Genomic DNA, 56,005 nt, shown 5'->3' on the forward strand with positions numbered 1-56,005 from the left:
TATAGACGAGGCTCGTCTTGTAGCGCTTTTCCAGAACGTCGCACAGCCGGGACTTGATGTCCTCCGGCACCTGAAACAGAGAGCGCGTCTGCTGCGAGAAACCGCTGAACAGCCATCCGAAGCTTTTGAATCTCGAAATGGACAGCCTCGCGATTTCTTCCGGCCCCGGCGGCGGTGGAGGCGGCGCGTTCTTCGCCTTGCGCGAGCGCGTCTTCTTCTGCTGCGCCGGCTCTGGCGCTGCGTTGGGTTCGGACGCGACCGATGTGGCGGCGGACTTGTCCAGCGCCCTTGCCTTGAGCTCTTCCAGACTGTAGGCGGTTCTGTTCTCGAACACGAGAGAGTTCAGGAAACGCAAATCGTTGCCCGAAATTTCCCGTATACGGGATTCGATCACATCTCTTCGCTGCACGGTCGCCAGAATCGTCTGAATCAGTTCGTTCTTCGAGTGGCTCGTGCTGGAACATTCGTAGGTATCGGCGATTTTCTTCAACTCGGCGATGTCCGCATAACAGAGCATGTCGGCCAAGTTCATTAGACGTTCCCCCTTCTTGGAGGATTTACTGTTCAGTATAGTCGCGGGAACGCCGTCTTAAACGTACCGTCCTTCAAAGCGGGGCGGTCTCGCGCTTGGCGCAGCCGCTTCGGACAAGAATAACGTTCCCGCCGACCAACTGCCCCAGTCTGCTTGCCAGGCTAAATTAGCTTTTCGTCACGACCTCACACGTGCCAATGTGCGATTCTTTCGAACAACAATCTTCTTTTGTACGCGAGTGGTGAACGATAACCGATTCTTTAGAGCATCGTTCTCCGTTCGCGTTGCAAAAGCATCCCCATCGGGCTTTTCATTTGCTCGTGTACGCGAATTGGTCAGTTGTACACAAAAACAGAGCCGTCCTCATGGACGGCCCTGCGTTACTTCAATGGATGAATCGACGCTTCCTCTTCCCGCGTCAGATGCTTCGTGCAGTTGTGCAGCAGCGACTGCCACTCGTCCTGCCGCCGTTCGAGCACTGTCAGCGACATGTTCAGCAGATGCGAATCGTTCAGTCCCTGGCAGAGCGCTTGCAGCATTCTCGCCAGGAAACTGCCGTGCGTCACGACAAGCCACGCTTCCCCCGCCTGTTTTTCCGCCAGCTCGCGAACGAACGCGAAGCCGCGCTCCCGCACGGAATCGTCGCTCTCCTGATCCGGTACGAGCTTTCTCCAATCCTCGCCCCATTTTTCCAGCCGTTCCGCCAACGTCGTGCCTTCCGCTTCCCCGAACGACCTTTCCCGCAGTCTGGAATCCCGAATCAGCGGAATCCCGAGACGCTCAGCCAATATCTCCCCTGTCTGAACGGCCCGCTGCAAATCGCTGCAGTAGACGCCGTTCCACTTTTGAGGCTCGCTGTGCAACCGATCGGCCAGCAGCCGCGCCTGCAGCAACCCTTCCTCGCTAAGCGGAATATCGGTTACGCCCTGAATGATGCCCCTCTTGTTCCACTCCGTGATGCCGTGACGGACCCAACCGATACGCGTAGCCTCGTTCATGAGCGCACCCGGGAAAACCAGTTAAGAATGAGAAGCGTCATGATCATGCCGACGATCGAGAACGCGATCCAGTATTCCGGCACCGCAGGAGACACGTTCAGAATGATCGGATCGCTCAGGCTGGCAACAGGAATGTCCAGCCGGATGTCGTTACCGTATTGATGGCTCACAGCGAACGCGTTAGCCGACTCCCTGCCTGCCGCAGTCTTCTCCCCGGTCATGCCGCTGCCGAACGCAGCGTACAGAAATCCGCAGACGAACAACGCAAGCAGCGCGGCGAGAACGCCGGCTACCCGTTTCCTGAATAGGAATGAGAAGGCATACGTTCGCCTTGTCGCCGGCATGTACCAGCTTTGCTCCGTATAGATGCGGTCCATGACCTTCTTATTGATCTGCATAGGAGAGATCGGCACCGCGTCTTGTTCGTCGTCGAACGGCAGTTCATGAATGAGAAGAGCGCTCTCTTCCCAAATCCGGAACTCCTCTTCGCACTCTTTGCAGCTTTGCACATGCAAATCGACGGCGAGCTTATCGGCGGAATCCTCGGGCAAATCCCGGTACACCCCAAACCATTCCGCGGCTTCTTCGCATTTCATCGCAGCTTCATCTCCTCGTACTCCTTCATCATGGCCGGTTCTGCAAAGTAGGATTCCAATTGCGTCTTCACGCTGGCCCGGGCCCGGAATAGCAACGATTTGACGGAACTGACCGTCTGTCCGAGAATGTTGGCGATCTCTTGGTAATCCATTCCGTCGTATTCCCTGAGAATGAGCGCGGAGCGCTGCTTCTCGGGCAGACTGTTGATCGCGTCTCTTACCATGGAAACTTTCTCGTTGCGCAGCAATCGCTGCTCGGGCGCCTCTTCCGAAGGGGCGGCTGGTATGTATGTGGAGTCGTCCAGCGACAGATGCGCGGCCTTCTGCTTGCGCAATTCGCTCAGGACGGTGTTGCGTGCAATCGTATAGAGCCATGTCGAAAAAGACGCATCCACTTCCCGGAAGGAGTGTAAGCTTCGGTAGGCTTTGTAGAACGTTTCGGAACACAAATCTTCCGCCAGAATTTCCAGCTTGGCGCTCTTCAGCATATGGTAGACGAAAGAAAGGATCTTCTTCTGGTATCTCCCCATAAGCATGGAGTATAATTCGACGTTGCCGTCTTTGATTTCCCGTATCAACTGGGAATCGGTCATCATTCCCGCGACCCTCCCCCTGTTCAGGGTGAACGTTCGCAGCCGGCGTTCTAACTTAATTGTACCGGCCAAAAACGAAAAAGTTGCGCTCGAAAGCGCATTGAATGTTGGCGAGCCAGTATTTTACAAATACTATATGCTATTGTAACACAGGAAAACGGGTTATGTGCTTAAAAATTTCTCAAAAATTATCGGCGTTCTGCAATATTTTTTCGGCCGCGGCATTCGGCCGCTCTACTGAATGTATGCTTAGGTTCGCCCAGACGTGAATCATTCCGCAACCTGCCTTCGTCAAGGTTGGCTTGGTGGAGGGAGCTCAATTTGTTCAACGTGTATCGCGCATTTATTATCGGAGTTTCCGTATTCGAATTTAATAATGGATCTAAAATAGACATAAAACGGATTCAAAAGAATTGAAACCGCTTCAAAATAAAATGAAAGCGCTTATTGACAAAATGTAAACGAATACATATAATAAAAGTACAGTATGGTTTCTCTCCACTCCTATCCAATCCTTTGCACTCTGTGCAGCCACCCTTCGGGGTGGATTTTTTTTGTCCGCAGCCCCCCATAAGCACGTCGCACGGCACTATTACCGTTATCCGCCACCTTCAGTTCACCATTAGCACGGCACACGGCACTATTATCGTCGTCCTTCGCAATCAGCTCCCGGTAAGCACGCCACGCGACACTATTTTCGGCAAGTCCCCATCCACTCGAAATAAATCTGCCACGCACCTCATTTTTTCGACGAAACGCAAAAAAAAGAAGCACGTCCCCTGCATACGAGGAACAAAGCTCGCGCTTCGCTCCCCGCAGCAGAGGCGACATGCCCCCGTAACGCATACGATTACATATGGACTTCGTAATTTAGCGATTTGAGCAAAGCCGTCGCCCGGTCCAGATCCTCCGCCTGCTTAAACGACAGACGCAAAATGCCGGGAACGTCCTCCCTGCTCTCGATAATCTGCAAATTGCTCAGGTTGATCTTCGCCTGGCCGAGCTCGGTCGCGATTTTGCCGATGATGCCCGGATGGTCCGGCACGTTGTCGACGTAGCATTCGAACAGCGACGTGATCATGCCCTTGCGCCGCTCCGGCAGCTGACGGCGGAATTCCCCCGCAGTATGGAACCGCTCCGCAATGCCGTCCCCGTCCTCCTGCTCCAGCAGAGAAGCGAAGCGGTCCATCTCGTTCTGCCAGTCGCGCACGAGCTTCAGCATGACGTCGCGGTTGCTCAGCAGAATGTCCCGCCAGATGACCGGATCGCTTGAGGCGATGCGCGTAATGTCGCGGAACCCGCCCGCCGCAAGCCGCATGTACAGCTCGTTGGACTCGTTGTAACCGGCGATCTGGTTCACGAGCGCAACGGCGATCATGTGCGGCAAATGGCTGATCGCGCCGACGATGTCGTCGTGCTGCACCGCGTCCGTCTTAACGATGTGCGCGCGCGTATGCTTCAGCAGCCGCTCCAGTTTGCCCACGTGTTCGGGAGGCGTATTCGTCGTCGGAGTGAGCACGTAGTAGGCGTTCTCCAGCAAGTACAGGCTGGCCGCTTCGACGCCGGAGCGCTCCGAGCCGGCCATTGGATGTCCGCCGATGAAGACGGCTCCCCGCAAGCTCAGCTTGTCGGCATGCCGTACGACGGACGCCTTCGTGCTTCCGACGTCGGAGATAATGCAGCCGCGCTTGAGCGGCAGCCGAGAAAGCTCGTTCACGTATTCCTCCAGACGACCGACCGGTACGCACAGGAAAATGAAGTCCGCACCCTTCGCCGCTTCCTCCAGAGAGGTCGTCGCCGAATCCACGACGCCGAGCGCCACGTATTTCTCGGTCGAAGCCGGATTGATCGAATGGCCCACGACGTGCACGCCGGGCTTGCCCTTGAAGCAGAGCGCCAGCGAGCCGCCGATCAGGCCGACGCCGAATACGGCGATGCGAATCGGATTCGCTTCGTCGAAATCGATAAAGTCCGTAAAATCGCTAAACTCCCCGCTCATGCCGTCACACCTTTACCGCGATTTCTTGCAGCACCGCGGTCAGCGCGAAGATGACTTTCTCGTTCTGCTCCTGGTTGCCGACCGTAATTCGGATGCTGGTCGGGTAACGATGGTGCCCCGCACGCACGATGATCCCTTTGCGCAGCAGCGCGTCGAACACTTGCTGGCCCGGCCTTTGCACGTCGACCATAATGAAGTTGCCGTAAGCCGGGAACGCCTTTAAACCCAGTTCCTCGAATTTCCGATTAAAAAACTCAAGCCCCTTCTTGTTCTCCTCGCGGCAGAAAGCGATGAACTCCCCGTCCTGCAAGGAAGCAAGCGCCGCCGCCTGGCCGATGCGGGACGTGTTGAACGGCTCGCGCACCTGGTTGATGCTGCGGATCACGTCGGCGCGGCCGATGCCGTAACCGATGCGCAGGGAAGCAAGCCCGTAAATTTTGGAGAACGTTCTGAGCAAAATCAGGTTCGGGTACTTTCGCAGCAGCTTGAGTCCGTCCGGGAAAGACGGATCGTCGATGTACTCGCAGTAAGCTTCGTCGAGCACGACCAGCACATGGCTCGGAACCTTGGACAGGAACCACTCCACCTCGTCCGCCGTATTGATCGTTCCCGTCGGATTGTTCGGGTTGCAGATCCAGACGACTTTCGTTTTCTCGTTCACGCGCTCCAGCATCGAATACAGGTCATGCGTGCCTTCCTTAAGCGGCACCTCGATCGACTTGGCGTTCTCGATCGTCACGTTGTGCTTGTACTGAGGGAACGTCTGATCCGCCATCACCGTCTCGTCGCCCGGAAGCAAAAACGCGCGGCAAATCATCAATATGACTTCATCGGAGCCCGCTCCGAAAATAATCTGATCCGGGTTGACCCCATGGTGCTTGGCCAGGGCGTTCGTCAGTTCGACGGCGGCGCCGTCCGGGTAGATGCTGATGTTGTCGAGTTCGCGCACGATCGCATCCTTCGCCTTCGGCGAGCAGCCGAACGGATTTTCGTTGGACGCCAGCTTGATCACTTCGGTCAAGCCCAGCTCTCTCTTTACGTCTTCTACCGGTTTGCCAGGCTGGTAGACCGGCAAGTGGACGATATTCGGTTTCGGTTGCATCTTTGTCCCTCCTGAGATACGGCAAACGGAGCGCTGCATGCCCCGCCGCGGCGGGGCACCAGTCGCTCCGTAAGATTATAGTGATTCTATTGTGACACACCAACGCGGTGCTGTACAGGTGCTGTTTGCGCTTTTTCCCCAAAAAATGATCGGAATCAGACCGCAGCGCGCGGCTTCAGCTCGGCGATAAAATCCCGCACCGCTTGAAGGCCCCGCTCCCGATCGGACGATTGTCCGGAAGTCAGCAGCGGCAAAGCTTCCTCTACCTGGCGCACGATGGCGCTGCCGACGATGACGCCGTCGCACAAGCCTGCGAAGCGCTCCGCGTGCTCCCGCGACGAAATGCCGAAGCCGACGCAGATCGGCACGCTGGAAGCCCGGCGAACCGAATTCAGGAACGCGTCGATGCCCTCGTGGAACGTGGAGCGCACGCCCGTCACGCCCAGCGAGGAGACGCAGTAGACGAATCCTTGCGCGCGGGCGGCGATCCGCTCGACCCGGGCCTCCGAAGTCGGAGCGACGAGCGGAATCAGATGAATGCCGCTTGCCTCGGCCAAGGCGCGAACTTCGGAGTCTTCCTCAAGCGGCAAATCCGGAATGATCATGCCGCTGAAGCCGTGCTCCTTAAGCAGATCGAAGTAGCGTTCAAGCCCGAGCTGCAGCACCGGATTAAAATAAGTAAATAAAATGAAGGGCATTGTCACGCCGCGCTCCCGGGCTTTGGAGGCGACGGCCATGCAGTCGAGCAGCCCGATCCGGTTGCGCAACGCGCGCTCGGATGCCCGCTGGATGACCGGACCGTCCGCCAGAGGGTCCGAATACGGAACGCCCAGCTCGACCATATGCGCTCCCGCTTCCTCGGCGGCCTGCACCAGGGCGACTGACGTGTCCAAGTCGGGGTCTCCCATCGTTATGAAAGGAATGAGCGCCGTCTCTCCGGTTGCCTTCAGCCTCGCGAATACGGCGTCGATCGCATTGGTCGCGCTCATAACGGCTGTCCCTCCTCTTTCGCCAAGTAAGACATGATCGATTCCACGTCTTTGTCGCCGCGGCCCGACAGGCTGACGACGATAATCTCGTCCTTGCCCATCTTCGGCGCGATTTTCAGCACCTGCGCGATCGCGTGCGCCGACTCCAGCGCCGGAATGATGCCCTCCATGCGGGAGAGCGTCGACAGCGCGTCGAGCGCTTCCTTGTCGGTAATCGGCACGTATTCCGCACGCTCGGTATCCTTAAGGTACGAATGCTCAGGGCCGATGCCCGGGTAATCGAGCCCTGCGGAGATCGAGTGCGCCGGCAGCACCTGGCCGCCCTCGTCCTGCAGCACGTAGCTCATCGAGCCCTGGAACACGCCCGGACGGCCCTTCGTCATCGTCGCGGCATGCTCCTCGGTATCGACGCCGCGCCCGGCCGCTTCAACGCCAAGAAGACGGACGCCTTTGTCCTCGATAAACGGATGGAACATGCCGATCGCATTGCTGCCGCCCCCGACCGCCGCGACGACGACATCGGGCAGACGGCCTTCCGCTTCGAGAATCTGCTCCCGCGACTCCAGGCCGATAATGCGCTGGAAGTCCCGGACCATCATCGGGTACGGGTGCGGGCCGGTCACGGATCCGAGAATATAATACGTATCGTCGACGTGGCTGACCCAGTAGCGCAGCGTTTCGTTGCAGGCGTCCTTCAAGGTGCGGGTTCCCGACAGGACCGGAACGACCTCCGAGCCGAGCAGCTTCATGCGGAACACGTTAAGCTGCTGGCGTTTCGTATCCTCCTCGCCCATGAACACCTTGCACTCGAGTCCCATCAGGGCGGCTACCGTCGCCGTGGCGACGCCGTGCTGGCCCGCGCCAGTCTCGGCGATCACCTTTTTCTTCCCCATCCGCTTCGCGAGCACCGCTTGGCCGATCGTATTGTTGATCTTATGGGCGCCGGTATGGTTCAAATCCTCGCGCTTCAAATAAATTTTGGCTCCGCCGAGATGGTTGGACAGCCTTTCCGCGTAGTACAGCGGCGTCGGCCGTCCGGAATATTGCTTCAGCAAATAGCGGACCTCTTCCAGAAACTCCGGGTCGTCCTTATACTTCCGGTAGGCGTCTTCAAGTTCGATCAAGGCGTTCATTAACGTTTCCGGAACGTATTTCCCGCCGAACGGACCGAAGCGTCCGTGCTGATCCGGCACTTGACTCATGCGTTGTTCACCCTTTCTACGAATGCGGCGATTTTGCCGATGTCCTTCGCCCCGTCGGTCTCCACGCCGCTGGAGATATCGACGCCTTCGGGCCGGTAAGCCGCAACGAGCTTGTCCACATTGTCCGGGGACAGCCCTCCCGCGACGAACAGCCGGAGCCCGCTGCTATCGGCAGCCTGCCGATAAGCCGGAATAACGTCCCAGCTGAAGGTCCGTCCCGTTCCTCCGCCCGCTGTGTCGAGCAGAACGGTGGACACCGTTCCAGCGTATGACGCCAGTCGTGCGGCTCCGTCTGCGGAATTCTCCTCGTCCTTCATTGAAAAAACCCGCCATACTTCTACGTTCAGCCGCTCGCGCACTTGCCGCGCGAACTCCGGCGTCTCCTCTCCGTGAAGCTGCACGACGTCCAGAGGAACGACGGACAACGTCGCCTCAAGCTCCTCTATCGTCGGATTGACGAAAACGCCGACGGTCAACGGCGGCTTGCCCCCCGCCATCGGAACGCTCCGAGCCGTCTCCTGCAGCTGCGCGGCCCGCTCGGGCGACACCTGCCTGCGGCTTTTCGCGAACATAAAGCCGATGTAATCGACCCTCAATCCCGCCATGCCTCTTAAAGTCGCTTCCTCTTTAATACCGCATATTTTTATGAGCGCACTGTTCTCGGATAAACCGCGGTCTTCCGTCATAACGCCGCGCCCTCTCTCTTGGCGGGACCGAGCAGCTCGTTCACCGCGTCCTCGACGCTCGGCTGGCGCATGAAGTGTTCGCCGATCAGGACCGCCTGCGCCCCCGCCTTGCGGACGTAAGCGACATCGTCCGTCGTGGCGATCGCGCTCTCGCTCACGGCCACGACCCCGGCCGGCATAAGGCCGATTAATTGCTCGGTTACGCTTAGATCCGTGACAAAGGTTTTCAGATCGCGGTTGTTGACGCCGATCAGCGTCGCTTGTCCGAACTCCAGCACCGTCTCGAGCTCCGGACGGTTATGCACCTCGACGAGCACGTCGAGGCCGAGGTCGCGGCCGAGCTTATGGAAGTCCGCCAGCTGCTTCGGCGTCAAGATCGCCGCGATCAGCAGGATCGCATCCGCGCCGATCAATCTCGCTTCGTAAATCTGGCGTTCGTCGATCGTGAAATCTTTGCGCAGCAAAGGAACTTTAACCTGTTTGCGGATTTCCGTCAAGTAATCGTTGCTGCCCTGGAAATAATCGACGTCCGTCAGAACGGAAATGCAATCCGTTCCGGCCTGCTCGTAAGCCTGCGCCAGGCTGACGGGATGGAAGTCCGGACGGATCAATCCTTTGGACGGGCTCGCTTTCTTCACTTCCGCAATCAGCCCTACCGGCCGGTTGCGGCCGACCAGCGCCCGCTCGAAGCCACGGCAGGCCGGCAGCTCGGCAATCCGCTTCTCCGCATCGGAGAGCGACAACGTCTGTTTAAGCGTCTCTACCTCCTGATGCTTGGTAGCGACTATGCGATCAAGAAACATGGCTCAGCTCTCCCGTCGTAGCAATCCATTGCTGCAATTTGTCCGAAGCACGGCCCGAGGCGATCGTCTCCGCCGCTGCGGCCACGCCTTCTTTAAGCGAATCGGCGCGTCCGGCGACGTAGATGCACGCCCCGGCGTTCGCCAGCACGATGTCGCGGTATGAGCTCTTCTCTCCGCCGAGCACGCGGCGGATGATGTGTGCGTTCTCCGCTGCGTTGCCGCCTTGCACGGCTTTCAGGGAGACGGTCGCCAGACCGAGCTCCTCCGGCGTAATGTCGTACGTAACGACTTCTCCGTCCCGCAGTTCCGACACCCGGGTCGGGGCCGAAATGCTGATCTCGTCCAACCCGTCGTGGCTGCCGACGACCATCGCGCGCTTCAGACCGAGTCCGAACAGCACTTCTGCGACAGTCGAAGTACGGGAACGGTCGTACAGGCCGATCATCTGGCGATCCGCTCTCGCGGGATTCGCCAACGGTCCGAGCATGTTGAAGATGGTGCGTACTCCCAGCTCTTTGCGAGGAGCCGCGGCGTACTTCAGAGCCGGATGGTAAAGCTGCGCGAACATGAAGCAGATCCCCGTCCGCTCCAGACATTCGGCGGCCTGCTCGGCCGTCAGGTTGATGTTGACGCCGAGCGCTTCCAGCACGTCCGCGCTGCCTGCCTTGCCGGACATCGCGCGGTTGCCGTGTTTGGCGACTCTCACTCCGGCCGCCGAAGCGATAATCGCCGACGCCGTCGAGATGTTGAACTTGTGGACGCCCGAGCCCCCCGTTCCGCACGTGTCGAGCAAGTCGCTTTGTTCCGTCGCCACCCGGTTGGAGAGCGCCCTCAACGCTTCCGCGAAGCCGAGAATTTCGTCCGTCGTCTCGCCCTTCATGCGCAGCGCGATGACCGTTCCGCCGATCTGCGCCGGAGTGGCCTCTCCTCTCATGATCGTCGTCATGACGCCGAATGCTTCATCCCTCGTCAGGTCGTCCCCGCTCATCAGCTTGGAGAGCGCCTGCGGCAGGCTAATCGCGATCGTTTCGCTCATGTTTACCGAATCCCCCTCTTGATTAATCGTAATCCAGATTCGTGCGCCGGTCCCCCGCCAGGACGGTCGAGAACTCGCTCGCGCTGCGCTTCGCCGCACCGACAGGCGGGAACGCCGCTTCCGCCGCGCGGATCGCTTTGAGCATCCCTTTGGCTTTGTTCTGCGTCTCCAAGTACTCGTTCTCCGGAACGGAATCCCAGACGATGCCGGCCCCGGCCTGTACGTAAGCTTTGCCGTGCTTGAAAATGATCGTCCGGATCGTGATGCACGTATTCAAGTTGCCGGAGAAGCCGAGATAACCGATCGCTCCCGCGTAAGCGCCGCGCGCTTCGTTTTCCAGTTCCGCGATAATCTCCATCGCCCGCAGCTTCGGCGCTCCGGAGACGGTACCCGCAGGCAAGCAGGACAGGAAGGCGTCGTAGAAATCTTTGTCCGGCCGCAGCTCGCCCGTCACGTTCGAGACGATGTGCATGACGTGGGAGTAGCGCTCGATCTCCATGTAGCTGTCGCATTTGACCGTACCGAACGTGGATACCCGCCCGAGGTCGTTGCGGCCCAGATCGACGAGCATGACATGCTCGGCGCGTTCTTTTTCATCCGCCAACAGTTCGCGTTCGAGCTGCAAATCCTCCTCCGGCGTTCTCCCTCTCGGTCTCGTGCCGGCGATCGGGCGGGTTTCCACCTTGCCGTTGTCGACTTTGACGAGCAGCTCCGGCGACGTGCCGACGATCACCTCTTCGTCCAGCTTCAGCACGTACATGTACGGCGACGGGTTCATCGTTCTGAGCACGCGGTAGACGTGAAGCGGATCGACCTCCGTCTCGATGTGGAACCGCTGGGACAGCACCACTTGGAAAATGTCCCCCGCCCGAATGTACTCCTTCGCCTGATTCACGTTGTCGATAAACTGTTGCTTCGTCAGATTGGAGGAAACCTCTCCGAGATCGGGATCCTGCGGAGGCGTGCTCCTCGAAGGTTGCACTGGAATCGGCTGCTGGATTCTGCGGATCGTATCGTCGATGGCGTTCAGCGTCTCCAGATAAGACGATTCGATCGCCGCGTCGCTCGCTCCCTCCGGGATGTGGACGTTGCCGATGACGAGCACGTGCTGCTTGAAATGGTCGAACACGATGACGAGATCGCAGAACATAAACTGCATGTCGTCCATGTTCAAGTCGTCTTTCTTATGCGGCGGCAGCTTGCGTTCGTAATACTGCAGCAAGTCGTAGCCGAAAAATCCGATCGCCCCGCCCGTAAACGGAGGAAGCTCGGGCAGCGCCGGGCTGCGGTAGGAGCGGAGCTTCTCTCTGAGCAGCTGCAGCGGCTCCGTCGTCGTATGCGACTCGACTTTGCCTTTCTCCTCCAACGTCAGCGCGTTATGCTTGAGCTTGAGCACAAGAAACGGATCCGTGCCGATATAGGAATATCTGGCCCATTTGACGCCGCCCTCCACGCTCTCCAGCAGGAACGCCCGTTTGTCCCTGCTCAGATGCTGGAACACCCGAATCGGCGTCTCCGTGTCGGCCAGCAGCTTGCGAACGACCGGAATGACGTTGTAGCGTCCTGCCATTGCTTTGATTTCCTGTAACTCCCGCTGATCCATCCTGATCTCTCCCCCGTCGGCCCGGGCCGCGCCCGCTTCGCCAAAAATCAAAAAAGCATCTCTGCATGCGCAGAGATGCGTTCATAGACAAGATTAGGTTGACCGACTCCCGCTATGCGCAAGGCAAAGCCACGCTGCACGCCGGTACGGCAACTCCGCTCATCTGATCTCAACTCTGCTGGGCTCGCATCCGCGTAAGTTGCCGTCCCTATGGCCGACCGTTCCGCTCTGCGTAATATGCTATTTACTATACCATCCGCGGCTCGGGGCGTCAATGTCGAATTTCGCAGCTTGGCGGATACGGCGAGGATGAGGTCGTTATTGACCTTGATGTGGCGGGTGTGGCACGGCATAGTGCGAGCCTCGACAGGGCGAGTGATGAAGGAGATTAGCGAGTGGCGAGTAGTGAGCGGCGAGCAAGGAGCGGCGGACAGTGAGCCGCTAGCAATGAGCGGCCCCCTATTCCGTACATTCGAATAGAGCGGATTTCCCGCTTTATTTTTGGCTTTTGGACAGAGTTGGTGCGGATAGAGCGGGTTTCCCGCTTTATTTTTGAGAATATTGGCTTTTGCCGAAATTAAAACGGAAAATCCGCTCTAATTTCATCAAAATGACCCATTCCCAGAATTTAAGTTGGGTTTTCCGCTCTATCCATTTTAACTTTGACGACCAACCGCCGCGTGTGCTCAATGCTTCCATTAGATGACAGCCGGCCGTTCCGCTACACAATAAACACCTATCTGACCCACTATCTATGCCGCCGCTATAGACGACCAACTCTCTCCACACCGTTCCACTAAACCATAGACAACCAACCCTCTCTACACTCCATAAACGCACGCCGGGAGAGGCGCGCGAAAGTGCCGCTATAGAGGTCCAATCCGCCTCTCGTCCCCACACTACCACAAAAGGCGACCAGCCTCCTTGTCCAGCACATAGGAGTGGTTTCTTTTCATTCCCGGCTTTGTCGGGTGTGCAAGTCCCTTGCTCACCTCTTGCTGACGATGTCCCGGCATGCTTCCGGTCCTTTACGCAGACAAATCCGTACATCACTCATCTGAAACGGTCTGCCCAAGCGCATCGCATGGCGAATAAGCTCCCGCTCATTCGGAGTTGCCTCCTTATAAGTCTCGCTGTCCGCATTCGTCCCATACTTGCCATACAGCTCGAACAGAGCGCGGCGGCACGCCTCCGGCTTTTTATCCATCTCGTCGTAGGTGAATGGAATGTAACGTATGCCAAGGGAAGCCATCGAGCGGACTTTGTTTCTCTCAAAGTCGAACCGAGCTCTCGTAATGTTGCCCGCATGGACCGTGTAGCCTTCCGCTTCGATTCCGAAAAGAACCGTTTCATCGAATACGTCGATATAAGCTTTCGCTCCTGTCAGCGTTGCAATCTCCTTCTCCAACACAATTCCACTAAACGATTGCCTCACCGGCCATACGACGTCAACCAACAGCTTACGCTCGCCTTCTCCGTGTTTTTGCAGCAATTCCAGACGAGCCCCTGAAGCCGAATCCTTCTGTTCCTCAAGCAAATCTTCATACTCTCTGTCTGCCAGCGTTAACGAACGATTCATAGCCCACATTCCCCCTAATAAAAATAAACACGCCGCCCCTCCAAAGAGAGAATCGGCGTGTGCTTCACGCTATACCGTATGAAACCTGCATCCCATGCATCCTCTGCATCTTCTACATCTTCTGCATCCTCTGCATCTTCTGCATCCCTGCATCTTCTGATCCCCTACGTCCTCTACTCCCCTACTTCGCCGCCAAGTCCGGACGAAGAACTTGCGCGCGATTCAGATAGACGTGGCGGATGTCCTTCTGGGCGACGTCCGTGTTGACGAGCACCATCAGACGGATGCACTTCTCCAGGCTGCCCTTGACCGGCACCTCAAGCGAGCACATGAGCGGCACGAGCTCCCACCCTGCCATCTGGCGAATCGCTCTAGCCGGGAACGTTGCGTCCAAATCCTGCGTAACGGTGACGAACACGCTGGCAATTTCCTCCGGCTCGAATTGATTGACTTCGACGATTCCGTTCAACAGCTCGACGGTCGCGTCCAAAATAAGCTGCTCCTCGTTATGCTCGACGGTAATGGCCCCGCGAATTCCCCTAACGCTCATAATCGTCTATTTCCCCTCTCTTAATCCGTTCACGATGTCCGTTACCCATGCGGAAGGAACGTCGCGGCGAATTTCCACGCTTCCGATAGCCGTAGGCACGACGAACACCATATTGCCTTCGGAAAATTTCTTGTCATGCAGAATCGCGCCCATGATCGCGTCGGTCGAGCAGCTGTCCGGAATGCGGACGGGAAGCCCGAAATTGCGGAAAATGCGCTCGGTCGTCTCCTCGATGTCGGCGGAGTAGCCGAAGCGCCCCGCCAGCCGTGCCGAGCCGACCATGCCGATTGCGATCGCTTCGCCGTGCAGCAGCTCCCCGTAACCCGCGACCGCTTCCAGCGCGTGGCCGATCGTGTGCCCCAGGTTCAGAATGGCGCGCAAGTCGTTCTCCCGTTCGTCGCGCGAGACGACGATCGACTTCACCTTGCAGCCTTCGTACAGGGCGTAACCGAGCGCGTCCGGCTCCAGCGCCAGCAATCGCTCCGCATTGTCGTCGCACCAGGCCACAAACTGCGCATTCCAGATCAGCCCGTGCTTAATCACTTCGGACAAGCCGGCGCGCACCTCCCGAATCGGCAGGCTCGCCAGCGTATTCAGATCGTACAGCACGAATTCCGGCTGATGGAAAGCGCCGATAATGTTTTTGGCCAGCCGATGGTTGACCGCCACTTTGCCGCCTACGCTGCTGTCGTGCGCCAAGATCGTCGTCGGAATTTGCACGAACTTCACGCCGCGCATATAGGAAGCCGCGACGAAGCCCGCCAGATCGCCCACGACGCCTCCGCCAAGCGCGATGATCGTCGATTTGCGGTCCAATCCCGCCTGAAGCGCCTTCTCTACGAGAAGATCCAGCATCTCCAGAGACTTGGAAGATTCCCCGGACGGCACGACGGCGCGAACGACCGTATAGCCGCTCGCGCGCAGGCTCTCTTCGACCGAGGCCGCGTACAAGCCTTCGACCGCGCTGTCGGTGACGAGCATAATCGGGGATTTCGCAGGAAATCCCCGCTCGGCAAATTTCCGTCCCAATTCCGCGATCAATCCCGTGCCGATATAGATCGGATAGGAACGTTCCCCGAGATCTACGGTGAGCTCTCTCGTTCCGCCCGCCATTAGTACGCCTCTACCTGTTTCAAGTAGTTGTCGAGATTCGCCTGGATTTCTTCGATCGAATCGCCGCCGAACTTCTCCAGGAACGCCTTGGCGACTTCCCATGCGACGACGTGCTCCATAACGACGCTAGCCGCAGGAACGGCACAGGCGTCGGAACGCTCGACTTGCGCAGTGAACGCTTCCTTCGTATCGATGTCGACGCTCGCCAACGGCTTGTACAGCGTCGGAATCGGCTTCATGACGCCGCGCACGACGATCGGCTCCCCGGTCGTCATGCCGCCTTCGAATCCTCCGGCGCGGTTGGAGCCTCTATAGAAGCCTTGCTCTTCCGAATACAAAATCTCATCATGCACTTGCGAGCCCGGAATGCGGGCCGCTTCGAAGCCGATGCCGACCTCGACGCCTTTGAAGGCGTTGATCGACACGACGGCTTGCGCGATGCGTCCGTCCAGCTTGCGGTCCCATTGGACGTGGCTGCCGAGTCCGACGGGAAGTCCGCTGACGATGCACTCGACGACACCGCCGATCGTATCGCCGTCCTTCTTCATCTGGTCGATCAGCTCGATCATTTTCTGCTCGGCGTCTTTGTCCACGACTCGAACCGGCGATTCCTCCGTCACCGCGATCAGCTCGTCGATCGGCAGATTCGGAGCGGCCGCTTCGATTCCCCCGATGGAAACGACATGTCCGGCTACCTTGATGCCGAATTGGCCGAGCAATTGGCGCGCGATCGCGCCTACGGCGACGCGGGCCGCCGTCTCTCGCGCGCTGGAGCGCTCCAACACGTTGCGCAAGTCGCGCAAATTATACTTCAAGCCTCCGTTCAAGTCGGCATGTCCCGGACGGGGACGGAAAACGCGGCGCTTCGTCTCGTCGCCGCCTTCGATCGGCTCGACGTTCATGACGGAAGTCCAATGTTTCCAGTCTTTATTTTCCACGATAACCGCCACCGGCGCTCCGGTCGTGCGGCCGTGCCTGACTCCGCCCACGATCTGAGCCGTATCGGTCTCGATCTGCATGCGGCGGCCGCGCCCGTGTCCTTTCTGACGGCGCTGCAATTGAAAATTCAACTGTTCGAAATCCAGCTCCAGGTTGCTCGGCAATCCTTCGATAATTGCGGTAAGCTGCGGGCCATGCGTCTCTCCCGCGGTCAAATAACGTAAACTCAACTCCGGTTCCTCCCTTTATCCACGCAAGCCGTGCCTATCTTTGATCATTATAGTACAGCGTTAAAGCGTTTGACAAGAAAAGAGCCCGTCACGTTCGGACGGACTGCTTCTTGCCGGCTTTCGTTCTCGGCGTTCCCGGGTCCCTCAAATGTCCGAGAAGCTCCACGTTATCCAGGCCCAATATTTGCGCGCATTCCTGTACGGATATCAATCCTCGCCGATAAGCCGCGATCACTTTGCGTTTGTCCATAGACACCCTCCGCGTTGGCCTGATTAGCCTTATTATCGGTTGGGAGCCTAGTTAACATACGTTAATTCACGCGTCTGTAGAAAAAAGTGTCCGCCGTCTCCAGCCCGTACTGGCCGGGCGAGAAAATCTGCTCGGTGCTGCCGACGAACAGCAGTCCGCCGGGCTTGAGCGCCTGCGCGAATTTGCCGTACAGGATGTGCTTGGCGTCTTCGGTAAAGTAGATCATGACGTTCCGGCAGACGATCAGGTCGAAGTGGCTCCCGAACGAATCGAGCAGCAGATTCTGCTTCTGAAACTTGATCGCCTTCTTCAGCCGGCCGTCGATGCGGAAAGCGCCGTCCTCCGGAACGAAGTACTTCGACTTGAAGTCGGGCGGCACGTCCCGCAGCGAGCGCTCCAAGTAGATGCCTTCCCTGGCTTTCGCCAGCACGCCGTCGTCGATGTCGGTGGCGAGCACCGACGTTCTGTCGAGAGCCCCCAGCGAATCCATAATCATCGCCAGCGTATACGGTTCTTCTCCCGTCGAGCAAGCGGCGCTCCAGATGCTCAGCCGAGAGGACTGATTCAGCATCTGCGGCAGAAACTTCTCCCGAAGCACCTGCCACCGGTTCGGATTGCGCCAAAACTCGGAAACGTTGATCGTCATCCTGTCCAGAAATTCGTTGCGCAGCCTCGCTTCCGCGGTCAATGCCGCGAAATACTCGTCGAACGACCGGTACCCGTATTTCATCCGCAGCGTCGTGAGCCGTCGCCGCATTTGATTTTCCTTATACTGGGATAGATCGATAGAGGTGAGTTTCTTGATATTCACGACAAACCGCGTAAAATCCTCATCCTCGGAAAAGCCCGAGCTCGCGCCCGGAATGGAACGAATGTCTCCCATGACGTTCTGTTCTCTCCCTTATATCCACACCTGAATGGCCTTATCGTAGGACACCAGTTCGTCTTCCGAGAAGAAAATGGCGATCTCCCGCTCGGCGTTCGCCAGGGAGTCCGCGCCATGAATCAAATTGAAATTCGTATGTATCGCATAATCGCTGCGAATCGTGCCCGGAGCGGCTTCCAGCGCGTTCGTCTTGCCGATCAGCGCGCGGCACAGCGCAACCGCCTGGTCCCCTTCCCACACCATCGCGAACACCGGTCCGGACGTAATAAACTGGAGCAGCTTCTCGTAGAAATCTTTGCCCTTATGTTCCGCGTAATGGCGTTCGGCACGCTCGACGGACACTTGCATCAGCTTCGCTCCGACCAGCTTCAACCCTTTGCGCTCGAACCGGCCGACGATCTCTCCGATCAGTCCCCGCTGGACGCCGTCGGGCTTTACCATCAAGTATGTTCTCTCCATGTTTCTCCCCCTTTCCAGAATCAACCTGCTTGCTTGTTCTCTATTTTACCATAAAAAACGCCCGTTCATAACTTCTAGTAGCTTCGTTTCGCCACAAAACGCGCAATATCCGTCAAATTCCGCCTCGCCGGAATGTCCGGCAGCGAATCGAGCGCCTGCAGCGCCTTGGCGATATAGCGGTCCGCCATCCGTTCCGCTTCCTTGATCCCCTTGCTCGAGCGCACCAGCTTAACCGCGGCGGTCGAATCCGAGCGCCCGTCGGCGACCTTGATCGCTTCGATTTCTCCGAGCAGACGATCGCGAATCGCGTCCTCCTGCAAGGCGTACAGCACCGGCAGCGTAATGTTCCCCTGCCGCAGATCGCTGCCCGGCGGCTTGCCGATCGCTTTCTCGGTTCCGCACAGGTCGAGCAGGTCGTCCATGATCTGAAAATTCATCCCCAGATTGTAGCCGAACCGGTACAGCGCGTTGCTGACTTTGGCCGGAGCTCCGGTCGCGATCGCGCCCAGCTGACAGCTGATCGCGATGAGGAGCGCCGTTTTCCGCCGGATTCTTCGCAAGTAATTGCGCACGCTCTGATCGACGTTGAAAAAATCGCGAATCTGCTCCATCTCTCCGATGCACACTTGCACGATCGTGCCGGACAAAATTTGGTGAATGCGCGGCTTGTCCAGCTCGGTGACGACCGTCAGCGCCTTGGCGTAAATGTAATCCCCGGTAAACATGGCGATCCGGTTGTCCCACTTGGATTTGACCGTAAGCTGACCCCGACGGGTGTCGGCATCGTCGATGACGTCGTCGTGGACGAGCGTCGCCATATGGATCAGTTCAAGCGGCACCGCGACTTTCTTAAGCGTCTCGAGCGAATAGTCGCCGAATTTGCCCGCCAGCAGCACGAGCACGGGACGGATTCTTTTGCCGCCCGCCTTCAGCAAATGAAGGGACGTCTCGCTCAAGATCGGCAGATCCGAGGTGACGGCAAGCGCCATCTGATCCTCGATCGCCTGCAATTCCGATTTCAACGATGCGTAGAGCTGCATTAATTTCATAAGTTCACCTGCGGTTGGATAGGTTATCTAGAAGATAGGGCAGCGGCAATTCCGCGATATCGGGCTCGCCTTCCATCAATCCGAGTTCCTTGGCGTATTGAAAATAAAGCTTGAGTCCCGACTTCTGCGCCTCGCCGAAATCGTGGCACAGATTGCCGAAGTAGCCGTTCCAGTACTCGGCCGTTCCCCCGATCTGGCTGAGCGCCTTGTTCACGATCGGTTCGACGTTCCCGTAGGACTTGCTCTTGCTCGCGATCAATCCTTCATAGATTTCGCGGATCGCTTCGGGATAGCGATGCGCCGTTTCCTTATGCACCGCCCAGAGCGCGTACGTCATCCATTGGCCGGTCCAGACGTTCCACACTTCCCCGAGATCCAGCACCCGGTAGCCGTGATCCTTCCAGGAAGCCCGGATGGCATGGTCTCCGATCAGCAGCGCGGCGTCCGCGTTTTCCAACATCTGTTCCAACGCCGGCTCCGCGTCCTCGTAGGTCGGTTTGCCTCCGTAAAATTTCTCCATGATGATTTTCAGCAAATTGACCGAGGTGGCCGAAGCGGTCGTTAACGCGATTTTGCCGTGCAGCACTTGCTCCAGGGGCGATTTGAGAAACAGCAGAATCGACTGCACTCTTCCGAACGAGCTGACCGACAGATTGGGCAGCAGGTAATAGGAATCGGCGGAAATTCCGTATGCGTAAGAGGAGATTGCCGCCATATCGATATCGCCCGCTCTCAGCTTGCGGTTCAGCGCCGCGGGCAGTTCCGAATGGATCTCCGTCGGAAACGGCAGCTGCGCCGGGTCGAAATGATGAAACACCGGCCAAGCGTTCGTATAAGAGATGCGGCCGAGGCGAATCGGCCGCGAGTTCGTTTTATTCATTCGGGTCGCCCCATCTTCGATATAAGTTATGTTCGATGCCCATGCCGTCCATCGTCTTGCCGACGATGAAGTCGACAACGTCGTCCAGCGTCTGCGGTCCGTTGTAGAACGCGGGCATCGCCGGAATAATCCGCACGCCGAGCCTCGACAGCTTGAGCATGTTTTCCAGGTGAATAGCGCTCAGCGGCGTCTCCCGCGGCACCAGAAGCAGCGGACGCCCTTCCTTCAGCATGACGTCGGCCGCTCGCGTCAACAAGTTCGTAGACGCGCCGCTTGCGATCGCGGACAGCGAACCCATCGAGCACGGCACGATCGCCATCCCTTCGCAACGGAACGAACCGCTGGCGATGCTCGCCCCGATGTCGCCGAGCGGATGATACGTCATTCGTCCTTCCGCCAGCGCGGAATCGAACGCTTTATTCATACATTCTAACCGATTCGTAACGTTCCAACCTAGTTCTTCTTTCAGAACGCGCCATCCTGCGTCGGATACGACCAGATGCAGATGAAAACCGGCATTTAACAATTGCCGGCACAAAGTCACTCCATATATCGCTCCGCTGGCTCCGGTAATACCGACAACCCACCGTTTGGCGGAACCGCTGTTGCCCCCGCTTACCACGATCGAACCACCACCAGGTCGATGAACGTAAAGACGAAAATAACGGCGCTCAGAATGCCGTTCATCGTGAAGAAGGCCGCGTTCAGCTTGCTGAGATCGTTAGGCTTGACGAGCCGGTGCTCGTACAGCAGCAGCGCGGCGGCCACGATCGTTCCGGCGAAATACCACCAGCTCAAATCCGTCAGCACGAGCAGCAAGGCGAACCCTGCGGCCGTGAGCGCATGAAAGCTGCGGGCGATTCCGAGCGCCTTGGCGATGCCGAAGCGGGCCGGAATCGAGTGCAGCCCTTCCTTGCGGTCGAATTCCACGTCCTGACAGGCGTAGATCACGTCGAAGCCCGCCGTCCACAGCGCGACAGTCACATACAGGACGATCGCTTCCCAAGTGATGCCGCCCGTCACCGCCACCCAGCCTCCGAGGGGCGCAAGCCCGATTGTCAGACCCAAAACGAGATGGCAGGTCCACGTGAACCGTTTCGTATAAGAGTAGATCACAAGGAAGAACACGGCCAACGGCAGCAGCTTAACGGCGAGGCTGTTCAATTGCGCGGACGCCCAGAACAGCAGCACGAACGATAGGATCACGTACAGTATAACGTCCTTGGATTGCAGCAGTCCTGCCGGAATGGCCCGATTGGCCGTTCTTGGATTGCGGGCGTCGATCGCCTTGTCGATCAGCCTGTTCAACCCCATCGCCGCCGTGCGAGCTCCGATCATCGCCAGCAAAATCCAGCCGCATTCGCTCCATTCCGGCAGCCTCTTCTCGACGGTCACCGCCCCGAGAATGGCCCCTACGTAAGCGAAAGGAAGCGCGAACAGCGTATGTTCGAACTTGATCATTTCCAGAAAAACGCGCAACTTGGCGATCATACGATTTCATTCCCTTTCGTTCCCATATGCAGCGCGGCTACGCCTCCGAAGAACGGATATGCCTTCACGTTGCGCATGCCGATTTCGCGGAACAGCTCGGCGAGAGCCTGAAGATCGGGAAAAGTCGCGAGCGATTCCGGCAGCCACCGGTATTGCTCGTAGCTTTTGACGAACCATTTTCCGAATAAGGGCATTACTTTCTCGAAATAAAAATAATAAATGCCCTTGAACGGCTGCCAGGTCGGCTTGGACATGTCCAAACAAACGATCTTGCCTCCGGGCTTGACGACTCGCTTCATTTCTTTCAGCGTCTTGACGACGTCCGGAACGTTGCGCAAGCCGAAGCCGATCGTCACGAAATCGAAGGAATTGTCTTCGAACGGCAGCTCCATCGCGTTCCCTTGAACGAGCGTAATCTGTTGTCCGTAGCCCAGCTTGTCCACCTTCGCCTGGCCGATGTCCAGCATGTTGCGGCTGAAGTCCAGCCCGACCGTCTTGCCGCCTTGGCTCTCCTTGGCCAGCGCGATCGTCCAATCGCACGTGCCGCAGCACAAATCCAAGGAAGATTGCCCCGGCTGAATGTCCATCTTGCGCATCGTAAACCGGCGCCAAGCTTTGTGCCTTCTGAAGCTGATGATGTCATTCATCAAGTCGTATTTAGGAGCGATGCGCTCGAACACCTCGTGCACGTGCCGCTCTTTGGATTTCGCGTCCATCATTGTGCCTATCCCAGCTCCTTCAATGCGGTTGCCCTCTGCTGTCCGGTCGCGGCCAGGAATGGCTCGAGCAGCGGCTGCAGCTCCTTCGTCAACTTGTCCGACTGAAGCCGCTGAATGAGCGACTGCAATTGGGCGGTGGATTGCCGCAGCCGCGCGCCCAGCTTCTCGGCCACGTCGTATTTATGAAGCAGCGTCTTAATCAGCCCGGCGTCTTCCTTGCCGTCGGCCAGCAAACGCCGATCCTCTTCCGAGCCTTCCTGCAAAATGTGCCAGACGCCCCAACTGCCCGGCAGCGAAGACGTTCTCTCCACTTTGCCGAGCTCCTGGAGCAGCAGCTCGCAGCGGCTGAACCGGTTGACGATGTCCGGCCACAGCTTGGCATGCACTCCGTTCATAACGGCGGTAAAAGAGAGGAAAAGCCCTGACTTTAATTCGGCGCCGATATGGAGATATTCCTCCGCGTTCATTTTCATCTGTTTCGCTTTGCCGTAGAAGCTCATCTTGAGCCGGTTAATGTCGCAGACCGCTTCGCTCAGACGGCGAATCGTCTCGATCTGTCCGGCTTGCGACAGCAGGTGGTAAAAGCGGCTGCTGAAATAGTCGCCGGCGAGTACGCGCAGCTGCTGGGTCCGCATCCCCTGCGTCCCGACCGCGGCGGCCCCGGTCGCGTTCTCAACCATGTCGTGGGTATCCAGACCCATCTGCACGAGCGACGTGACGACCGACAGCAAATCCTTCTGCGAAGCCGCGAGCGGCTGATGGCTTAACACGGTGTATAGCAAAGAAATCCTGCCATTCGGAAAATCAGGCAATTCCGTATGCAGGCTAATCATATCGTGGTTCATGTACTTGCCGGCCAATTGGTCAATACGTGATCTGCTCATTGCTTCCGCCTCCGAACTAGCTGCCAGGACACCGTTAACGACGTTTATCCTAACTAGTATAACATATCCTAGAAAAGCTCGCATAAGCCAAGGACTTTGTTCATGAATTTGCAAAATTTTCGAACCGGCCCTTGCCGGCCGCCGTAACCGTCCAACGAACGTTGGCGGAACGCCACGCGAGCTCCGCGTCCGGCTTCTCGGCCGCTAGCCTCAGCTTATCCAGTTCGTCTTCCGTCCAATCGGATTTTCGGGTTTCCGCCGCGAGCAGCAGCACCTTGCGCTCTCCGCGCGCTTCGAACACCCGCACGAGCACCTGCTTGACGTTGCGCATGTCCGAATACGCGAAATCCAGCAGCAGCGCGATATCGCGGCGGAGAACGCCCGGCTCGCGGTCCAGCAGATCGACCGCCAATATTCCATGATCCCAGCCGACCCGGATCGGCCGATTGCCGAGCTTAATCGCCGACAGCGCGTCCACGAGCCGGTCGTCCGTCAGCCGTTTGGTCGTCTCGGGCTCGAAGACGGATACCGTCGAGAGGCGTTGGTTCAGGCTCCGCTCGGCTGCCGGAAGCTGTCCGAGCAGCAGCACAATGGCGAATCCCGTCAACGCAAGCGCGGCCCACGAGAGATAGCGGCGGATAGGCATAGCGATTACCCCCTTATGCGAGCGTTCCGAGAGTCCGGATTGGACTGTCGGAACGACCTCTTCCTGCGAGAGGCTCCTCCATACCCATTGTACATATAAAAAGGGCAGGCTATGCCTGCGCCTCGCCACCGCTTATTCAGGCATCCGTCTCCACGGTTCCGTGCTTCGTCAGGATCGTCGCCTTGCCCCTGATCTTCATGGCGGAAGTATGGTCGGTGAACTGGACGATCAGCACCTCTCCCTTGTCCAGCTTCTCCGTATGGTGAAATTTCGTATCCTGTCCTCTCGTCAGCCCGATGACCTGCACGCCGCTGTCCTTGGCCTTAATGACGATGTATTCCTGTTCCGTATCCATGTTCGCAGCCCCCTTATGGTTTCATGATGAAGGAAAAGACGGAGCAATGTCAAACAAAAACTGCCTTCCCCCGGAACGCTCGGGCAGAAAGCAGTCTGTCGTTATGTCATGGTCGGAACGGAGAGATTCGAACTCTCGACCTCACCCACCCCAAGGGTGCGCGCTACCAGGCTGCGCCACGTCCCGTTCTAGCAATCTTGCGACACAAAAGGAATTATAGCACAGGGCGATCGAGCCGCGCAATAAGAAAGCGAAGACTATCTCCCGGAGCTTCCCGAAGGAAAATCGCGATAGATAGTCTCGGCGTTCTTATGGGCATATGAATGCCTCATCGGAAGGTCTGCGAGCCGCGAAGCTCTTACTTGATTCCATCTTTAAGGGCTTTGCCCGGCTTGAATGCGGGGATCTTCCCGGCCGGAATCTCGATTTCCACTCCGGTTTGCGGGTTACGGCCCTTGCGTGCGGAACGTTCGCGAACTTCGAAGTTGCCAAATCCGACGAGTTGGACTTTGTCTCCGCTTTGCAGCGCTTCGGAAATGACGTCGAACACGGCGTCTACCGCTTGCGTCGCGTCTTTCTTGGACAGGTCGGCCAATTCCGCCACTTTGGCAATCAATTCGGTTTTATTCAATGCGTTCACCTCCCCGATTAGATACGATGGCATGTTATCTGTTTATCCGTTTCATCAGAAATTATACACTCCGTTATCGCGAAGTTTCAAGCGCGGCGCGTATTTCGGCCGCTTATCGGCCTGCTTTTCGACGATTGAGGTGGATGAAGGTGACGGCAAGCGCCAGGACGAGAACGGCCCCTTTGATGATGTCGTTCGTATAGTACTGAACGTTCATCATCGTCAAACCGTTGACGAGAACCCCCATCAGCACCGCTCCGAAGAACGTTCCGACGATGTTCGGACGCCCTGCCGCGAACACCGAGTAGCCGACGAATACGGCGGCCACCGACTCCATCAGCATCGGAGCGCCGGCATCGATCTGACCGGAGCCGATCCGCGAGGCGAACAGGATGCCGCCGATCGCCGCGAAGATGCCCGAGGCGACGTAGGCCAGGGCGCGAACGCGCTTGACCTTCAGGCCGGAGAGGCGCGCCGCCTCCTCGTTGCCGCCGGTGATGATCATTTGCCGTCCCCAGCGCGTGTACTTGAAGAAGACGTGCGCGCCGATAACGGCAAGAAGCATCAGGATGACGGGGAACGGAACGCCCAGCAGCTTGCCTTGGCCGATCCACAGGAACGACTTGTCCATGACGCCGGGAGCGGTCGAGCCGTCCGGAAGCGGCATGTTGCTGTAGATCGAATACCCTTTCGTGTATGTCTTGTGAATGCCGTTGACGATGTACATGACCGCCAGCGTCGCCAGCAGATCCGGAATGCGGATCTTGACGATAAGCAAGGCGTTCAGCAGGCCGACGAGCGCGCCGACGAGCAGCGGAACGACCAGCACGACGACCAGCGGCATCTCATACCAGACCATCATCGTGGCCGTAATGACGGTCGACAGCGAGACGGTGGCCCCGACCGACAGATCGAAGCCGTCGACGGTCAGAGAGATCGTCACCCCGATCGCGACGAACGTCACGATCGAGATCGAGCGCAAAATGTCGGTAATGTTGCTGTACGTGAAGAAATATTCGTTCGTCAACGAGAAAAACAGAATGACCAGTCCGATGAAAATAAGCGCGCCGTATTTGAACGTAAACGGCAGCAGGCGATTTTTCACGCTAATTCCTCCCGTCCCGCACTCGCATAGTACAAGAGATCTTCTTGCGTAGCTTCGCCGCGGTTGAATGATTTTACAATCGCCCCGTCGCACATGACGAGAATCCGGTCCGCCAGGCCGAGCGCTTCGGCGAATTCGCAAGTCAAGTACAGAATGCCCTTGCCTTCTTGCGCGAGCTTCCCGATAATCCGGAAAATATCGCTCTTGGCTCCGACGTCGACGCCTTTGGTCGGTTCGTCGAACAGATAGACGTCGGCCTCGGTTCCGATCCACTTGCCGATCGCGACCTTCTGCTGGTTGCCGCCGCTCAAGAAGGCCGTTATTTGCGAGACCGAAGGCGTCTTGATGCCCAGATCGGCAATCTGCTTGTCCGCATAGCCGCGCTCGAACTTCCGGGACAAGAAGCCGAGCCTGCTGATCGACTTGAGCAGCGGCACGCTCAGGTTGTGCAGGACGGACTCGCGAACGAGAATGCCTTCCTTGCGCCGCTCCTCGGGCACGAGGGCGACGCCGGACCGAACCGCCTCGGCGGGCGAGCGTAGATCGGCCGGCTTGCCGCCTACGGTCACCGTTCCCTTATCGGCTTGATCGGCGCCGAACAGGACGCGGGACAATTCCGTCTTCCCGGCCCCGACAAGGCCGACGACGGCTACGATTTCCCCTCGCCTTACGTCGAGGTCGACTCCTCGCACCCTACGCCCCGATTCGAGTCCCCTCACCTGCAGCACCGGCTCTCCGAGCTTCGTCTCCAGCTTCGGATACTCCTCCTCGAAGCTTCTGCCGAGCATCGCCCTCACGACGCCTGCGGCGTCGATATTTTCCCTGTCTTCGGTCAGCACGCGTTCGCCGTCCCTCATGACGGTTATGCGATCGCAAATCCGGAACACTTCCGGCAATCGGTGCGAGATGAATATGACGCCGATGCCCGCCGCTTTAAGCCCCTGCATGATCCCGAACAGCTTCTCCGTCTCCTCGAGGCTGAGCGGCGCGGTCGGCTCGTCCAGAATGACGAATTTGGCGTTCTCGGCGAACAGCCTCGCGATCAGCACAAGCTGCTTCTCCGACAAGGTCAAATCCCGCACGAGCGTCCGCGGAGACAGCGTCAGTCCGATGCGCTCCAGCACCCTGGCAGCCTCGTCGTGCAGCTTGCCCCAACGAAGCCAGGCTTCCGTCCCCGACGTCGCCAGCCGGTCGAGAAAGATGTTCTCGGACACGCTCAGATGGGCGACCAGCGAGGTGTCTACCTCCTGGTAGACGCAGTGGATGCCGGCCTTCTTCGATTCGGCGGGAGACCGAAATACGTGCGAGCCTCCTGCGACCTCGATCGCGCCCTCGTCGGTCTCGTAAGCTCCCGACAATATTTTCATCAATGTGCTCTTGCCCGCGCCGTTGGCGCCGAGCAAAGCGTGAATCTCTCCGCCGCGAACGTTGAAGTCCACGTTCTTGAGCGCCTGAACGCCCGCGAACGACTTCGAGATGTTTTTCATGTTCAGCACGGAAGCTTGTTCGACCGCCGCCATCGGAACCCTGCCCCTTTCCCGAAGAGATGTGAATATCGCATGGACAGCAGGAAACGGCGCGGAATGTTCCCGCGCCGTGCCTTGCGTAGCCTTCGTTTGCTGAATTATTGCGCGCCTACGGCTTGCTCCAGCGCCCTCAAGTAATCCGTGTTGCCCAGATCGCTGCTTCCCCAGCCTTCGACGTATTGCGAAAGCTCGTCCGTCGTGATGACTTTATCCGTAGGAAGAGAGTCGCGGTGCACGAATACCGGCTCCAGCTGCACGACGGCGTCCGTCGTGTCGCCGTGGAACTTCTGGTACAGGTACCGCACTTGCACCGTGCCGATCGAAGTCGGATCGACCGCCGCGGACGCGACCCACGGACTCGTCGGATCTTGAATGATTTTCAAGTCCTCGTCGCTAAGGTCGATGCCGTACACTTTGATCTCGTCGCGGCCGGCTTGCTTGATCGCGTTGGACGCGCCTTTGGCGAATTCGTCCCAGGACGCCCATACCGCGGTGATGTCGCCTTTGTTCGGGTACTGCTTCAGAACGGCTTCCATTCTGTTCTGCGTGTCGAGCTGCGGGTTGCTGGCATCGCCGAACGCGGCGATTTCCTTGATGTCCGGATATTTCTCGGTGAACGCTTTGTAGGAGATTTGACGGCTCTCCATCGGAGGGAAACCGGCTACCCATACTTTGACGATGTTGCCCTTGCCGCCGGCTTCTTCGGCCAGCTTCTCCAGCGTGTACTCGGCCAGCAGCTGGTCGTTCTGCGCCAGGTTCGTAATGCCTTCGAAGTCGTTCAGGCCGGAGTCGAACGCGACGATCGGAATGCCCGCTTCCTTCGCCTTGTTCAGTCCGTTCGTCAGAGCCGCGGCGTCGCCGTGGTCGACCAGGATGCCGTCGAACTTCTGGTTAACGGCGGAATCCAGGTTGGCCGCCATCTTCGCCAGATCGTTCTCGGAAGCGAGGACGGTCACTTCGCCGCCGAACTTCGCGACTTGCTTCTTCACGCCGTCCACGTATTGAGCGGAGAACGTGCCGGTGTTGAAACGCATGACGAGCGCGATTCTCTTGCCTTTAAGCGCTTCGATGCTTGCGTCCTGGGACGGTTCGGCGGATGCCGATTCGGAAGCAGCTGCGGATGCCGAAGGCGATGCCGGTGAGGAGCTGCCCGCGTTGTTTTCTTCTTTTTTGCCGCAGGCCGCCAGCACCAATACGAGCGTCAGCGCGAGCGCGATCCAGGACAGTTTGGATTTCCGTTGTTTCATCTCTCTGTGGCCTCCCATTTCATATCTTGCTATGGATGATAGAATTACTATAAACAGTTAATCCGAGTATGTCAATCGGCTTTTGAATAATAATGCAAGAAACCGTACTCTCTCTATCTATCGTCTCTGCCGAATCCATCACACCATTCTAGGAGAATTCTCGCCAATTGACAATATCCGAGTTTATATCTTCTTTTAATTGACAATAGTTTTGCGCTTACATTTCCTATGATGGAACCCGGAGATAAAATAAAAACGCCGAATCGGCCACGAATGGCGATTCGGCGCTTTAAGCGAAGCGTATTAAGCAGCTTACAGAATGATGGCGATCAACCCGCCCGAGCCTTCGTTGATGATGCGGCCGAGCGTCTCCTGCAGCTTGTAGCGGGCATTGTCGGGCATCATCGCGATTTTGCCCTGGATGCCTTCGCGGACGATCGAATGCAGCGAGCGTCCGAAAATATCGGATTCCCAAATCTTGATCGGATCGTTCTCGAAATCCTGCATCAGGTAGCGCACGAGCTCCTCGCTCTGCTTCTCCGTGCCGATGATCGGCGCGAATTCGGATTCGACGTCGACGCGGATCATGTGAATCGAAGGCGCGGTCGCTTTCAGCCGGACGCCGAAGCGCGAGCCTTGGCGGATGAGCTCCGGCTCGTCGAGCACCATCTCGGCAAGAGAAGGAGCGGCGATGCCGTAGCCGGTCGTCTTGACCATCTCGAGCGCTTCCGAGAAACGGTCGTATTCCCGCTTCGCGTGGGAGAACTCCTGCATGAGCTGCAGCAGGTGGTCCTTGCCGCGAATTTCCGTGCCGACGACTTCCATCAGGATTTTGTCGTACAGCTCGTCGGGAGCGTACAGGTCGATCTCGGCAACCCCTTGGCCCATGTTCATGCCGCTGAGGCCCGCCCTGGCGACGAAGTCGTACTCCATGAACTGAGAGACGACGCGCTCGACGTCCCGCAGGCGCCGGATGTCCTTGACCGTCTCCCGCACCGAGTTCTCGTAAGCGGAACGCAGCCAGTGGCCCTCGTTCAGCACCATGACCCAGCTCGGCAGGTTGACGTTGACCTCGTGTACGGGGAACTCGTACAGCACTTCGCGCAGCACGCCCATGACGTCCTCTTCGCCCATCGTAGCGGCGCTGACCGTCATGACCGGAATATCGTATTTAGCCGCCAGCTCGCCGCGAAGCGCCTGCGCTTCTTCGCTCTTCGGCCGAGCGGAGTTGACGATCAGTACGAAAGGCTTGCCGACTTCCTTCAGCTCGTTGACGACCCGTTCTTCGGCGTCCACGTAAGCGCTGCGCGGAATTTCCGCGATCGTGCCGTCCGTCGTCACGACGACGCCCAGCGTCGAGTGCTCCTGGATGACCTTGCGCGTGCCGATCTCGGCCGCTTCCTGGAAAGGAATCGGATCTTCGAACCAAGGCGTCGTAATCATGCGCGGTCCGCCTTCGTCTTCGAAGCCTTTGGCTCCGTCGACCGTATAGCCCACGCAATCGACCAGGCGCACGTTCACTTCGAGCCCCTCGGCCACCTTAAGCTGCACCGCGTTGTTCGGCACGAACTTCGGCTCGGTCGTCATGATCGTGCGGCCCGCCGCGCTCTGCGGCAGCTCGTCGATCGCTCTGACTCGATCGGCCTCCGAGGCGATATTAGGTAAAACAACGGTTTCCATAAACCGTTTGATAAAGGTCGATTTGCCCGTGCGGACGGCACCCACGACCCCGAGGTAGATATCGCCGCCGGTGCGTTCGGCGATATCCTTGAAAATGTCCACTTTTTCCACTGAGATTCCCTCCCATCGTAATCGCGAAACTTTCGTGACCCGCCGTCAGGGCGGAACTCGTACACGAACTTGGACTGGTAACATTGTATGTGCGATTGCCACGAATATGACGCCGCCCGCACAAAATGTTTGCCGGCAAGCCCTCGCCTGCCGGGTACTCCTTTGTTTCCCTCATGAGCATATGAAAAAAGAGAGACACGTATGTCATCTCTCTTCATCTTTTTATCAAATTAAGATGTTCCTCACGGAACGATAGCTTGAGGATCTCCGTCGATCCAGCGGTATTCCGGAGAACGCACGGGCACGTAATAGGATTCTTCGATCAAGACGCGCCGGAGATCTTCGTTCGGAGCCGGTTCCGTCCCCGTCTTCTTCGCCGCCGTCGCAATGTCGATGCCGTAGTCCGCATACACTTTCCCATGTTCGTCCACGAGCCAGTTCAGCGTCTGATTCGAAAACATGCTGCGAACTCCCGGATCCTTCATGCCCAGCTTGGCAAAATCGACCGAGCGAAACCCGGGATACATCTCGTCTCCCGCGGCAAGGCGATTGCCCCGCGACGAGCGATATTGATCCATCTTCTTCTGCACGCCGTCCACCGCCTGGAACGCGGTCACGTCGAGCAGCCTGACGAGAGGCTTCGTCTCCTCGTCGACGACCAGAAACTGATAATGGCCACCGTTCTCGAAAGCCGCGGAAGGAATATGGCCGATAAAACCCATTCTCTTAAGCTTGCCGAGATCGACTTTGTATTTCTCGTAGAGCGGCACCGTCTCGTCCGCGTTCTGGATCGGCAGCACGCCGGTCTGTTCCCGATAGCGGTCGACGGCGTCCTGGACCGTCAGCACCGCCTCTCTGGCTGTCGCGTCGTTGCGCGGCGTTCGGTCCTCCGGATAGAGACACCCCGTCAGAGCGACGAGCAGCAGCGCCGCAACCGCCAATCCGGATGTTTGCCAAAAACGAACTTTCATTGGTCAGCCCCCTGTATTCCCTCTAACTCCACCAATCGTCCTCCTGCTGCTGTTCCGCCAGCTTCTTGCGAATCGCCGCCTTAAGCGGGTCTTCGGGCACGGTTACAGTGACGTCTCCCTGCGCTCGCGCCTGGCACGACAGTCGAACGCCCTCGGACAGCAGCGAGCCCAGCTTGCGAATCTCGGCCTGCGTCGGCGGGCTCAAGGAGGCCGCCTGCTCGGCCGACACGTTCACCTTGCACATCAGACAGCCGGCCACTCCTCCGCAGCGCGTGCGAATCGAGACGCCGGCCCGGCGCGAAGCTTCCAGCAGCGTCGATCCCGGCCGGACGGATGCGCTCCGCCCGTCAGGCTCGAACGCGACTTCATGCCGCCGGGTCACGGCCCTTCCTCCCCCGAAGCGGACGCTTCCGCAAGCCGGAGCGCCTGTTCGGCCACGTGCGGAGCCAGCCGGTTCCGTTCCAGAAGCGTCCGCAGCTTCGGCAGATGCCTGCCCGGTTCCGCGGCAATCAGCTTGCCCGCGAGCTCCGCCCGATCCGGCCGCTCCCGAAGCAAATTAAAGATCAGCTCGTGTCCGAGCGGAACGACCGGCAGAGCGATAGCGCCCATCTCGATCCGGTCGCATGCCGGGTATAGAATCTCTCTCACTTCCGTCATATACACCGATTCCTTCGCGGACACACGAAATCCGCCGACCAGCTCGACCATCGCCCCCGCTATCCGGTAATGCGACAGCGTGGAACGGTATCGGTCCGTCACGCTGTTCTCCGGAACGTCCAATTCGTAAGCGGCGAGCAGACGATGGGCAAGCCCGACGTCCTGTTCGTCGACGTAAATGTCGAGATCCCGAGGCGGCCGTCCCAGGTCCGCCCCCCGAAGCGCCAGCCCCGTGCTGCCTCCGACCACGTAGCGGACTTCCCCGCTTCCAAGCGCCGAGGCCAGCTCGGCCAAGGCGTCTATCGGAACATCGCTCTCCATAACGGCCACTTCCATTCTGACTTAGAAATACGTTTTGTTAACGGCTTTAATAACGCCTTCCCGTTCGACGATCGCCTGGCATCCGAGCCGGTAACCCGCGTCCAGTTCATCCGGACCGAGCCGGTCCCACTCCGCGTCGCTCGACTCCGAGAGCAGCTCCGCTCCCTCCTGCACGATGCAGCGGCATCTCGCGCAAGTGCCCCTGGAGCAATTGAATTGCCAGTCTACGGACGATTCCTGGGCGATCTTGAGCAAGCTTTTGCCGATTTGCGTTTCGACGGATTTCGTGAGGGTTCGTCCCGTTAAAGTAATCATGCTAGCCGACCCCGTTTCAATTATAAGCGCTATATAATAGAAATTAGACCGCAGATCATGCCGTAGATCAGCACGACGACCGCGATGAGCGTAAGCACCAGACGGACCCAGCCCTTCGTCTTGTTGCGGGCGTATGTAATAATAAGAGCCGCGATGACCATCAGTCCGATTCCGACGAACGACATCCACATCTTGCTCATCGGATCCAGTTTGGCCGCCGCATAGGCTTGAAGCATAAGAACCATCATTTGTCGCCTCCCTCTCCCAATCCGCTCAAATGCTTTATATTATACCATTCGACACGAAAGATGACAAAAGACGAGCCTCCGAAGTCGAAAGAAAACCCGCGCGCGCCAGCTTCGGCAAGCGGCGACACGCGGGCAAGTTACTTCTTGATCATCATTTTGACGAGCGACTCCAGGCTGTTCAGGTTCATCCCGCTTTTCCTCACGGTGCTGATGATCTCCTTGACCGTCTCGTCGGACACCGGAATGTTCGCCATCGCGGACACTTGCTTGATCAACTGCTTCATCTGCGCGTCGCTCTGCATCGTGCCGGGCGTCACGCCGCCCGCGATTTTTTTGATCGATTTCTCGGAAATGTTTTTGCCGGCTTTCTTGTTGACCGCGCCAAGCAGATCCTTCGGAAATTTGTCCATGCTTCCCCTCCTCCGGGTATTTGCACTGCATCCTATGAGGAGAAAAACGAGAAGGTGTGGGCGATTCGCATTTCCTTGCGGACCTTAACCCAACGTGCGGCCGCGGCGGACTTCCGAAGCGACCTCTTCGATCTCGTGCGTCTTCACGCGCCCCATCAGCGCTTCCACCGCCTGTCCCGGAGGCCGGCCTTCGAACAGCACGGCGTACAACTGGTCCGTGATCGGCATTTCGACGCCGTGGCGACGGGCGAGCACGTGCGCCGATTTCGTCGTCCGGACGCCCTCGACGACCATCCCCATCCGCTCGAGCACTTCGTCCAGGGGCAATCCCTGAGCGAGCATCGAGCCCGCCCGCCAGTTGCGGCTGTGCTGACTCGTGCAGGTAACGATCAAGTCCCCGACGCCGGCGAGCCCCGCGAACGTAAGCGTATTGGCTCCCATCGCTTCACCCAGCCTGGCGATCTCCGCCAAGCCCCGCGTTATCAGCGCCGCTTTGGCGTTGTCGCCATAGCCGAGTCCGTCCGACAGCCCCGCTCCCAACGCGATGATGTTTTTGATCGCTCCGGCCGTCTCGACCCCGACGCTGTCCGGATTCGTATAGACGCGGAAATACGAGCTGTTCATGAACAAATCCTGGGCCGCCTCCGCACAGGCGATCTCCTTGGCCGCAACGACGATTGTCGTCGGGTTCCGCCGAATGACTTCTTCCGCGTGGCTTGGTCCCGACAGGACGACGATATGCTGCTCGGAACGGCCCAGCTCCTCCGACAGCACGGTGGACATCCGTTTTAAGCTGTCGGTTTCGAAGCCTTTGGTCGCATGGATAACAAGCGCGTCTTCACGTATGTAACCCGCCGCCTGCCGGGCGACGTCGCGCATCGCTGAAGACGGGGACACGAACAGAACCGCCTCCGCGTCTTGAACGGCTTCCGCCATATCGGTCGTAGCCGCGATGCCCTCCGGAATTTCCGCGCCGGGAAGAAACTTCTCGTTGCGGCGCAGCCGGTTGATTTCGTCGGCTTGCGCCGGATTGCGCGTCCAGAGCAGGACGCGGTGTCCATTGTCCGCGAGTACGCGAGCGAGCGCCGTTCCCCAGCTTCCCGCCACTAGGACGGCCACTTTCTTAAGCGCCATGAGGTTCACCCTTTTTGCCGCTGCCGAGTTTATTTTCCGTGCCGTTGATCAGCTTCACGATATTTTTGCGGTGCCGGACGATCGCCAGCACGGCTACAACGAGCGCGCCCCACAGGAACGCCGGATCCTTGTCGAACAGAAAAACGAAGATCGGAAGCAATACGGCGAAAATCATCGAGCCGAGCGATACGTACCGGGTCAGCGCGATGACGAGAATGGCGGCGATGCCGGCGATCAGCGTCGGAAGGAACGCCCATACGACCAATGCGCCGATCGTCGTGGCGATCCCTTTGCCGCCCTTGAACCGGAAGTAGATCGGCCAGTTGTGGCCCCCGATCGCGGCCAAGCCGCATGCGACTTCCACGGCCGCATTCCCTTCCCCGAGCCACAGGCCGATGAGCACGCCCGCCGAGCCTTTGGCGATGTCCAGCAGGAAGACGGCGATGGCCGGCCCCTTGCCCAGCACGCGCAAGGTGTTCGTCGCTCCCGCGTTGCCGCTGCCGTGCTCCCGGATATCGATCTTCTTTAGCCAACGGGCGGCGAGAATGCTGAATGAGATCGAGCCGAGCAAATAACTGACGATAATCGCGATAATCGTGTTTAACACGTACGGTCTCCCCTATTCTTGATCGGACTTCTTGCGGGTGAACAGCCTCAGCGGCGTGCCCTCGAACGCGAATGCCGCCCGAATCTTGTTCTCCAAATAACGCTCATAAGAGAAATGCATCAATTCGGGGTCGTTGACGAATATGAGCATCGTCGGCGGTTTGACGGCGATCTGCGTCGCGTAGTTGATGCGCAGCCTGCGTCCTTTGTCCGTCGGAGGAGGGTTGATCGCGATCGCGTCGCTCAAAATGTCGTTCAGCACGTTCGTCGGCACGCGAAGCGCATGCTGCTCGGCCACGTGATTGATGACGGGGAACAGCTTCGTCAGACGCTGCTTCGTGAGCGCGGACAGAAATACGACGGGGGCGTAAGTCATGAACAGAAACTGCTCGCGGATCGAGTTCGTAAAGTGCTGCATCGTCTTGTCGTCCTTCTCGACGACGTCCCACTTGTTCACGACGAAAATGGCGGCTTTGCCGTTCTCGTGCGCGTAGCCTGCAATATGTTTGTCCTGCTCGATGATGCCTTCTTCCCCGTTGATGACGACCAGCACGACGTCCGCGCGCTCGATCGCCTGCATCGCCCGCATGACGCTGTATTTCTCCGTCGATTCGTACACTTTGCCGCGCTTGCGCATGCCGGCCGTATCGATCAGCACGTATTTCTGGCCGTCCTTCTCGAACGGAGTATCGATCGCGTCGCGCGTCGTGCCGGCGATGTTGCTGACGATGACGCGCTCTTCTCCGAGAATCGCGTTCACGAGCGACGACTTGCCGACGTTGGGTCGACCGATCAGCGCCACCTTGATGACGTCGTCGTTGTATTCCTGGTCTTCCTTAACGGGAAGCTTGCTCACCGCCGCGTCGAGCAAATCCCCGATCCCCGTCCCGTGCGAGCCGGACAGCGGCAGCGGATCTCCGAAGCCGAGCGAGTAGAACTCGTAAATATCGTCCATGCGCTGCAGGTTATCGACCTTGTTCACGCCAAGCACGATCGGCTTGCGCGAGCGGAACAGCATCTGCGCCACTTCTTCGTCCGCGTTGGTGACCCCGGCCTTGGCGTCGACCATGAATATAATGACGTCGGCTTCCTCGATGGCGAGCTCCGCCTGCATTCTCACGGAACGCAACAAGCTGTCCTCGCCGTCGATCTCGATGCCTCCGGTGTCGATAATGTTGAAGGAACGCCCGTTCCATTCGCCCGTCCCGTACAGACGGTCTCTCGTGACGCCCGGCTTGTCTTCGACGATCGCCAGTCTGTCGCCGATGATCCGGTTAAAAATCGTAGATTTGCCGACGTTAGGCCGTCCTACGATCGCAATAATCGGTCTTGCCATGTTGGTTTCCACTCCTCAATAGATCCGGCCGTCCTCTTGCATGGGCGTCGGTATCTGAAACAATCGCAAATTTCATCATACCAAAAATCGGGCGGCTTGGCTAACGGATATTGCCATTTTCGAGCTATTTCCGCTCTACGATAATGAACAAGTCTTCGTTGATCGTGTGGGCCGCGCAGTCCAAAATCTTCTCCAACAGATGAGCCACCTTCTGCAATTGTTCTCTGTCCTCGGCGTATAAGATCGGAGCGCCGCCTCCGACCTCCTCGCGTCTGGTCGTCACGATGCCTACGATTCTAGCCATTGGATTCCGCCTCCTCCAAGCTCTTGCGGTTCGCCTTCGTCGGCTTGCGCACGGCCGCTTCCAGCAGCGGCACGCCGCTTACCGCCTCGTAGGCTTTGTCCGCGTCCTTCTCCCGAGGCAGCACGAGCAGTCCCAACTGTCCCGTGCGCAAGCCGAGCTTGGCGATCGGGAGCAGTCCCGGATCGCCGTCGTCGCGGTACACGCCGAGCCGGGTCGACACGTCGTGCAGAATCGCCTGGCGCTGACCGAGATTGGCGATCGTCACCCGGGCGTCGTCGCTCCTGGGCGTCAGGATAAAGCCCATCCCCTGCTCGCGAATAATTTCCCTGTTCTCGTCCAGGCCGACGTTCATCATATAGATATCCCCGACGTACAGGTTCGGTCCGTCCAGCTTGATCGGCGCCGCCTCCACCGAGGCGATATGGGATATTTTCTTCCCTCTCATGAACAAGTGCGAGAACACCAAAGAGAGAACGCCCGCCGCCAGCCCCGCCCACCAGTGAATCCACTGGGCGAACAGACTGGTCAGCAGCGCGGTGACGATCGCCAAGTAATTGCGCCCTTCGAACACGACGGCAATTCCTTCGATATACGCCGCTCCTCGCGGGACAAGCTCCAGATCGTCGACCGCCGTCAGCGTGTTGCGTTCCATATTGCGGACTTCGCGGAACTGCTGGGCCGCAAGAGACAGAAAGGTAATCGCCGTGTAGTCTTTATTGAATAACGCCGGAACGGCGACGGCTCCTAGCGCGCCTGCGATCAGTCCGAGCGCCAGATGGATGATTTTGCCGTGCGGATACGCCGGGTACTGCCGGTAATCGCTGCGCAGCATGGCGATTCGGGCGACCATCCCGAAGGCCGTCCCCATCGCGACCGCGGTCAGCTCTTTATGAGAATGCAGCCAGTCCAGCATCATGATCTTTGTCCTCCTCTTCCCCCGCCCGATCTGACCGCCCATTTCCTCCCCTGTTCGCCCGCCGCCTTCGCGAACGTCGTCCACAGCCTGGCGCAGAGAATGGCGATCCACCACGCCTGAAGCCCCTCATCCGGGGCGCCGGCCGGAAGCGCATCCGCCTGAGCCCGCAGAACAGCGTGAGCGACTTCATTCAAGACCAGGCAGACCGATACCGCTACCGCCTGTTCGGACGCGGAGCGGAGCAGCAGACCGGCCAGCCAGCCGATCAGCGCCGCGATCGCCCACGACGCTCCGTCCGGCTCGAAGCCGGAAGGGATAAAGATCAGTCGCCCGGCCAATATCGCGACCGATCCGACCAGCAGCCCCCCGGACGCGGACGTCCATCTTCTGGCCGCCGGCATGAGCGCGCCTGCCAGCATGACGGAAAACAGCGTCCATACCCACGCCCCGTTCACCGATATATCGTCGGTGATTGTAACTTTTCCAAGCCACGCCAAAGGCCATACCGCCAGGAACAAGCCTGCCGCCCAGCCGGGCAAATCTTCCGTCGTCTCTTCCCTCCAGCCGCTCCACCACAATATCGCAGCGACCAGCCACAGAAATGCGGCGCCGTACAGTGGCGACATCTCTCCACCTCCAGTCTGTAGTATGCGCCTTACGGACAGTAAAACATCCCTTGCATGACCCGTTCGGTCTTCCGCGCCTTCCGCCCCGCCTACAACGCAAAGAGGAGCCATCCCGCAATGGGACGGCTCCTCCGATAAAACGATGACGATTACTTGAATTTGCTCAGCTTGTCGCCGAAGCGCTCTCCAAGGTTAAAGCTCATGCTTTCCGCAGGAGGCAGGTTCGACTCTTCGCGCGGCGCGCGCGGTGCGCGAGCTTCGCGTTCCGGACGAGCCGGCGCTTCTTCCGTCTCTTTGATAGAGAGGGAAACGCGCTTCTCGGCAGGGTTGAAGTCCAGCACTTTAGCTTGAACTTCTTGACCTTCCTTCAGCACTTCGTGAGGCGTCGCGATATGGCGATGCGCGATTTGCGAAATGTGAACGAGACCTTCGACGCCCGGAGCGATCTCGACGAATGCGCCGAAGCTGACCAGACGCTTGACAACGCCGGTGACGATGTCGCCGATGTTGAATTGGCCAACGGCCGATTCCCACGGACCCGGTTGAGCGGCTTTGATGCTCAAGGAGATTTTGCCGATCGACGGATCGACCTTCAACACCTTCACCTTAACATCCTGGCCTTCGGATACGACATCCGCAGGATGAGCAACATGCTGCCATGCGATCTCGGATACGTGAACAAGGCCGTCGATGCCGCCGATGTCCACGAACGCGCCGAACGGAGTCAGGCGCTGCACTTTGCCTTCCAGCACTTGGCCCGGCTCGAGGCTGCTCATGATTTGCTGTTTCTTCTCTTCGTATTCGGCTTCCAGCACGTCTTTGGCGGACAGAATGACCTTGTTGTTCTCGCGGTCGATTTCTTTGACCTTGACTTTGATCGTGCGGCCCTTGTACGAGCTGAAGTCTTCTACGAAATGACGCTCCACCATGGAAGCCGGAATAAATCCGCGTACGCCTACGTCGGCAACGAGGCCGCCTTTGACGACGTCGGTAATGACGACTTCGAAAGCTTCGCCGTTGTCGGACTTCGCTTGCAGCTCATCCCATGCGCGCGGAGCGTCCGCTTGGCGCTTGGACAGCACGAGCGATTCTTTGGCATCGTTGATGCTGACGATTTTCGCTTCGACCTCTTGGCCGATCTGCACCGCCTCGGCAGCATTGTCGATGTTCACGGAGGAAAGCTCGCGCAACGGAATAACGCCGTCGTATTTATATCCAAGGCTAACGTACGCTTGGTTGTCGTCGATTTTGACCACCGTACCTTTCACGGTGTCCCCTTTCTTCAAGGTTACGACATTTTCCAGTGCGTCCTGGCTGACGGTATCCGCCACCGGCTCTGCCGCAGTTTCCTGAACGTTGATTTCTTCAGACATGGAAATTACCTCCTCAGATCTACCCCAACTTTATTTAAACCCGCTGCAACCCGGCCTTCCGGTCTCGCGCTGCGCGGCGCTTAAATCTTGCTTACTCGAAAACATGAGAACCAAATAATGCCTTTAGTATGATGGTTTCCGACAAGAAACATGCATCCTCAGGATGCAGGCCGTCCCGTGCTCATCATTTCTCTGATTCGGGACATAATCAATTCGGTCGCTTCCTCCATGCTTTCGGTCGTGCCTTGCTCCGCGTAAGGCGTCAGATCGATCGGAGCGCCGTATACCGCAACCATCTTGCGAAAAATACGATACTGGCCGACCAGCGCGACCGGAACGACAATGGCTTTGGCGCGAACCGCCATCGTAACGGCGCCCCGCTTGCCCATGCCTACCGATTCGTTGCGCGTGCCTTCCGGGAAAATTCCCATCACATTGCCGCCTTGCAATAGCGTGATCGCCGTGCGGATCGCTTCCTTGCTCACGCCTCCGCGCTTGACCGGAAACGCGCCTACCGCTCGAATCAACGGTCCGAACAGCGGAATGCGAAACAGCTCTTCCTTGGCCATATAGTGAACTTTGCGGGGCACCCATACCCCCAAAGTGATGGGATCTTGCAAGCTTCTGTGGTTGCTGCAGAGCACCACCGGACCTTCTCGGGGAATATTCTCGATTCCCCTGGCCTCCAATCGATAGAGCAGCACGTACAGCGCTCGGAGAATAGCCCTTGCGATGCGGTATAACATAGTCTACTTCTCCCCCGCTAAAATGGTTCTTACTGCCGCAAGTCCCCATTGTACGATTTCTTCCGCCACTTCGTCCACCGTCTTGCCGGTAGAGTCGAGCAGACGGGCATCCGCTGCCTGGAGGAGAGGCGCGATCTCCCTCTCTCGGTCGATTCGGTCGCGTTCTTCGATCTCGCGTTCCAATTGGCCGAGCGTAATCTCCGTTCCCGGCTCCAACTCAAGAAAACGCCGCTTCGCGCGTTCTCGCGGAGTCGCGGTCAGGAACACCTTCAATTCGGCATCGGGAAGAACATGGGTTCCGATGTCTCTGCCGTCCATGACGACGCCTTTGTCCAAGGCCATGCGGCGCTGGAGCTCGGCCATTCGCGAGCGGACGCTGGAGAGCCGCGCGACGTAAGAAACGTTGCGGTTGATTTCGAGCGACCTCAGCCTGGACGTGACGTCCTCGCCGTTCACGCGAACTTGCTGGGCGTCTCGTCCCGGAAGAAGAACGATGTCCAGTCCGTCCGCCAAGCGGCCTACGGCCGCGTCGTCATCGGTCGGCAATCCGGATTCGAGCACCTTCAGCGTTACCGCACGGTACATCGCGCCCGTATCTATGTAGACATATTGAAGGGCGCTTGCCACCTTGCGCGCAACCGTGCTCTTGCCGGCCCCTGCCGGTCCGTCGATCGCGATATTAATCCGATGAGTGTGAGATTGAGATACGTCCATAAGCGAACAACTAGCCTCCTACATGCCGACAACAAGAAACCTTGCGATCAAAAAATAAGGCAGGCTGAGCCTGCAAGGATCGAGAAAATTATACCACAGGGCCTCACTCTATGCAAAAAAACAAGACGATCAGCGCGACGAATTCCGATAAGGCACCCCTTCGGAATGATCTGCGGACGCCAGCCATTGCCGAATCCCCGGAAACTGCAAAGCCACTTGGGAGACGATGAGCAGCACGACGAGCGCCTTGATCCCTCTGACGATCCATTTCTCCATGCGATCCGACCAAGCGACGAAATCGGCATGCTCAGGCGTTCTTCTCCGTTCCGCCAAGTCGCGACGTCCTCCCGGCTCCGCTTCAAGAAGCCGGACGCGCGGGTCAATCCCTCCGCAGATCCAACTGGCGCTCGAAGCAGTAGCGAATAATTTTTTGCTGGTCGGATTCCGTAATGTCCGCGAAACGCAGCATGACCAGATGCTTGTCCGGCTCGACGGGAAGCACTCTGACGACTTCCCCTTCGAATTTGGCGTGCGCGACCGATCCGCCCCTATAGCTTAATAATAACCAACAACCGATAACGACATTCGGCACGATCGGCCATTTTCGCTCGCATAGGAAAGACGCGCCCCCGCCTCCCAGATCTTCGGTAACGGCTACGAAACGCATCTTGTCGCCGATCTTGACGGCAATCTCCAGATTGGTCTCCACTCTCAGGTAGCTGCGTCGTTGATCCTTCGTGATCTGCTCCGGGTCGGGCTTGCGAATGGCGACGAGGGAAACCGATTCCTTGCGAAATCCCTGCACGGAGCTCTCGAACAGATGCTTGACCCCGTCCTGGGTAAAATAGTAGACCTGCAGCCGCTCTCCGACGCTTGCCCGGTAAAGCCGGCGGTTCTTCTCATTCAGAGGAATCTCGATATAAATGTTATGCTCGTCCGAGTCCGCTACGCGCGAACGAAGCGTCACGGGTTCCGAATCCTCCTCGGATTCGGTCTGTATGTACATCATCTGATTGATTTTCGGCAGCACCCATAACCCTCCACGTAGGCATGTTCGGAGCAAATTGATTGCGTACTGCCACATTATATCACGGGCGCGTGAATTCGGGAATGACAATGGAGCTGTTCCATAGGTCAGGCAACTGAATATTATCAAGAAAGAAATAGGGGGATGTATCTCCTGGAGAGCGAAGCGCCTGCCTCATACGGTCATGAAGCAGCGTAAGGAGATACATACCCCGTTCTTGTTCACCGATAATTCTAATTGTTGCTTCCTGACTTCCTATGGGACAGCTCCATGTGAGCGACTATCTGTAAAGAGACTTTTCGGCGTCCGCGATCTGCTCGATGCTTTCCTCCAGACCGGTCTCCGCGTTCAAGTAGATCCGATAGCGGTGATCGTTGACTTTGCCCACGAACTCGTGGCACAGAGTCGGCTCCCTCATGTCGTTCTCGATGACGGACAAGGAATGGTTCTCGACGCGGAAGTCGGGGTTCAGCCCTTTCTGCGCCTGCTCCTTGGTCAGCTTCGGCTTGCCCGGGGTAAGCAGCTTCTTCGCGAACACATGGTCTCTGGCCTGCAGGCCGACGACTTCCCCGTTGTCCAGCGCGACCCGCACCGTCACTTTGTCCGGATAGATCTTCACGCCGTCGATCGTGTGGGCGTAAGTGAAGACGGCGACGTGGTCGTATTCGTCATAAGCGATCGGCGTCATGCTCTTGTAGCCGTGCCGGACCAGAAACTGCGAGCCTTTGTTGCGGGCCGTATCGAAGTTGATTTTGCGCGACTTGACGTCTCTGGGATTCATGAACCAGAGAAGATGCCCGCCCTTGCGCGTGTAGTCGAGCTGAATAGGCGAGCCGCTCTTGCCTTTGACCGATACGGTATACGCCGGCATATCCGTCTTGCTTCCGTCCTCGCTGACGCCGACCTCTCCGCCGCGCGCCTGCGCCCCCAGAAACGCGAGAGCTTTGCTCTTGATTTCTTCCGCGGTCATCTGCTTGCCTTCCAAGCCCGCCGAGCTCATCTTGCGGTCGGAGGACATGGCCGAAGGTCCCCAATCGGACTCCGGATAAGCGCCCATCTGCTTGTCCATTGCCTTGAATCCGTCGATGATCGTATTGTCGTGAGGGCCGTTCTCGCTGGCCATTGCGACTTCGACGTCCATCCAGCGCAGCCGATCCTGGAGGACCGCGTCCTGGACTTTGCCCAGTTCCTGGTTAACCGTGTCGGAAGCCTGATACAGCGATTTCATCATTTTCACTTCCGCCGGAGTGAGCGGCTGCTTCGTCAGATCGCGCACCGCCGTCCGGTAAGCGAAGTTGGATATTCTCGAAAGGAACTGCTCGGCCTTGTTGAACGGGAGCATCGCCAGCGGCAGCTGGTTGATCTCGTTTTGCGCCTGGCTGGTCAGTCTCCAGACGTTAACGAGCCCCTTGCGCTGCATGCCGTGCGACGCCGAAGATACCGCCAGCGTCTCGCCGAGCTGGTCGTGCAGCCGTCCCATATGGTGGCTCAAATCGTGAAACGCGCGCTGGTATTGGTTTTCGGCCTTGATCAATATCGAATTTTTCTCCTGGTGCTCCTGGTACCCCCAGACGATGGCTCCGACGAACAGAAGCGCAGCGATCGGGAACATAATGGAACTTAGACGAGCGTACATGAAAAGCCGACCCCTTTCATTCCCACAAGGTGATGCCGTTATTGTGGGAAGAAGGACCGGACATTATGCGCCATTCTTAGAAACGAAGAAGAGGAAGCCGCCCCGTTAACCGAGCGCTTCCTCTACGATTTCGAAATCTTCCGCGTTGCTGCATAGGCACATTTTAAAGCCCGTATCTACCTTGCCTCGTTCCTTGCGCCCGCGCAGAACGAACTTCTCGTTGCAACGATTGCACCGGATCGTTACTTTCAGCCGCTGGGACAACGGACATCCTCTCCTTCATACCGGATATTCCCACCCCCAGTATGGACGGATTGCCTAAAATTTAATCTCTTCCTCGCGTTTGAGAAAGCGGAAAGGCGATACCGCGTTAGCGCTGTTGACCATGCGCATTCCGATGAACCACAGAAGGAACATGAACGGCACGGCCATCCAGAGCCATGTCGGAGGGAACGTGAGCAGCATGAAGTCGTAAAATCCGTGCCAGATGATCGGCACGAGCAGGGCGAGCCGCAAATGCAGCTTGACGCTCTTGCCGACGGAGAACTTCGCCTTGCCGAGCGAGTAGCCCATCAAAACCCCGAACAGGGCATGTCCCGAAACCGGGAGCAGCGCCCGGAGAAACAGCGTTCCGAAGGTGGCCGGCTGCAAAAAGGCGTACAGGACGTTCTCCAGGGTGGCGAAGCCGAGCGAGACGGCTACGGCGTATACGATGCCGTCGTACGGCTCGTCGAATTCCGTATGATTATAAATGATATGATACAGCACGAACCATTTGAAAAACTCCTCGACGCCCGAAGAAATGATGAAGGAATAGACGAAGGGCGACTCTCCCAGCCAGAGAACGAGGCTTCGCTGCACGATCATGATCGGGAGAACGATCAGCACGCCGAACATGAACATCTTCAGCACCATCGAGATCGGCTCTGTGTCGTAGCGGTCTTTCCAGTAAAAGTACGCCAACAACGCAAAACCCGGCACGACGGCGGCCGCCAGCACGGACACGAGCAGCATTCTGTCGTCCCCCCTTCCCTAACCTCCATTATAACAGCAAAAAGAACGCGAGAAAAAAAGAACATTTAGTGAATCTGGTTATTTTTTCTGAATGACGCGACAAAAGGAGTCGCCCCGCAATCGCAGGCGACTCCTCATGAATCGAACGTCGAAAACGGCGGGCTCAATTCGCGAAATGCTCCGCCAACACTCTGATCGCATTGGAACCGATAACCAGCTTCCCGTACTCTTCCAGCACTGCGGGCGTAATCGAGGTCGCTTCCCCGTATTCGGCGAGCACCGCGATCAATGCATGATAGCTCGAGCTCTCCAAACCGGCGGGATCGAACACCATCACCCACTGATTCTGGTAGCGGTACATTCTTCCCTCGTCCGTCAAGCGGCCGGCAAGCGTCTTCGCCGCGCCGATCGCGTCCTCGATGTCCTTGAAGCGATATATGATGGCTTCGCTCTGTTCAAGCGTCACTTCTAGTTCGTACACTTCTTCTTCGTCCTCGACGGCGGATTCGGCATCCCGTTCCAGCTTGCCGCGGGTCACGATTACGACCATTCCTTGCGCAGGCATGGCGAACACTTCGACCGCAAGCGGGCCGGAAGCGTCGAAACCAAGCTCGTTATACGCCTGATCCATCATCTCGCTGAACAGTTCGTGCACTTTCGGAATTTCGCGCCACATGTCTTCTTTCTGGATCCCGCGCTCCGTCAAATCGTCGAACGTGAGGAAAATCCGAATTTTGTCTTGGCTAAGCCGCTCCATCCTCATGACAGGATCCTCCTTCTGCCGGTGATAACAGCTTATGATTAAGCATATAATGCGTGAATGAAACTTAGCTTGAGATCATGTTATCATTTCTCCGGCCGAAATGCACTAGGGAAAACCCTCGAATGACAAAAAAACGGCACCGTTCTCCCCGGCGAGGAAGAACGATGCCGCCGTCAATCGACAGGCTTGCCTTAATTGTGAGGATGTCCGTTCTGCCCGAGGATCGCGTCGACTTCCTTGCCGACTTCCGGGTCTTGCGCGATCAGCTTGCGAATATGGTCCATTCCGCCTTCTTCGCTCGAATGCGAAGAAGGATGATGAGAAGAATGCGAAGCGTGATGCCCGTGATCTTCGTCGCGGCTTTCGGCGCCGAAGCGGCGAAAGCTGCTCGCGAACTTCATGTTCATCGCCTTCTCGATGGCATCGTCCTTCATGCCCATTACGCGTTCCTTGACATTGTGTCCCATAGCCGCAGCGGCCGCGGACATTCTCTGATTGCGCTGAATCCACACGGCGATCGCTGCGCCGGCCAATCCTCCCATCACGAAAGCCCCTATTTTCACAATTGCCACCTCCTTATTGCTCTTATTGTGGCTCCTTGCGCTCCGGACATGCTCATCAAATTAAGGAAGCGGCTCCTGTCGAAATTATGGTACAATCGAACATGTTTACGAACGACAAACGGAGGAACTTCAACATGAATCGTCGACTGATCTCGTTCTGCACTTCCTTGATGCTGCTCGGCGCCCTGGTCTCGGCATGCGGCGGCGCGCAAACGCCGGACGGCTCGTCCGCTCCCGAAGCTTCCGCATCGACGCCCGCGGCGAACGTACCCGCTTCCCCGGCCCTTTCGCCGGAACCGTCCGCTTCGGAATCGCCCTCGGCGCCCCCGGCAAGCCAGGAGCCGGAAGCAGGCCCGGTAGAGAAAACGTACCGAATGAACAAAAATTATTTCATCGTCCCGATCGACAAGGAGAAGACCGACGGCAAAGTCGTGCTGCTCACTTTCGACGACGGGCCGAAAGCGCCGGAGACGCTCGATCCTCTGCTCGATACGCTGGACAAGCACCAAGCGAAGGCGATCTTCTTCGTGAACGGCTACCGCGTCAAGGCGAATCCCGAGCTGCTTAAGAAAATCGACGAGCGCGGCCAGACGATCGGCAACCATTCCTGGGACCACATCGAGCTCAAGAAGGAGCAGGCTCCGAAAATCAAGGAACAAATCGAGAGCGTGCAGGAGATCGTCAAGGACATTACGGGCAAAGCCCCCGTTTTCTTCCGTCCGCCCCACGGCTCGTCCAACGATTCCGTCCGCCAGATCGCCAAGGACAACGGCCTGCTGTTCATGACCTGGTCGAACGGTTCGCTGGATTGGGACATGGGCAAAATCTCCGAGGACAAGCGCCCGCAAGCGGTCATCGACAACGTCATGGAGCAGCTGCACTCGGGCAGCAACATTCTGATGCACGAGCTGCCTTGGACGGCCCAAGCGCTGGACGAGCTGCTGACCCAGCTGGAAGACAAAGGCTATTCCTTCGTCGATCCCGACGCGATCGATACCGAGCTGTAACGCCGCTACGGCGAAATCTGCTGCTCCCGCCCCCACCAGAACAAGCCGGCGACGAGCAGCGCGAACAGCACGACCAGCGTCAAGTAAAACCATCGCGACAGCTGGCTTCTCTTGACGGGATGAACTTCAGCGCGAGGGGGCATGCCGGTTTCCGGTATGCCCGCGCTCGCCGCGGCTTGAGCGATCGCCTCCTCCAACTGCTCCAGCGACAGGGGCTCGTTGGCATCATCCGCGCCGAACGCGGCTTTCTTGGCCGATACGTACCGCTCCCATGCGGTCAAGGAGGACTCTCGGTCTTCCTTCATTTCTCTTCCCTCCGAAAACGAATAATGCATCCCATGATGAAGTCCACCAGGAAGTGCGCCAGGATTGGCGTCCATAACGTTCCCGTGTATTCCATAATCCAGCCCAGACCGTAGCTGATCGAGAACACCATACCCGTCGGAATCCAATGACGCAAGTATCGGACGTGGATGGCCGCGAACAAGATGCTGGTCCAGTACGGTCCGAACGCATGCTGAACCGCTCCCCGAAACAGAAGCTCTTCGCACAGCGCGACGACGAAGGAGATGACCGCGATGTGCCACACCGGCCTGGCCCGGAAAATTCTTTCGTTCACGCCTCCGTCGTCCGCCGCTTCTTCGGGAACGAACCTGGAGATCGACAGGTCGAACAGCAGGACGAACAGCGCCAATCCGGCGCCCCAAATCGCGAATTCGTAGGTCGTCGGAAAAATAAGCAGCTCCAGCGGATTTCTGCGCTGAAATAATAACCATACGATACCGATAATAAGAGTAAGCGCCTGAGTGACGTACAGGTTCGCAAGCAGCATTCTGTCGTTTAATTGATCGACCGTAACCTTGCGAATTTTAATGTTGCGAATGTCGAATTTTCTCATGATTCCTCGATTTTTGCATTTTTTTGTATGTTCAAGAAGTGCGTTTTTTTCTATACTAGGACTACAAAACACTCAAATGACCGTTTAAAAGGAGCAACCGATGGAAAAGCGTCTGAACCGATCTGATCTTATGTTCTCCCTAGCGTTCCTGCTCATGCTTGTTATCGCAATTGGCGCTTTTTTCTACGGGGTCAAGGTGGGTACCGATCGCGCCGAAGCCGGCCGCGCTTCGGAGGAAGCCGTGGAAGCGGCGGCCGCTATTCCCGAGCCGAACGCCTACCAGCAGCAAGATTTGGTTTCCTTCTATCATACCGTATTTTTGTCGTATCGGGAATTTCAAAACGACTGGCTCGACGCGCAGAACAAGTGGCTGAGCGATTCGACGGCCGACCGCTCCGCGTCGCTCAAGCAGCTCGCCAAGACGGCCCGGCATAAATACGACGCGATCAAAGGGGTTTATGTTGCGCCGGTCTCGCCGCAGCTTAAATCGGCTCAAACGAATTACATGAAAAGCCTGAAACTGTTCGAGGAAGGCTTCTCCGGGCTCGCGGCGAGCACGAACGAAGGCTCCGCCCAGACCGCACTCGATAAAATCGAAGCCGATTCTTACTATAAAGAAGGGCTGAAATTCGCGCTGACCGGGCAGAAGGAATATTTCGGCTCGATGCTGAAGTGGGCCGAAGCGGTCAACGCGGACATTCCGACCGACGTCGACGGTCTGAACGTCATTTCGATCGCGGACTGGAAGGACTTGCCGCTGGTCGTCAAGCTTAAAGCATCGTCCGACTTCATGACCGAGCAAGCCGCTCTTACCGACTATCTGCCGCATGACCTGGCCGCCAAAGTCGACCAGTTCATCGCCTCCGGCCAGGCCGAGAAGCGGAAAATCAAGAGCTTTAACGCCGTCGCCGATTTGCTGATCAGCACCGAAGCGGTGACGAGCGGTTACTTCAACGAAGTCAAATCGAGATTTTACGCGAGCGAACAGCTCCCCCAGCTGCCCTTTTTTTCGTCAGGAAAATAGTTTTTTAGCCCTTTAACGCTATACAGCGGCAATTGTCTCACATTCGCCATTGCAATTGTCCGCCCTATTGCTATAAAATAGGAAAGGCAATCGGAATCAAGCTCGTGCGTAAGACGATACTTCAAGTAGTGACCTTGCGGAGTCACCCTCTACGCACCGTTAATCCGCCCTAAGCGGAGGATCGGCGGTTGAGGGTGTTTTCTATATTTCGAAGGAGGGTTCCACATGTACAAAGTACTCGTATCGGATCCGATCAGCGATTTGGGCATCTCGCTCCTGGTCGAAGCTTCCGACATCACCATCGACAAGAAACCAGGCCTCAGCGAGGACGAGCTGGTCGCCATCATCGGCGAATACGACGCCCTGCTCGTACGCAGCCAGACGCGCGTCACCGAGCGCATCATGAACGCGGCCAAGCAGCTCAAGGTGATCGGACGCGCGGGCGTCGGCGTCGACAACATCGATCTCGAAGCCGCCACGAAACGCGGCATCATCGTCATTAACGCTCCGGACGGCAACACGATCACCACTTGCGAGCATACCTTCGCCATGATGATGGCCGTTGCCCGCCATATCCCGCAAGCTTATTTGAAGACGGTCGGCGGCGTGTGGGACCGCAAATCGTTCGTCGGCGTCGAGCTCCGCAACAAGACGCTCGGCGTGCTCGGCATGGGCCGCATCGGCAGCGAAGTCGCCGCTCGCGCCAAGGCGTTCGGCATGAACGTGCTTGGCTACGACCCGTTCCTGACGGAGGAACGCGCGGACAAGATCGGCGTGCGCAAAGCGTCTGTCGACGAAATCATTGCGGAAGCGGACTTCATCACGGTTCACACTCCGCTTACCCCGGAAACCCGCCATATGATCGGCAAAGAGCAATTCGCCAGAATCAAGCCGGGCGTACGCATCGTTAACTGCGCTCGCGGCGGCATCATCGACGAGCTGGCGCTCGTGGAAGCGATCGATGCCGGCACGGTAGCGGGCGCGGCGTTCGACGTATTCGAGGAAGAGCCGCCTGCTCCGGATCATCCGTTCCTGAAGCATCCGAAAATTATCGTGACGCCTCACCTCGGCGCTTCCACGATAGAAGCGCAGGAGAACGTGGCGATCGACGTATCCGAGCAACTGCTGCACATTCTGCGCAACGAGCCGTTCAAGAACGCCGTCAACATGCCTCCTGTCGCGGCTGACGTGCTTAGCAAGCTCGAGCCGTACTTCCAGCTCGGCAAGAAGCTCGGCAGCTTCTCGGCGCAGATCGCCGCCGGCGCGGTCAAAGAAATCGCCGTCTCCTACGCGGGAGAGCTGGCCGACGTCGATACGCAGCCGCTGACGCGCAGAGTCGTCGAAGGCGTGCTCGCCCATCACCTCGGCTCCGACCAAGTCAACGTCGTCAACGCGATGCACTTGGCCAAAAACCGCGGCGTCAACATCGTCGTCACGAAGTCTCACGCGACCAAAGGCTTCACGAACCAAGTCAGCGTCACGCTGCGCACGGACAAGGAAGAGCGTCTTGTCGCCGGCACGCTGCTGAACGGCTTCGGCCCGCGCATTACGCAGGTCGACAAGTTCCCGGTCGACGTCGAGCCGCAAGGACACATTCTGCTTATCTCGCATCACGACAAACCGGGTCTCATCGGCCGCGTCGGCACGCTGCTCGGTACGAAGGACATCAACATCGCCACGATGCAGGTCGGACGCAAAATCGTCGGCGGCGAAGCCGTCATGGTGCTGGGCGTCGACAAAGGCGTCACGAAGCAGGTGCTGGGCGAAATCTCCGCCCTTCCGGATTTGAACAACGCTAAAGAAGTTCACTTGTACTAAGAACGCCAAAAAAAGCTATCCCAAGGGATCAGAGCGCAACACTTTGAATCATCGATGTAATGTTTTTATCTCGATGATCCAGGTTGCCTGACTTATGGGATAGCCTTTTTTTCTACGGCTGACCAACTGACTCGCATCAACTCCGCAAGGCTCTTTTGGAGTAAAAAGGCAATTCGTCATGGCCTCCCCCGTCTGCCAATGTGCGATTCTTTCGAGCAACAATCTTCGTTTGTGCGCGATTGGGGAGACGATAACCGATTCTTTAGAACATCGCCCTCCGTTTGAGCACTATTCGAGAGACGATAACCGATTCTTTAGAACATCGCCCTCCGTTTGAGCACTATTCGAGAGACGATAACCGACTCTTTAGAACATCGCCCTCCGTTCTCCTTGCAAATGCCTCTCCCCGTCCAAGCTGACGGTATTGGCACACATGGCGGGACGTACTTCCACTTCGGATGGCCCTATACGCGTTTAATTCAATTAGCATAGCCTATGACTTTGCCGATGATATTCTCCTCTGCTATCGGGCCAATAACGACACTGTCCACCGCACGCATTCGATGGTCCCTCAGCAAAAAAACCATCCCTCGGGAATGGGCTGCTTATCCATATTTTCGCTTTCAACGTGCAATTCGTTCAGCCCTCCTCCGGGTCAGGCTAAGAATCTCTTCTATCCCGCACGAACAGAGCGATCGCCGCAAGCGTGACCGAAGTCGCTACGACGATGGCCGGCAGCATCGGGGAAGCGGCGTCTTCGACGAACAGGACAAGCGCCAGAATGGACAACACCCGCCCCGCGTTCAGGAACAGCTCGCGAATGACGACCGATTCGATCCGGAACAGTCCCTTCAGCGGAAGATCGTCCATGAGCGAATAGTAGTACGTCGTCAGCATGTTGACGATAAACGGAGCCATGACCGAGTAGACGGACATAAACAGGATAACGGTCCACAGCTTGATGTCGACGAACAAGACCGCCGCGCCGGCGATGATGCCGAGGGAGGCCGCCGCCAGCTCCCGCCGGATGCGGACGGGCCGTCTTCTGCGGGAGATCGCGTACCCTGTCGCAATCGTCAGCAAGGCGAAGAACACGGTCAAATAGCCGACCTGGTCCTCTCTGCCCACCGTCTGGAACATGAGGATATTGGGCAGAAACAGCATGAGACCCTGCGACAATCCGAGCACGAGAAAAGCGCCGAGCGACGCCAGCCACAGTCGGCTTCTCTTCATCATCGGCAAGGCGAATTTCAAGTAATAGCTGCGATGGTGCGAATGGATGGCCCGGATCTTCAGACTGAAGAACGACGCAATGCCGAACAGTGCCGACGCCGCGGCGAAAATCAGCAAGTAGCCTTTAAGCCCGTCGAACAAACCGATGAGGAAACCCGATAGAGCCGGACCGGCCAGGCCCGCGGAATTGAAGACGATCATGTTGACGCCCATGAACCTCGAACGGTTGCGGATCGTCGTCACGTCGTACATCAGCACAATGTACCCGGTCCAATAGAGTCCGAGGGCAAATCCGTTAAACACCGCGAACAGCGGATAATAGGAGACGACGTTCTCCTGGGCGTAGATGACGACAAGAAAAAAGACCGTGATCGACGCAATGCCTAGGCGATACGTGACCATTCGATCCTTCTTCTTCGCGATCCATCCCCCGACCGCGAACGCGATCGGAGTAACGCCGTATACGATAAGGTTAAAAATGCCGTTAATCGCCAAACTCTCGGTCAGCCGCCACAGGTACAAATTCAGAAACAGCCCCGACATCGAAGCCCCGAATTGAAAACAACCGTGGATAAACAAAGCGACCCGGGCCTCCGCAGAGAGCCGAGTGTCCGGATCGCCTTGCGCCGAACGGTGGAACAACCGTCCGAATCGTAAGCTCATGATGTTTCCCCTCTTCAATGCCGCCCGGCTTCCCCGTCCGCTTTCCGTCCGGTCGCTGCCGGAAGCAAAATCGTAAACGTCGTTCCCGCGCCCGGTTCGCTCGATACGCTGATCGTTCCTCCATGAGCCACGATCAGATTTTTGGCGATGGCCAGCCCAAGTCCGGTGCCGCCGCCGGTCGTCTCGCGTTTGCGCGCCTTGTCCGCCTTGTAGAACCGTTCGAACACATAAGGCAAATCTTCGTAAGGAATGCCATGCCCTTGATCGTTCACTTTGAGCTCCAGCCATTCACCCTTCAGCGCGGAAACCCGGCCGGCCTCAAGCGCGATCGAAGCTCCCGCGGGCGTATGCCGCAGCGCGTTGTCCATCAGGTTCGTCAGCACTTGCTCCAGCCGATCGGCGTCGCCAGCCTCGAGCGTAAGGGCCGGATCGTCGGGCGATCTCGTCAGCTTGATCTGCCGCTCCTTCGCCAGCGCGGCGAACTTCCGATAGACGCGCGATACGAGCGCGTTGACGTCGACCGGTTGAAAATTCATTTCCAAATACCCGGCTTCCATCCTCGCCAGATCGAGCAGATCTTTGACCAGACGTCCCATGCGCAGCGACTCGTCGTGGATAACCTGCACGAGCTCCCTGCGCTCCTCGGGCGTCGACGCGATATCGTCCATCAGCGCCTCGCTGTAGCCCTGCACCATCGACAGAGGCGTGCGAATCTCGTGAGAGACGTTGGCGACGAAATCCTTCCTCATCTTGTCGACGCGGAACTCCTCCGTCACGTCCCGCAGCACCGCGACGGCTCCGCGGACGGAATCGGTGGAGACGAGCGGCGTCATGACAACCGACCAGACCCCGCTTTTGACGTGGATCTTGACGGTCAGCTCCTTGCCGCCCGCAATGACGTTGCGGAACGTCTCCCGCAGCGGGCCGGGAACGCGAACGTGCCTCTCGCGCGCTTCTTCGTCCTCGTCCGCATCCGTCCAGTCTACCGTCTGCCATTCCTCGAGCAGATGCTGGCCCTGCGGGTTCGTCAAGATGACTTCGCCTTCGGAATCGAACGAGATGACGGAGTCCGTCATGCTTCGAAGCACGCTGCTCAAGTGATCGCGTTCGTGCTGAATGTCCCGAATCAGCGTGTGCAGCTCGGAGGCCATCTGGTTAAACGTGTTCGCCAGCTCTCCGATCTCGTCGCTGGACCGAATCGCGACCCGCGTCGTGTAATCCCCTTGCGCGACCCGGTTGGCCGCGTCCTTCATCTCCCGCAGCGGATTCGTAATCTTCGTCAGCAGGAAAAAAGCGAAGAAGGTCGTCAGCAGAAAGCCGACGATCCCCGAGTAGATGAACAGATGCTTAACTTTGACCGGGTCCGCGAACGTCAAATCGATATATTCGAGCAGAAAAAAACCGATCGTAATGATGACGACGCCAACCAGTCCCATAATCGTCAGCCACATTTTGCCGACGACGGTTCTCAAGATGGCCATGCGCTACTTCGTCGCCTCCAGCTTGTAGCCTACGCCCCATACGGTCGTAATCATCGCCGCGGCTTCCGCGGATACGCGGTTAAGCTTCTCTCGCAGCCGCTTGACATGCGTATCCACCGTCCGCAAATCTCCGAAGAAATCGTAGTTCCAGACATCCTTCAGCAGCTCCTCGCGGGAGAACACCTTGTCCGGCGTGCTGGCCAAATAGTGCAGCAATTCGTATTCCTTCGGCGTCAGGTTCACTTCCTGACCGCTTGCGGTCACCCGATGCGCGTCGTGCTCGATGACGAGATGAGGGAACACGATGTTGTTGCTCGTATTCAATTCCTTCGACAAAAACGCCGTAGCCGACGAACGCCGCAAAATCGCCTTGATCCGGAAAATGACCTCGCGCGGGCTGAACGGCTTGACGACGTAATCGTCGGCTCCGACCTCGAATCCCTGCACGCGGTTGACTTCCTCGCCTTTGGCCGTCAGCATGAGCACCGGAGTCGCCTTCTGCTGGCGCAGGCGGGCGCACACTTCGATGCCGTCGATCCCCGGAAGCATCAGGTCGAGCACGATCAAGTCGAAGTCCTCTTCCTGCGCTTTGCGAAGCGCCGTTTCCCCGTCCTCCGCCTCTTCGATCTCGTAGCCCTCTTTTTCCAGATACATCTTCAGCAATCGGCGAATGCGTTCCTCGTCGTCCACGACCAAAATCCGACTTCCCGTATTCATGCGTCAACGCTCCTCTCGGCTCTTAAACCCCTATGTGCCCCATTATACCCCGGCATACGAATGCAATCCAGCTATGACGAGATTGACGCCGACCAGCGTGAACATGACAACGAGGAAGCCGATAACGGCAAGCCAGGCCGACCTCGTTCCCTGCCAACCTCTCGACAGGCGAAGATGTAAATAAGCGCTGTAGAATAACCAAGTAATGAGCGCCCATACTTCCTTCGGATCCCATCCCCAGAATCTGGACCAGGCGATCTCCGCCCAGATCATCGCGAAGATCAGCGCTCCGAGCGTAAACACCGGGAAGCCGATCGCGATGGCGCGGTAGCTGATTTCCTCCAGATCGTCGGGATCGATGTCCGACAGATGCGGGTTGATGGCCGCCGTCAGCTTCTTGCGCGCGATCAGGCGCAGGAGACCGTACAGCAGCGATCCGGCGATGATCGACCAGACGACCGTATTCAGCTTGCGTCCCGCGTTCACTCCGTTCATCCAGGACGGAGCTTCGACCAGAGGCTTCTTTATGCCCATGAACGATTGGAACGATTCCGTCTCGCTGTTATAAGGCGCAACAAGCGGAGGCAAGGTGTATTTCACTTCGCCGACGCTGGTAAGCGCGTTGCCGGCATCGTCGATCGTAACCGTCTCTTGCGTGAACTTCGCTTCATATCCCGCGCCGCGGAAAGCGAACACTGCCACGATAAAGCCGACGAGCACGATGATGACGTACAAGGAAAACTCCGTCCAGAACTGCGCCCGACGGCCCGCCTTGTCCGTCCGCGTAAAGTCGACGACGCGGATCAGCTGCACGAGCGCCGCCGCGAAGCCGATCGCGAAGAACGCTTCCCCTGCCGCGGCCATCGTGACGTGAATTTTCAGCCAGATGCTCTGCAGCGGCGGAATGAGCGGCTGAACCTCGGACGGGAACACCGACGCGTAAGCGATAATGATGATGACGAGCGGCAGCGTGAACGCGCCGAGCATCATGTTGCGGTAAATCGCATAGATGACG

62 protein-coding genes, 1 tRNA gene and 1 pseudogene (1 of these 64 cut by a window edge) are annotated in these 56,005 nt (G+C 57.9%); 3 read left to right on the plus strand and 61 right to left on the minus strand.

Annotated elements, in window-relative coordinates:
• The 55 genes and pseudogenes from ACESLM_RS00675 to ACESLM_RS00945 all read right to left on the minus strand — a co-directional run.
• A pseudogene (locus ACESLM_RS00675) lies at window positions 1-532 on the minus strand (hypothetical protein); the annotation flags it as partial.
• A gap of 380 nt (window positions 533-912) precedes the next feature.
• Window positions 913-1,530 carry a histidine phosphatase family protein gene (locus ACESLM_RS00680; RefSeq protein WP_372629040.1) on the minus strand — a complete coding sequence of 206 codons (618 nt, stop codon included), beginning with the start codon at window positions 1,528-1,530 and terminating at the stop codon, window positions 913-915.
• The gene (locus ACESLM_RS00685; RefSeq protein WP_372629042.1) at window positions 1,527-2,126 is read right to left on the minus strand and encodes a hypothetical protein; all 600 of its coding nucleotides are present in this window, start codon (window positions 2,124-2,126) and stop codon (window positions 1,527-1,529) included. The genes ACESLM_RS00680 and ACESLM_RS00685 overlap by 4 nt, the downstream gene beginning before the upstream one ends.
• Window positions 2,123-2,719 (minus strand): RNA polymerase sigma factor, encoded by a 597-nt coding sequence (locus ACESLM_RS00690; RefSeq protein ID WP_094042875.1) that lies wholly within the window; start codon window positions 2,717-2,719, stop codon window positions 2,123-2,125. The genes ACESLM_RS00685 and ACESLM_RS00690 overlap by 4 nt, the downstream gene beginning before the upstream one ends.
• Window positions 2,720-3,569: 850 nt before the next feature.
• Window positions 3,570-4,718 (minus strand): prephenate dehydrogenase, encoded by a 1,149-nt coding sequence (locus ACESLM_RS00695; RefSeq protein ID WP_372629044.1) that lies wholly within the window; start codon window positions 4,716-4,718, stop codon window positions 3,570-3,572.
• Window positions 4,719-4,722: 4 nt separating this feature from the next.
• A complete protein-coding gene (hisC, locus tag ACESLM_RS00700; protein ID WP_372629046.1) occupies window positions 4,723-5,820 on the minus strand; it encodes a histidinol-phosphate transaminase in 1,098 nt (365 codons plus the stop codon).
• Window positions 5,821-5,975: 155 nt separating this feature from the next.
• Window positions 5,976-6,809, minus strand: coding sequence for a tryptophan synthase subunit alpha (gene trpA / locus ACESLM_RS00705; protein WP_372629048.1), 834 nt, complete (start codon window positions 6,807-6,809; stop codon window positions 5,976-5,978).
• Window positions 6,806-8,011 carry a tryptophan synthase subunit beta gene (gene trpB / locus ACESLM_RS00710; protein ID WP_372629050.1) on the minus strand — a complete coding sequence of 402 codons (1,206 nt, stop codon included), beginning with the start codon at window positions 8,009-8,011 and terminating at the stop codon, window positions 6,806-6,808. The genes trpA and trpB overlap by 4 nt, the downstream gene beginning before the upstream one ends.
• Window positions 8,008-8,697: a phosphoribosylanthranilate isomerase gene (locus ACESLM_RS00715; RefSeq protein ID WP_372629052.1), complete on the minus strand. Its 690-nt coding sequence runs from the start codon at window positions 8,695-8,697 to the stop codon at window positions 8,008-8,010. The genes trpB and ACESLM_RS00715 overlap by 4 nt, the downstream gene beginning before the upstream one ends.
• On the minus strand, window positions 8,694-9,500 hold the full coding sequence (gene trpC / locus ACESLM_RS00720) for an indole-3-glycerol phosphate synthase TrpC (RefSeq protein ID WP_372629054.1): 807 nt from the start codon (window positions 9,498-9,500) through the stop codon (window positions 8,694-8,696). Before trpC ends, ACESLM_RS00715 begins: the two co-directional genes overlap by 4 nt.
• Window positions 9,490-10,536 carry an anthranilate phosphoribosyltransferase gene (gene trpD / locus ACESLM_RS00725; protein WP_372629056.1) on the minus strand — a complete coding sequence of 349 codons (1,047 nt, stop codon included), beginning with the start codon at window positions 10,534-10,536 and terminating at the stop codon, window positions 9,490-9,492. The genes trpC and trpD overlap by 11 nt, the downstream gene beginning before the upstream one ends.
• A gap of 22 nt (window positions 10,537-10,558) precedes the next feature.
• Entirely contained in the window at window positions 10,559-12,139 is a 1,581-nt protein-coding gene (trpE, locus tag ACESLM_RS00730) for an anthranilate synthase component I (protein WP_372629057.1), read from the minus strand.
• 988 nt (window positions 12,140-13,127) lie between these two features.
• Window positions 13,128-13,718 carry a hypothetical protein gene (locus ACESLM_RS00735; protein WP_372629059.1) on the minus strand — a complete coding sequence of 197 codons (591 nt, stop codon included), beginning with the start codon at window positions 13,716-13,718 and terminating at the stop codon, window positions 13,128-13,130.
• A 181-nt stretch (window positions 13,719-13,899) separates the two neighbouring features.
• The gene (aroH, locus tag ACESLM_RS00740; RefSeq protein WP_094042742.1) at window positions 13,900-14,268 is read right to left on the minus strand and encodes a chorismate mutase; all 369 of its coding nucleotides are present in this window, start codon (window positions 14,266-14,268) and stop codon (window positions 13,900-13,902) included.
• Between the two features lie 6 nt (window positions 14,269-14,274).
• Window positions 14,275-15,381, minus strand: a complete 1,107-nt coding sequence (aroB, locus tag ACESLM_RS00745) for a 3-dehydroquinate synthase (RefSeq protein WP_372629061.1) — start codon at window positions 15,379-15,381, stop codon at window positions 14,275-14,277.
• Window positions 15,381-16,550 (minus strand): chorismate synthase, encoded by a 1,170-nt coding sequence (aroC, locus tag ACESLM_RS00750; RefSeq protein ID WP_372629063.1) that lies wholly within the window; start codon window positions 16,548-16,550, stop codon window positions 15,381-15,383. The genes aroB and aroC overlap by 1 nt, the downstream gene beginning before the upstream one ends.
• 88 nt (window positions 16,551-16,638) lie before the next feature.
• Window positions 16,639-16,800 carry a hypothetical protein gene (locus tag ACESLM_RS00755; RefSeq protein ID WP_198960605.1) on the minus strand — a complete coding sequence of 54 codons (162 nt, stop codon included), beginning with the start codon at window positions 16,798-16,800 and terminating at the stop codon, window positions 16,639-16,641.
• Between the two features lie 61 nt (window positions 16,801-16,861).
• Entirely contained in the window at window positions 16,862-17,683 is an 822-nt protein-coding gene (locus ACESLM_RS00760; protein ID WP_372629064.1) for a CheR family methyltransferase, read from the minus strand.
• Window positions 17,684-17,701: 18 nt separating this feature from the next.
• A complete protein-coding gene (ndk, locus tag ACESLM_RS00765) occupies window positions 17,702-18,145 on the minus strand; it encodes a nucleoside-diphosphate kinase (protein WP_094042746.1) in 444 nt (147 codons plus the stop codon).
• 74 nt (window positions 18,146-18,219) lie between these two features.
• Window positions 18,220-19,194 carry a heptaprenyl diphosphate synthase component II gene (gene hepT / locus ACESLM_RS00770; RefSeq protein ID WP_372629066.1) on the minus strand — a complete coding sequence of 325 codons (975 nt, stop codon included), beginning with the start codon at window positions 19,192-19,194 and terminating at the stop codon, window positions 18,220-18,222.
• 4 nt (window positions 19,195-19,198) lie between these two features.
• Complete coding sequence (locus tag ACESLM_RS00775) at window positions 19,199-20,074, minus strand: menaquinone biosynthetic enzyme MqnA/MqnD family protein (RefSeq protein WP_372629068.1); 876 nt, start codon at window positions 20,072-20,074, stop codon at window positions 19,199-19,201.
• Entirely contained in the window at window positions 20,067-20,696 is a 630-nt protein-coding gene (locus ACESLM_RS00780; RefSeq protein ID WP_372629069.1) for a UbiX family flavin prenyltransferase, read from the minus strand. The genes ACESLM_RS00775 and ACESLM_RS00780 overlap by 8 nt, the downstream gene beginning before the upstream one ends.
• Window positions 20,690-21,565, minus strand: coding sequence for a UbiA-like polyprenyltransferase (locus tag ACESLM_RS00785; RefSeq protein WP_372629072.1), 876 nt, complete (start codon window positions 21,563-21,565; stop codon window positions 20,690-20,692). Before ACESLM_RS00785 ends, ACESLM_RS00780 begins: the two co-directional genes overlap by 7 nt.
• Complete coding sequence (locus tag ACESLM_RS00790) at window positions 21,562-22,281, minus strand: demethylmenaquinone methyltransferase (protein ID WP_372629263.1); 720 nt, start codon at window positions 22,279-22,281, stop codon at window positions 21,562-21,564. The genes ACESLM_RS00785 and ACESLM_RS00790 overlap by 4 nt, the downstream gene beginning before the upstream one ends.
• Before the next feature lie 8 nt (window positions 22,282-22,289).
• Window positions 22,290-23,168, minus strand: a complete 879-nt coding sequence (locus ACESLM_RS00795) for a heptaprenyl diphosphate synthase component 1 (RefSeq protein ID WP_372629074.1) — start codon at window positions 23,166-23,168, stop codon at window positions 22,290-22,292.
• Window positions 23,169-23,268: 100 nt separating this feature from the next.
• A complete protein-coding gene (locus ACESLM_RS00800; protein WP_372629076.1) occupies window positions 23,269-23,814 on the minus strand; it encodes a hypothetical protein in 546 nt (181 codons plus the stop codon).
• 136 nt (window positions 23,815-23,950) lie between these two features.
• Entirely contained in the window at window positions 23,951-24,169 is a 219-nt protein-coding gene (gene mtrB / locus ACESLM_RS00805; RefSeq protein ID WP_094042753.1) for a trp RNA-binding attenuation protein MtrB, read from the minus strand.
• Between the two features lie 109 nt (window positions 24,170-24,278).
• Window positions 24,279-24,355, minus strand: a tRNA-Pro gene (locus tag ACESLM_RS00810).
• 172 nt (window positions 24,356-24,527) lie between these two features.
• Window positions 24,528-24,800 (minus strand): HU family DNA-binding protein, encoded by a 273-nt coding sequence (locus tag ACESLM_RS00815; RefSeq protein WP_094042755.1) that lies wholly within the window; start codon window positions 24,798-24,800, stop codon window positions 24,528-24,530.
• 112 nt (window positions 24,801-24,912) lie between these two features.
• Window positions 24,913-25,905, minus strand: a complete 993-nt coding sequence (locus tag ACESLM_RS00820; RefSeq protein WP_372629078.1) for an ABC transporter permease — start codon at window positions 25,903-25,905, stop codon at window positions 24,913-24,915.
• Window positions 25,902-27,425 carry a sugar ABC transporter ATP-binding protein gene (locus ACESLM_RS00825; RefSeq protein ID WP_372629080.1) on the minus strand — a complete coding sequence of 508 codons (1,524 nt, stop codon included), beginning with the start codon at window positions 27,423-27,425 and terminating at the stop codon, window positions 25,902-25,904. Before ACESLM_RS00825 ends, ACESLM_RS00820 begins: the two co-directional genes overlap by 4 nt.
• A gap of 104 nt (window positions 27,426-27,529) precedes the next feature.
• Entirely contained in the window at window positions 27,530-28,678 is a 1,149-nt protein-coding gene (locus ACESLM_RS00830; RefSeq protein ID WP_372629082.1) for a sugar ABC transporter substrate-binding protein, read from the minus strand.
• 312 nt (window positions 28,679-28,990) lie between these two features.
• Entirely contained in the window at window positions 28,991-30,469 is a 1,479-nt protein-coding gene (gene spoIVA / locus ACESLM_RS00835; RefSeq protein WP_094042758.1) for a stage IV sporulation protein A, read from the minus strand.
• 242 nt (window positions 30,470-30,711) lie between these two features.
• Window positions 30,712-31,440 (minus strand): hypothetical protein, encoded by a 729-nt coding sequence (locus ACESLM_RS00840; RefSeq protein WP_372629084.1) that lies wholly within the window; start codon window positions 31,438-31,440, stop codon window positions 30,712-30,714.
• Between the two features lie 22 nt (window positions 31,441-31,462).
• A complete protein-coding gene (locus ACESLM_RS00845) occupies window positions 31,463-31,822 on the minus strand; it encodes a 2Fe-2S iron-sulfur cluster-binding protein (protein ID WP_372629086.1) in 360 nt (119 codons plus the stop codon).
• A complete protein-coding gene (locus tag ACESLM_RS00850; protein WP_372629088.1) occupies window positions 31,819-32,418 on the minus strand; it encodes a nucleotidyltransferase family protein in 600 nt (199 codons plus the stop codon). The genes ACESLM_RS00845 and ACESLM_RS00850 overlap by 4 nt, the downstream gene beginning before the upstream one ends.
• Before the next feature lie 21 nt (window positions 32,419-32,439).
• The gene (locus ACESLM_RS00855) at window positions 32,440-32,733 is read right to left on the minus strand and encodes a 2Fe-2S iron-sulfur cluster-binding protein (protein WP_372629090.1); all 294 of its coding nucleotides are present in this window, start codon (window positions 32,731-32,733) and stop codon (window positions 32,440-32,442) included.
• A gap of 29 nt (window positions 32,734-32,762) precedes the next feature.
• The gene (locus ACESLM_RS00860; protein WP_233162428.1) at window positions 32,763-32,981 is read right to left on the minus strand and encodes a DUF2768 family protein; all 219 of its coding nucleotides are present in this window, start codon (window positions 32,979-32,981) and stop codon (window positions 32,763-32,765) included.
• Window positions 32,982-33,118: 137 nt separating this feature from the next.
• Window positions 33,119-33,391, minus strand: coding sequence for a stage VI sporulation protein F (locus tag ACESLM_RS00865; protein ID WP_372629091.1), 273 nt, complete (start codon window positions 33,389-33,391; stop codon window positions 33,119-33,121).
• Window positions 33,392-33,475: 84 nt separating this feature from the next.
• Window positions 33,476-34,525 carry an NAD(P)H-dependent glycerol-3-phosphate dehydrogenase gene (locus tag ACESLM_RS00870; RefSeq protein ID WP_372629094.1) on the minus strand — a complete coding sequence of 350 codons (1,050 nt, stop codon included), beginning with the start codon at window positions 34,523-34,525 and terminating at the stop codon, window positions 33,476-33,478.
• Entirely contained in the window at window positions 34,515-35,132 is a 618-nt protein-coding gene (gene plsY, locus ACESLM_RS00875) for a glycerol-3-phosphate 1-O-acyltransferase PlsY (RefSeq protein WP_372629096.1), read from the minus strand. Before plsY ends, ACESLM_RS00870 begins: the two co-directional genes overlap by 11 nt.
• A gap of 12 nt (window positions 35,133-35,144) precedes the next feature.
• Window positions 35,145-36,467 (minus strand): ribosome biogenesis GTPase Der, encoded by a 1,323-nt coding sequence (der, locus tag ACESLM_RS00880; RefSeq protein WP_094042766.1) that lies wholly within the window; start codon window positions 36,465-36,467, stop codon window positions 35,145-35,147.
• A 124-nt stretch (window positions 36,468-36,591) separates the two neighbouring features.
• Entirely contained in the window at window positions 36,592-36,771 is a 180-nt protein-coding gene (locus tag ACESLM_RS00885) for a capping complex subunit for YIEGIA (RefSeq protein WP_372629098.1), read from the minus strand.
• Complete coding sequence (locus tag ACESLM_RS00890) at window positions 36,764-37,684, minus strand: YIEGIA family protein (protein WP_372629265.1); 921 nt, start codon at window positions 37,682-37,684, stop codon at window positions 36,764-36,766. Before ACESLM_RS00890 ends, ACESLM_RS00885 begins: the two co-directional genes overlap by 8 nt.
• Complete coding sequence (locus ACESLM_RS00895) at window positions 37,684-38,313, minus strand: hypothetical protein (protein ID WP_372629100.1); 630 nt, start codon at window positions 38,311-38,313, stop codon at window positions 37,684-37,686. The genes ACESLM_RS00890 and ACESLM_RS00895 overlap by 1 nt, the downstream gene beginning before the upstream one ends.
• A gap of 149 nt (window positions 38,314-38,462) precedes the next feature.
• Complete coding sequence (gene rpsA, locus ACESLM_RS00900; RefSeq protein ID WP_372629102.1) at window positions 38,463-39,686, minus strand: 30S ribosomal protein S1; 1,224 nt, start codon at window positions 39,684-39,686, stop codon at window positions 38,463-38,465.
• Window positions 39,687-39,844: 158 nt separating this feature from the next.
• Window positions 39,845-40,432 carry a lysophospholipid acyltransferase family protein gene (locus ACESLM_RS00905; RefSeq protein WP_372629104.1) on the minus strand — a complete coding sequence of 196 codons (588 nt, stop codon included), beginning with the start codon at window positions 40,430-40,432 and terminating at the stop codon, window positions 39,845-39,847.
• 3 nt (window positions 40,433-40,435) lie between these two features.
• Window positions 40,436-41,146 carry a (d)CMP kinase gene (gene cmk, locus ACESLM_RS00910; RefSeq protein WP_372629106.1) on the minus strand — a complete coding sequence of 237 codons (711 nt, stop codon included), beginning with the start codon at window positions 41,144-41,146 and terminating at the stop codon, window positions 40,436-40,438.
• Between the two features lie 129 nt (window positions 41,147-41,275).
• Window positions 41,276-41,479: a hypothetical protein gene (locus ACESLM_RS00915; RefSeq protein ID WP_372629108.1), complete on the minus strand. Its 204-nt coding sequence runs from the start codon at window positions 41,477-41,479 to the stop codon at window positions 41,276-41,278.
• Window positions 41,480-41,525: 46 nt separating this feature from the next.
• Window positions 41,526-42,176 carry a flagellar brake protein gene (locus ACESLM_RS00920; protein ID WP_372629110.1) on the minus strand — a complete coding sequence of 217 codons (651 nt, stop codon included), beginning with the start codon at window positions 42,174-42,176 and terminating at the stop codon, window positions 41,526-41,528.
• Between the two features lie 277 nt (window positions 42,177-42,453).
• Window positions 42,454-43,809, minus strand: a complete 1,356-nt coding sequence (ypeB, locus tag ACESLM_RS00925) for a germination protein YpeB (RefSeq protein WP_372629112.1) — start codon at window positions 43,807-43,809, stop codon at window positions 42,454-42,456.
• A 105-nt stretch (window positions 43,810-43,914) separates the two neighbouring features.
• Window positions 43,915-44,073, minus strand: a complete 159-nt coding sequence (locus tag ACESLM_RS00930) for a hypothetical protein (protein WP_372629114.1) — start codon at window positions 44,071-44,073, stop codon at window positions 43,915-43,917.
• A gap of 54 nt (window positions 44,074-44,127) precedes the next feature.
• Window positions 44,128-44,823, minus strand: a complete 696-nt coding sequence (gene prsW / locus ACESLM_RS00935) for a glutamic-type intramembrane protease PrsW (protein ID WP_094042775.1) — start codon at window positions 44,821-44,823, stop codon at window positions 44,128-44,130.
• A 163-nt stretch (window positions 44,824-44,986) separates the two neighbouring features.
• Window positions 44,987-45,586, minus strand: a complete 600-nt coding sequence (locus tag ACESLM_RS00940) for a genetic competence negative regulator (RefSeq protein WP_372629116.1) — start codon at window positions 45,584-45,586, stop codon at window positions 44,987-44,989.
• Window positions 45,587-45,777: 191 nt separating this feature from the next.
• Window positions 45,778-46,149 (minus strand): hypothetical protein, encoded by a 372-nt coding sequence (locus tag ACESLM_RS00945; protein WP_372629118.1) that lies wholly within the window; start codon window positions 46,147-46,149, stop codon window positions 45,778-45,780.
• 134 nt (window positions 46,150-46,283) lie between these two features.
• On the opposite strand from ACESLM_RS00945, the gene ACESLM_RS00950 reads away from it, so the two are divergent.
• Window positions 46,284-47,156, plus strand: a complete 873-nt coding sequence (locus tag ACESLM_RS00950) for a polysaccharide deacetylase family protein (RefSeq protein WP_372629120.1) — start codon at window positions 46,284-46,286, stop codon at window positions 47,154-47,156.
• A gap of 5 nt (window positions 47,157-47,161) precedes the next feature.
• Here ACESLM_RS00950 and ACESLM_RS00955 read toward each other — a convergent pair whose 3' ends face one another.
• On the minus strand, window positions 47,162-47,461 hold the full coding sequence (locus tag ACESLM_RS00955; RefSeq protein WP_372629122.1) for a hypothetical protein: 300 nt from the start codon (window positions 47,459-47,461) through the stop codon (window positions 47,162-47,164).
• Window positions 47,458-48,054, minus strand: a complete 597-nt coding sequence (locus ACESLM_RS00960; RefSeq protein WP_372629124.1) for a CPBP family glutamic-type intramembrane protease — start codon at window positions 48,052-48,054, stop codon at window positions 47,458-47,460. Before ACESLM_RS00960 ends, ACESLM_RS00955 begins: the two co-directional genes overlap by 4 nt.
• A 100-nt stretch (window positions 48,055-48,154) precedes the next feature.
• Between ACESLM_RS00960 and ACESLM_RS00965 the strand changes: the two genes are divergently transcribed.
• Together ACESLM_RS00965 and serA are read left to right on the plus strand one after the other, a co-directional pair.
• Window positions 48,155-49,078 (plus strand): hypothetical protein, encoded by a 924-nt coding sequence (locus tag ACESLM_RS00965; RefSeq protein WP_372629126.1) that lies wholly within the window; start codon window positions 48,155-48,157, stop codon window positions 49,076-49,078.
• A 225-nt stretch (window positions 49,079-49,303) separates the two neighbouring features.
• Window positions 49,304-50,896, plus strand: coding sequence for a phosphoglycerate dehydrogenase (gene serA / locus ACESLM_RS00970; RefSeq protein WP_372629128.1), 1,593 nt, complete (start codon window positions 49,304-49,306; stop codon window positions 50,894-50,896).
• Between the two features lie 660 nt (window positions 50,897-51,556).
• On the opposite strand, the gene ACESLM_RS00975 is transcribed toward serA, so the two are convergent.
• The 4 genes in view from ACESLM_RS00975 to ccsA are tightly spaced (at most 42 nt apart) and all read right to left on the minus strand, a layout consistent with a single transcriptional unit that may run on beyond the window.
• On the minus strand, window positions 51,557-52,792 hold the full coding sequence (locus ACESLM_RS00975; protein WP_372629129.1) for an MFS transporter: 1,236 nt from the start codon (window positions 52,790-52,792) through the stop codon (window positions 51,557-51,559).
• 14 nt (window positions 52,793-52,806) lie between these two features.
• Window positions 52,807-54,273, minus strand: a complete 1,467-nt coding sequence (locus ACESLM_RS00980; protein ID WP_372629131.1) for a HAMP domain-containing sensor histidine kinase — start codon at window positions 54,271-54,273, stop codon at window positions 52,807-52,809.
• Window positions 54,274-54,276: 3 nt separating this feature from the next.
• Window positions 54,277-54,990 carry a response regulator transcription factor gene (locus tag ACESLM_RS00985; RefSeq protein WP_094042800.1) on the minus strand — a complete coding sequence of 238 codons (714 nt, stop codon included), beginning with the start codon at window positions 54,988-54,990 and terminating at the stop codon, window positions 54,277-54,279.
• 42 nt (window positions 54,991-55,032) lie between these two features.
• Window positions 55,033-56,005, minus strand: the 3' portion of a protein-coding gene (ccsA, locus tag ACESLM_RS00990) for a cytochrome c biogenesis protein CcsA (RefSeq protein ID WP_372629133.1). The gene runs 290 nt beyond the window's last position; the window shows 973 of its 1,263 coding nt (coding positions 291-1,263); the start codon falls outside the window, past its right edge — the gene reads right to left on this strand; the stop codon is at window positions 55,033-55,035.

It is taken from the genome of Cohnella sp., from assembly GCF_041641335.1.
In the GTDB taxonomy this organism is placed as follows: Bacteria; Bacillota; Bacilli; order Paenibacillales; family Paenibacillaceae; genus Cohnella.

Excerpts from the sequence above, each read along its gene's own strand:
- ACESLM_RS00680 (WP_372629040.1), bottom strand. The coding sequence starts at position 1,530 with ATGAACGAGGCTACGCGTATCGGTTGGGTCCGTCACGGCATCACGGAG.
- ACESLM_RS00685 (WP_372629042.1), bottom strand. The coding sequence starts at position 2,126 with ATGAAATGCGAAGAAGCCGCGGAATGGTTTGGGGTGTACCGGGATTTG.
- ACESLM_RS00690 (WP_094042875.1), bottom strand. The coding sequence starts at position 2,719 with ATGACCGATTCCCAGTTGATACGGGAAATCAAAGACGGCAACGTCGAA.
- ACESLM_RS00695 (WP_372629044.1), bottom strand. The coding sequence starts at position 4,718 with ATGAGCGGGGAGTTTAGCGATTTTACGGACTTTATCGATTTCGACGAA.
- hisC (WP_372629046.1), bottom strand. The coding sequence starts at position 5,820 with ATGCAACCGAAACCGAATATCGTCCACTTGCCGGTCTACCAGCCTGGC.
- trpA (WP_372629048.1), bottom strand. The coding sequence starts at position 6,809 with ATGAGCGCGACCAATGCGATCGACGCCGTATTCGCGAGGCTGAAGGCA.
- trpB (WP_372629050.1), bottom strand. The coding sequence starts at position 8,011 with ATGAGTCAAGTGCCGGATCAGCACGGACGCTTCGGTCCGTTCGGCGGG.
- ACESLM_RS00715 (WP_372629052.1), bottom strand. The coding sequence starts at position 8,697 with ATGACGGAAGACCGCGGTTTATCCGAGAACAGTGCGCTCATAAAAATA.
- trpC (WP_372629054.1), bottom strand. The coding sequence starts at position 9,500 with ATGTTTCTTGATCGCATAGTCGCTACCAAGCATCAGGAGGTAGAGACG.
- trpD (WP_372629056.1), bottom strand. The coding sequence starts at position 10,536 with ATGAGCGAAACGATCGCGATTAGCCTGCCGCAGGCGCTCTCCAAGCTG.
- trpE (WP_372629057.1), bottom strand. The coding sequence starts at position 12,139 with ATGGATCAGCGGGAGTTACAGGAAATCAAAGCAATGGCAGGACGCTAC.
- ACESLM_RS00735 (WP_372629059.1), bottom strand. The coding sequence starts at position 13,718 with ATGAATCGTTCGTTAACGCTGGCAGACAGAGAGTATGAAGATTTGCTT.
- aroH (WP_094042742.1), bottom strand. The coding sequence starts at position 14,268 with ATGAGCGTTAGGGGAATTCGCGGGGCCATTACCGTCGAGCATAACGAG.
- aroB (WP_372629061.1), bottom strand. The coding sequence starts at position 15,381 with ATGGCGGGCGGAACGAGAGAGCTCACCGTAGATCTCGGGGAACGTTCC.
- ACESLM_RS00755 (WP_198960605.1), bottom strand. The coding sequence starts at position 16,800 with ATGGACAAACGCAAAGTGATCGCGGCTTATCGGCGAGGATTGATATCC.
- ACESLM_RS00760 (WP_372629064.1), bottom strand. The coding sequence starts at position 17,683 with ATGGGAGACATTCGTTCCATTCCGGGCGCGAGCTCGGGCTTTTCCGAG.
- ndk (WP_094042746.1), bottom strand. The coding sequence starts at position 18,145 with ATGGAGAGAACATACTTGATGGTAAAGCCCGACGGCGTCCAGCGGGGA.
- hepT (WP_372629066.1), bottom strand. The coding sequence starts at position 19,194 with ATGAAATTAATGCAGCTCTACGCATCGTTGAAATCGGAATTGCAGGCG.
- ACESLM_RS00775 (WP_372629068.1), bottom strand. The coding sequence starts at position 20,074 with ATGAATAAAACGAACTCGCGGCCGATTCGCCTCGGCCGCATCTCTTAT.
- ACESLM_RS00785 (WP_372629072.1), bottom strand. The coding sequence starts at position 21,565 with ATGATCGCCAAGTTGCGCGTTTTTCTGGAAATGATCAAGTTCGAACAT.
- ACESLM_RS00790 (WP_372629263.1), bottom strand. The coding sequence starts at position 22,281 with ATGGACGCGAAATCCAAAGAGCGGCACGTGCACGAGGTGTTCGAGCGC.
- ACESLM_RS00795 (WP_372629074.1), bottom strand. The coding sequence starts at position 23,168 with ATGAGCAGATCACGTATTGACCAATTGGCCGGCAAGTACATGAACCAC.
- ACESLM_RS00800 (WP_372629076.1), bottom strand. The coding sequence starts at position 23,814 with ATGCCTATCCGCCGCTATCTCTCGTGGGCCGCGCTTGCGTTGACGGGA.
- mtrB (WP_094042753.1), bottom strand. The coding sequence starts at position 24,169 with ATGGATACGGAACAGGAATACATCGTCATTAAGGCCAAGGACAGCGGC.
- ACESLM_RS00825 (WP_372629080.1), bottom strand. The coding sequence starts at position 27,425 with ATGGCGGCGGTCGAACAAGCTTCCGTGCTGAACATGAAAAACATCTCG.
- ACESLM_RS00830 (WP_372629082.1), bottom strand. The coding sequence starts at position 28,678 with ATGAAACAACGGAAATCCAAACTGTCCTGGATCGCGCTCGCGCTGACG.
- ACESLM_RS00840 (WP_372629084.1), bottom strand. The coding sequence starts at position 31,440 with ATGAAAGTTCGTTTTTGGCAAACATCCGGATTGGCGGTTGCGGCGCTG.
- ACESLM_RS00850 (WP_372629088.1), bottom strand. The coding sequence starts at position 32,418 with ATGGAGAGCGATGTTCCGATAGACGCCTTGGCCGAGCTGGCCTCGGCG.
- ACESLM_RS00855 (WP_372629090.1), bottom strand. The coding sequence starts at position 32,733 with ATGATTACTTTAACGGGACGAACCCTCACGAAATCCGTCGAAACGCAA.
- ACESLM_RS00860 (WP_233162428.1), bottom strand. The coding sequence starts at position 32,981 with ATGATGGTTCTTATGCTTCAAGCCTATGCGGCGGCCAAACTGGATCCG.
- ACESLM_RS00865 (WP_372629091.1), bottom strand. The coding sequence starts at position 33,391 with ATGGACAAATTTCCGAAGGATCTGCTTGGCGCGGTCAACAAGAAAGCC.
- ACESLM_RS00870 (WP_372629094.1), bottom strand. The coding sequence starts at position 34,525 with ATGGCGCTTAAGAAAGTGGCCGTCCTAGTGGCGGGAAGCTGGGGAACG.
- der (WP_094042766.1), bottom strand. The coding sequence starts at position 36,467 with ATGGCAAGACCGATTATTGCGATCGTAGGACGGCCTAACGTCGGCAAA.
- ACESLM_RS00885 (WP_372629098.1), bottom strand. The coding sequence starts at position 36,771 with ATGGCTAGAATCGTAGGCATCGTGACGACCAGACGCGAGGAGGTCGGA.
- ACESLM_RS00890 (WP_372629265.1), bottom strand. The coding sequence starts at position 37,684 with ATGCTGGACTGGCTGCATTCTCATAAAGAGCTGACCGCGGTCGCGATG.
- ACESLM_RS00895 (WP_372629100.1), bottom strand. The coding sequence starts at position 38,313 with ATGTCGCCACTGTACGGCGCCGCATTTCTGTGGCTGGTCGCTGCGATA.
- rpsA (WP_372629102.1), bottom strand. The coding sequence starts at position 39,686 with ATGTCTGAAGAAATCAACGTTCAGGAAACTGCGGCAGAGCCGGTGGCG.
- ACESLM_RS00905 (WP_372629104.1), bottom strand. The coding sequence starts at position 40,432 with ATGTTATACCGCATCGCAAGGGCTATTCTCCGAGCGCTGTACGTGCTG.
- cmk (WP_372629106.1), bottom strand. The coding sequence starts at position 41,146 with ATGGACGTATCTCAATCTCACACTCATCGGATTAATATCGCGATCGAC.
- ypeB (WP_372629112.1), bottom strand. The coding sequence starts at position 43,809 with ATGTACGCTCGTCTAAGTTCCATTATGTTCCCGATCGCTGCGCTTCTG.
- prsW (WP_094042775.1), bottom strand. The coding sequence starts at position 44,823 with ATGCTGCTCGTGTCCGTGCTGGCGGCCGCCGTCGTGCCGGGTTTTGCG.
- ACESLM_RS00940 (WP_372629116.1), bottom strand. The coding sequence starts at position 45,586 with ATGAGGATGGAGCGGCTTAGCCAAGACAAAATTCGGATTTTCCTCACG.
- ACESLM_RS00950 (WP_372629120.1), top strand. The coding sequence starts at position 46,284 with ATGAATCGTCGACTGATCTCGTTCTGCACTTCCTTGATGCTGCTCGGC.
- ACESLM_RS00955 (WP_372629122.1), bottom strand. The coding sequence starts at position 47,461 with ATGAAGGAAGACCGAGAGTCCTCCTTGACCGCATGGGAGCGGTACGTA.
- ACESLM_RS00960 (WP_372629124.1), bottom strand. The coding sequence starts at position 48,054 with ATGAGAAAATTCGACATTCGCAACATTAAAATTCGCAAGGTTACGGTC.
- ACESLM_RS00965 (WP_372629126.1), top strand. The coding sequence starts at position 48,155 with ATGGAAAAGCGTCTGAACCGATCTGATCTTATGTTCTCCCTAGCGTTC.
- serA (WP_372629128.1), top strand. The coding sequence starts at position 49,304 with ATGTACAAAGTACTCGTATCGGATCCGATCAGCGATTTGGGCATCTCG.
- ACESLM_RS00975 (WP_372629129.1), bottom strand. The coding sequence starts at position 52,792 with ATGAGCTTACGATTCGGACGGTTGTTCCACCGTTCGGCGCAAGGCGAT.
- ACESLM_RS00980 (WP_372629131.1), bottom strand. The coding sequence starts at position 54,273 with ATGGCCATCTTGAGAACCGTCGTCGGCAAAATGTGGCTGACGATTATG.
- ACESLM_RS00985 (WP_094042800.1), bottom strand. The coding sequence starts at position 54,990 with ATGAATACGGGAAGTCGGATTTTGGTCGTGGACGACGAGGAACGCATT.